Origin of the sequence: Streptosporangium sp. NPDC006007, assembly GCF_040614315.1 — a bacterium.
Classification (GTDB): domain Bacteria; phylum Actinomycetota; class Actinomycetes; order Streptosporangiales; family Streptosporangiaceae; genus Streptosporangium.
Window position 1 is genome coordinate 115,344 of sequence record NZ_JBEXUG010000001.1, and the last position, 57,671, is coordinate 173,014.

48 protein-coding genes (2 of these 48 cut by a window edge) are annotated in these 57,671 nt (G+C 72.0%); 35 read left to right on the plus strand and 13 right to left on the minus strand.

Features of this window, described 5'->3' with window-relative positions:
• From rsmH to ABZ194_RS00630, 17 genes are all read left to right on the plus strand, one after another.
• A protein-coding gene (gene rsmH / locus ABZ194_RS00550) for a 16S rRNA (cytosine(1402)-N(4))-methyltransferase RsmH (RefSeq protein WP_355590047.1) crosses the window boundary here: on the plus strand, positions 1-448 show its 3' portion. The gene continues 545 nt to the left of window position 1, outside the view; 448 of the gene's 993 nt are visible here — the last part of the coding sequence; the start codon falls outside the window, past its left edge; it ends in the stop codon at positions 446-448.
• On the plus strand, positions 435-989 hold the full coding sequence (locus ABZ194_RS00555) for a hypothetical protein (protein WP_355590050.1): 555 nt from the start codon (positions 435-437) through the stop codon (positions 987-989). Before rsmH ends, ABZ194_RS00555 begins: the two co-directional genes overlap by 14 nt.
• Positions 986-3,274, plus strand: a complete 2,289-nt coding sequence (locus ABZ194_RS00560; protein ID WP_355590053.1) for a penicillin-binding transpeptidase domain-containing protein — start codon at positions 986-988, stop codon at positions 3,272-3,274. Before ABZ194_RS00555 ends, ABZ194_RS00560 begins: the two co-directional genes overlap by 4 nt.
• 40 nt (positions 3,275-3,314) lie before the next feature.
• A complete protein-coding gene (locus tag ABZ194_RS00565; protein WP_355590552.1) occupies positions 3,315-4,859 on the plus strand; it encodes a UDP-N-acetylmuramoyl-L-alanyl-D-glutamate--2,6-diaminopimelate ligase in 1,545 nt (514 codons plus the stop codon).
• 12 nt (positions 4,860-4,871) lie between these two features.
• Positions 4,872-6,308: a UDP-N-acetylmuramoyl-tripeptide--D-alanyl-D-alanine ligase gene (murF, locus tag ABZ194_RS00570; RefSeq protein ID WP_355590056.1), complete on the plus strand. Its 1,437-nt coding sequence runs from the start codon at positions 4,872-4,874 to the stop codon at positions 6,306-6,308.
• Entirely contained in the window at positions 6,305-7,363 is a 1,059-nt protein-coding gene (mraY, locus tag ABZ194_RS00575; RefSeq protein WP_355590059.1) for a phospho-N-acetylmuramoyl-pentapeptide-transferase, read from the plus strand. The genes murF and mraY overlap by 4 nt, the downstream gene beginning before the upstream one ends.
• Positions 7,345-8,787, plus strand: a complete 1,443-nt coding sequence (murD, locus tag ABZ194_RS00580) for a UDP-N-acetylmuramoyl-L-alanine--D-glutamate ligase (RefSeq protein WP_355590062.1) — start codon at positions 7,345-7,347, stop codon at positions 8,785-8,787. Before mraY ends, murD begins: the two co-directional genes overlap by 19 nt.
• Positions 8,784-10,151: a putative lipid II flippase FtsW gene (ftsW, locus tag ABZ194_RS00585; RefSeq protein ID WP_355590065.1), complete on the plus strand. Its 1,368-nt coding sequence runs from the start codon at positions 8,784-8,786 to the stop codon at positions 10,149-10,151. Before murD ends, ftsW begins: the two co-directional genes overlap by 4 nt.
• 14 nt (positions 10,152-10,165) lie before the next feature.
• On the plus strand, positions 10,166-11,257 hold the full coding sequence (murG, locus tag ABZ194_RS00590) for an undecaprenyldiphospho-muramoylpentapeptide beta-N-acetylglucosaminyltransferase (RefSeq protein ID WP_355590068.1): 1,092 nt from the start codon (positions 10,166-10,168) through the stop codon (positions 11,255-11,257).
• Positions 11,258-11,365: 108 nt separating this feature from the next.
• Positions 11,366-12,772 (plus strand): UDP-N-acetylmuramate--L-alanine ligase, encoded by a 1,407-nt coding sequence (gene murC, locus ABZ194_RS00595; protein ID WP_355590071.1) that lies wholly within the window; start codon positions 11,366-11,368, stop codon positions 12,770-12,772.
• Between the two features lie 61 nt (positions 12,773-12,833).
• On the plus strand, positions 12,834-13,502 hold the full coding sequence (locus ABZ194_RS00600) for an FtsQ-type POTRA domain-containing protein (RefSeq protein ID WP_355590074.1): 669 nt from the start codon (positions 12,834-12,836) through the stop codon (positions 13,500-13,502).
• Positions 13,503-13,727: 225 nt separating this feature from the next.
• Positions 13,728-15,146, plus strand: coding sequence for a cell division protein FtsZ (gene ftsZ / locus ABZ194_RS00605; protein WP_355590077.1), 1,419 nt, complete (start codon positions 13,728-13,730; stop codon positions 15,144-15,146).
• A gap of 90 nt (positions 15,147-15,236) precedes the next feature.
• On the plus strand, positions 15,237-15,941 hold the full coding sequence (locus tag ABZ194_RS00610; protein WP_355590080.1) for a YggS family pyridoxal phosphate-dependent enzyme: 705 nt from the start codon (positions 15,237-15,239) through the stop codon (positions 15,939-15,941).
• 120 nt (positions 15,942-16,061) lie between these two features.
• Positions 16,062-16,565 carry a cell division protein SepF gene (gene sepF, locus ABZ194_RS00615; RefSeq protein ID WP_355590083.1) on the plus strand — a complete coding sequence of 168 codons (504 nt, stop codon included), beginning with the start codon at positions 16,062-16,064 and terminating at the stop codon, positions 16,563-16,565.
• 82 nt (positions 16,566-16,647) lie between these two features.
• Positions 16,648-16,935 (plus strand): YggT family protein, encoded by a 288-nt coding sequence (locus tag ABZ194_RS00620; protein ID WP_355590086.1) that lies wholly within the window; start codon positions 16,648-16,650, stop codon positions 16,933-16,935.
• A gap of 48 nt (positions 16,936-16,983) precedes the next feature.
• Entirely contained in the window at positions 16,984-17,841 is an 858-nt protein-coding gene (locus tag ABZ194_RS00625; RefSeq protein WP_355590089.1) for a DivIVA domain-containing protein, read from the plus strand.
• Between the two features lie 42 nt (positions 17,842-17,883).
• A complete protein-coding gene (locus tag ABZ194_RS00630) occupies positions 17,884-19,497 on the plus strand; it encodes a hypothetical protein (protein ID WP_355590092.1) in 1,614 nt (537 codons plus the stop codon).
• Between the two features lie 127 nt (positions 19,498-19,624).
• On the opposite strand, the gene ileS is transcribed toward ABZ194_RS00630, so the two are convergent.
• Positions 19,625-22,789, minus strand: coding sequence for an isoleucine--tRNA ligase (gene ileS, locus ABZ194_RS00635; RefSeq protein ID WP_355590095.1), 3,165 nt, complete (start codon positions 22,787-22,789; stop codon positions 19,625-19,627).
• A gap of 456 nt (positions 22,790-23,245) precedes the next feature.
• On the opposite strand from ileS, the gene ABZ194_RS00640 reads away from it, so the two are divergent.
• From ABZ194_RS00640 to ABZ194_RS00655, 4 genes are all read left to right on the plus strand, one after another.
• The gene (locus tag ABZ194_RS00640; RefSeq protein WP_355590098.1) at positions 23,246-23,665 is read left to right on the plus strand and encodes a TraR/DksA C4-type zinc finger protein; all 420 of its coding nucleotides are present in this window, start codon (positions 23,246-23,248) and stop codon (positions 23,663-23,665) included.
• A 62-nt stretch (positions 23,666-23,727) separates the two neighbouring features.
• Positions 23,728-24,225, plus strand: coding sequence for a signal peptidase II (gene lspA, locus ABZ194_RS00645; protein WP_355590101.1), 498 nt, complete (start codon positions 23,728-23,730; stop codon positions 24,223-24,225).
• Positions 24,218-25,147: an RluA family pseudouridine synthase gene (locus tag ABZ194_RS00650; protein WP_355590104.1), complete on the plus strand. Its 930-nt coding sequence runs from the start codon at positions 24,218-24,220 to the stop codon at positions 25,145-25,147. The genes lspA and ABZ194_RS00650 overlap by 8 nt, the downstream gene beginning before the upstream one ends.
• A 176-nt stretch (positions 25,148-25,323) precedes the next feature.
• Complete coding sequence (locus ABZ194_RS00655; protein ID WP_355590107.1) at positions 25,324-25,737, plus strand: RidA family protein; 414 nt, start codon at positions 25,324-25,326, stop codon at positions 25,735-25,737.
• A gap of 37 nt (positions 25,738-25,774) precedes the next feature.
• Here the strand turns inward: ABZ194_RS00655 and ABZ194_RS00660 are convergent, their stop codons facing one another.
• The 5 genes from ABZ194_RS00660 to ABZ194_RS00680 all read right to left on the minus strand — a co-directional run bounded on the left by ABZ194_RS00660 (position 25,775) and on the right by ABZ194_RS00680 (position 32,753).
• On the minus strand, positions 25,775-27,361 hold the full coding sequence (locus ABZ194_RS00660) for a protein kinase (protein ID WP_355590111.1): 1,587 nt from the start codon (positions 27,359-27,361) through the stop codon (positions 25,775-25,777).
• Positions 27,362-27,477: 116 nt separating this feature from the next.
• A complete protein-coding gene (locus ABZ194_RS00665; RefSeq protein WP_355590114.1) occupies positions 27,478-27,792 on the minus strand; it encodes an AzlD domain-containing protein in 315 nt (104 codons plus the stop codon).
• The gene (locus tag ABZ194_RS00670) at positions 27,789-28,469 is read right to left on the minus strand and encodes an AzlC family ABC transporter permease (protein ID WP_355590117.1); all 681 of its coding nucleotides are present in this window, start codon (positions 28,467-28,469) and stop codon (positions 27,789-27,791) included. The genes ABZ194_RS00665 and ABZ194_RS00670 overlap by 4 nt, the downstream gene beginning before the upstream one ends.
• 134 nt (positions 28,470-28,603) lie before the next feature.
• Positions 28,604-30,751, minus strand: coding sequence for a protein kinase (locus ABZ194_RS00675; protein ID WP_355590120.1), 2,148 nt, complete (start codon positions 30,749-30,751; stop codon positions 28,604-28,606).
• A gap of 49 nt (positions 30,752-30,800) precedes the next feature.
• A complete protein-coding gene (locus ABZ194_RS00680; RefSeq protein WP_355590123.1) occupies positions 30,801-32,753 on the minus strand; it encodes a protein kinase in 1,953 nt (650 codons plus the stop codon).
• Positions 32,754-33,081: 328 nt separating this feature from the next.
• Here ABZ194_RS00680 and ABZ194_RS00685 point away from each other — a divergent pair, with 328 nt between their 5' ends.
• The gene (locus tag ABZ194_RS00685; protein ID WP_355590126.1) at positions 33,082-34,020 is read left to right on the plus strand and encodes a chorismate mutase; all 939 of its coding nucleotides are present in this window, start codon (positions 33,082-33,084) and stop codon (positions 34,018-34,020) included.
• Here the strand turns inward: ABZ194_RS00685 and ABZ194_RS00690 are convergent.
• A complete protein-coding gene (locus ABZ194_RS00690) occupies positions 33,965-35,512 on the minus strand; it encodes an amino acid permease (RefSeq protein WP_355590128.1) in 1,548 nt (515 codons plus the stop codon). The two genes, ABZ194_RS00685 and ABZ194_RS00690, sit on opposite strands and share 56 nt — an antisense overlap.
• A gap of 148 nt (positions 35,513-35,660) precedes the next feature.
• On the opposite strand from ABZ194_RS00690, the gene dnaE reads away from it, so the two are divergent.
• Positions 35,661-39,182, plus strand: coding sequence for a DNA polymerase III subunit alpha (gene dnaE, locus ABZ194_RS00695; protein WP_355590131.1), 3,522 nt, complete (start codon positions 35,661-35,663; stop codon positions 39,180-39,182).
• A gap of 118 nt (positions 39,183-39,300) precedes the next feature.
• Here dnaE and ABZ194_RS00700 read toward each other — a convergent pair whose 3' ends face one another.
• Both ABZ194_RS00700 and ABZ194_RS00705 read right to left on the minus strand, forming a co-directional pair.
• Positions 39,301-39,807: a methylated-DNA--[protein]-cysteine S-methyltransferase gene (locus ABZ194_RS00700; protein WP_355590134.1), complete on the minus strand. Its 507-nt coding sequence runs from the start codon at positions 39,805-39,807 to the stop codon at positions 39,301-39,303.
• 62 nt (positions 39,808-39,869) lie between these two features.
• Positions 39,870-41,342, minus strand: coding sequence for a DNA-3-methyladenine glycosylase 2 family protein (locus tag ABZ194_RS00705; RefSeq protein WP_355590137.1), 1,473 nt, complete (start codon positions 41,340-41,342; stop codon positions 39,870-39,872).
• A 423-nt stretch (positions 41,343-41,765) separates the two neighbouring features.
• Between ABZ194_RS00705 and ABZ194_RS00710 the strand changes: the two genes are divergently transcribed.
• From ABZ194_RS00710 to ABZ194_RS00725, 4 genes are all read left to right on the plus strand, one after another.
• Positions 41,766-42,761: a metallophosphoesterase gene (locus tag ABZ194_RS00710; protein ID WP_355590140.1), complete on the plus strand. Its 996-nt coding sequence runs from the start codon at positions 41,766-41,768 to the stop codon at positions 42,759-42,761.
• On the plus strand, positions 42,762-43,982 hold the full coding sequence (locus tag ABZ194_RS00715; RefSeq protein WP_355590143.1) for an MFS transporter: 1,221 nt from the start codon (positions 42,762-42,764) through the stop codon (positions 43,980-43,982).
• Positions 43,983-44,097: 115 nt separating this feature from the next.
• Positions 44,098-45,168 carry a hypothetical protein gene (locus ABZ194_RS00720; protein WP_355590146.1) on the plus strand — a complete coding sequence of 357 codons (1,071 nt, stop codon included), beginning with the start codon at positions 44,098-44,100 and terminating at the stop codon, positions 45,166-45,168.
• Between the two features lie 116 nt (positions 45,169-45,284).
• Entirely contained in the window at positions 45,285-46,622 is a 1,338-nt protein-coding gene (locus ABZ194_RS00725) for a serine hydrolase domain-containing protein (RefSeq protein ID WP_355590149.1), read from the plus strand.
• A gap of 47 nt (positions 46,623-46,669) precedes the next feature.
• Here ABZ194_RS00725 and ABZ194_RS00730 read toward each other — a convergent pair whose 3' ends face one another.
• Together ABZ194_RS00730 and murA are read right to left on the minus strand one after the other, a co-directional pair.
• Positions 46,670-48,943 carry a transglycosylase domain-containing protein gene (locus ABZ194_RS00730; protein ID WP_355590152.1) on the minus strand — a complete coding sequence of 758 codons (2,274 nt, stop codon included), beginning with the start codon at positions 48,941-48,943 and terminating at the stop codon, positions 46,670-46,672.
• Between the two features lie 52 nt (positions 48,944-48,995).
• Complete coding sequence (gene murA / locus ABZ194_RS00735) at positions 48,996-50,312, minus strand: UDP-N-acetylglucosamine 1-carboxyvinyltransferase (RefSeq protein WP_355590155.1); 1,317 nt, start codon at positions 50,310-50,312, stop codon at positions 48,996-48,998.
• Positions 50,313-50,431: 119 nt separating this feature from the next.
• Here murA and ABZ194_RS00740 point away from each other — a divergent pair, with 119 nt between their 5' ends.
• Positions 50,432-50,971 carry a hypothetical protein gene (locus ABZ194_RS00740; RefSeq protein ID WP_355590158.1) on the plus strand — a complete coding sequence of 180 codons (540 nt, stop codon included), beginning with the start codon at positions 50,432-50,434 and terminating at the stop codon, positions 50,969-50,971.
• A 72-nt stretch (positions 50,972-51,043) separates the two neighbouring features.
• Here the strand turns inward: ABZ194_RS00740 and ABZ194_RS00745 are convergent, their stop codons facing one another.
• Entirely contained in the window at positions 51,044-52,435 is a 1,392-nt protein-coding gene (locus ABZ194_RS00745; protein WP_355590161.1) for an amidase, read from the minus strand.
• A gap of 9 nt (positions 52,436-52,444) precedes the next feature.
• Positions 52,445-52,945 (minus strand): Cys-tRNA(Pro) deacylase, encoded by a 501-nt coding sequence (gene ybaK, locus ABZ194_RS00750; RefSeq protein WP_355590164.1) that lies wholly within the window; start codon positions 52,943-52,945, stop codon positions 52,445-52,447.
• Positions 52,946-53,044: 99 nt separating this feature from the next.
• Between ybaK and hisD the strand changes: the two genes are divergently transcribed.
• The 7 genes in view from hisD to priA are tightly spaced (at most 25 nt apart) and all read left to right on the plus strand, a layout consistent with a single transcriptional unit that may run on beyond the window.
• A complete protein-coding gene (hisD, locus tag ABZ194_RS00755) occupies positions 53,045-54,352 on the plus strand; it encodes a histidinol dehydrogenase (protein WP_355590167.1) in 1,308 nt (435 codons plus the stop codon).
• The gene (locus ABZ194_RS00760) at positions 54,349-55,419 is read left to right on the plus strand and encodes a histidinol-phosphate transaminase (RefSeq protein ID WP_355590170.1); all 1,071 of its coding nucleotides are present in this window, start codon (positions 54,349-54,351) and stop codon (positions 55,417-55,419) included. Before hisD ends, ABZ194_RS00760 begins: the two co-directional genes overlap by 4 nt.
• Positions 55,416-56,036 (plus strand): imidazoleglycerol-phosphate dehydratase HisB, encoded by a 621-nt coding sequence (gene hisB, locus ABZ194_RS00765; protein WP_355590173.1) that lies wholly within the window; start codon positions 55,416-55,418, stop codon positions 56,034-56,036. The genes ABZ194_RS00760 and hisB overlap by 4 nt, the downstream gene beginning before the upstream one ends.
• A gap of 25 nt (positions 56,037-56,061) precedes the next feature.
• A complete protein-coding gene (locus tag ABZ194_RS00770; protein WP_355590176.1) occupies positions 56,062-56,217 on the plus strand; it encodes a hypothetical protein in 156 nt (51 codons plus the stop codon).
• A complete protein-coding gene (gene hisH / locus ABZ194_RS00775) occupies positions 56,208-56,843 on the plus strand; it encodes an imidazole glycerol phosphate synthase subunit HisH (protein WP_355590555.1) in 636 nt (211 codons plus the stop codon). The genes ABZ194_RS00770 and hisH overlap by 10 nt, the downstream gene beginning before the upstream one ends.
• Positions 56,844-56,865: 22 nt before the next feature.
• Positions 56,866-57,207: a hypothetical protein gene (locus ABZ194_RS00780; protein ID WP_355590179.1), complete on the plus strand. Its 342-nt coding sequence runs from the start codon at positions 56,866-56,868 to the stop codon at positions 57,205-57,207.
• 4 nt (positions 57,208-57,211) lie between these two features.
• On the plus strand, positions 57,212-57,671 hold the 5' portion of the coding sequence (gene priA, locus ABZ194_RS00785; protein ID WP_355590182.1) for a bifunctional 1-(5-phosphoribosyl)-5-((5-phosphoribosylamino)methylideneamino)imidazole-4-carboxamide isomerase/phosphoribosylanthranilate isomerase PriA. Its footprint extends 263 nt past the window's final position; the window shows 460 of its 723 coding nt (coding positions 1-460); it begins with the start codon at positions 57,212-57,214; the stop codon falls past the right edge of the window.

The following is a 57,671-nucleotide window of genomic DNA, read 5'->3' on the forward strand; positions in this document are numbered from 1 at the left end:
CAGGGAACGGGCCAAGGAGGCCATAACGTCGACCAAGCGGCTTGCGGAGATTGTCCGTACGGCGATCCCCGCGGCCACTCGACGGACCGGGGGCAACCCCGCCAAAAGGACTTTTCAGGCGTTGCGGATCGAGGTGAACGCGGAGTTGACGGCACTGGAACGCGCACTCCCCGCCGCGCTTGACGCACTGACACTCGGCGGGCGCGTGGTCGTGCTCGCCTACCACTCCCTTGAGGACCGGCTGACCAAGCAGGTTCTCACGGCGCGAACCAGGGAGACCGGGCCGCCAGGGCTGCCCGTTCCACTGCCGGCTCACCAGCCGCGGTTCGCCCTCCTGACCAGGGGAGCCGAGCTTCCGAGCGAAGAAGAGGTGGCCCGCAACCCGCGGGCGGCCTCTGCCCGGTGTCGGGCGGCAGAGAGGATCCGTGAGGCAGTTGACGAGGAGTGAAGCAGAGGTCCGCCGCACCGCGCCCGGTCGCGGCGGACGGCCCGCGCGCGTCCCCCGCGCCGTCCCGCAGGGACGCAGGACCAGGCCGGTCAGGGCCACGCCCGCCGCTCCTCCCCCGGGCCGGCCGGTCACGTCGCCGGCACCGGCCGCGGCCAGGCAGTCGCGGCCGCCACGCGCTCCCTTCGTGCTGCTCGTGGTGGGCCTGCTCTGCGGTGGCCTGGTCAGTCTCCTGCTGCTGAACACCGTCCTCGCCCAGGACTCCTTCAGGGCGAACGAGCTGCGTAACGCCAACAACCAGCTCCGCCAGAAGAAGGAGGCGCTCAAACACGACAACATGCGGCGGGAGATGCCCGCCTCGCTCTCGGAGAGCGCCCTCGTCCAGAACCAGAGGCCGGACTGGGACAAGGCCTACGTCCTCACCCCCGATCGCGTCCCCGACCCCGCCGTCCCCGTCACCCTCGGCCGCTCCGCCGACAGCCGCTCCGCCGATGGCGACCGGACGTCCGCAGGACAGGAGCGAGTGCCGGGCACGGGCCGGTGAGGGAGACCGGCGGCTGGGGCGCCGGTCCCGGCCGGGGCGGTTCCGGCGGTGGATCCGCCGGAGGCTCCGGCCGCCGGACACCCGGCGGTCCCGGCCGTACGGCCAGGCCGGCCGGTCCGGACGCCACCGGAAAGCCGGACGCCACCGGAAAGCCGGGCAGGGACGGCCAGGGCGGGCCCGACGGCGCGGCGGGCACCGGCACACCCGCCTCCTCCGGCGGAGCGCCCGGATCCGGCAGGCCCGGCCGTTCCGGGGGAACGGGCCGGCCGCGTCCCGAGGGAGCCCCGGGCAGGCCGCCCGGTCCGGGTAAGCCGCGCTCCGAGGGAGCCCCGGGCAAGCAGGCGGGGGCCGGATCCGCGCGCGTCGAGGGCGCCGGCAGGTCCGGCAGGCCCCCGGCGGGGCCGGAGGCGGCGCGCGGGCCAAGGCGTCCTCCGAGGGCGGGGGAGTCGGCCTTCGCCGGGCGGGGGCGTCCCGGTCAGGGGCGCGGGCAAGAGCGGCCGGGCACCAGAGGACGGCCGGGCGGCATGCCGCCCCGGCCTCCGGTGCGCCCCCCGGCGGTGCTGCGCCTGGGCAACCCCGGCAGGCGGATCAGCGTCGGCCTGATCGGGATGACCTTCGTGCTCTCCATCTTCGCCGGACGGCTCATCCAGCTCCAGGGCCTGGACTCCAAGGTCTACGTGGCCGAGGCCGCCAAACAGCGGGTCCAGGGCGAGAAGCTGCCCGCGCGGCGCGGGTCGATCACCGACGCCGGCGGCCACGAACTGGCGCTGACCCTGGAGGCGCGTGAGATCTTCGTCGATCCGGGGGAGGTGGAGCCCGAGCAGCGCGACCGGGTGGCCACGGCCCTGGGCGCCGATCTGGGCATCCCTAAGGAGCAGATCATGGCCAAACTCGCCGCTCCGGGTCACTATCAGCCGGTGGCGGCGGCCGTCGACCCCCCCGTCGCCCAGCGGATCATGGATCGTGACTTCAAGGGTGTCGGCAGCAAGCACCGCTACCGGCGCGACTACCCCGGCGGCGATCTGGCGGGCACCCTGCTCGGCTTCGTCGGCAGCGACGGCACGGGCCTGAGCGGGCTGGAGAGCACCTACAACAAGGTGCTCGCGGGCCGTGACGGCCAGCAGTTCATCGAGACGGGCCGCGAGGGGCAGCGCATCCCGATGACCCGCAGCACGCTGGAGACGCCGGTGGAGGGCAGGGACGTACGGCTGACCATCGAGCGCGACATCCAGTGGGCCGCCCAGAAGGCGATCACCGACCAGGTCCGGGCCACCGGGGCGCGCACCGGCAGCGCCATCGTCATGGACGTGCAGACCGGCCACCTGCTGGCCATGGCCAACGCCCCCGAACTGGACCTGAAGAACTGGCAGCGGACCCCCCAGGAGGACTGGGTCAACCGGTCGGTGACGGACGTGTTCGAGCCGGGCAGCACCAACAAGGTCATCACCGCCGCGGCCGCCCTGGAGTCGGGGGCCGTACGGCCCGAGAGCGCGTTCTCGGTCCGTGACAACATCAGGTGCGCCGACCGGGTGCTCAGGGACTCCCACCCGCACCCGCCGGAGCGGCTGACCTTCTCCGGCGTGGTCGCCACCTCCAGCAACGTCGGCACGATCCTCGCCGCGCAGAAGGTCGGCGACCAGAGGCTGTACGACATGCTCAAGCGCTTCGGCTTCGGCAGCCGGCCCGGGAGCGGCCTCCTCGGCGAGGAGGCCGGGCTCCTGCCGGACTGGCGCAAGTGGTCGGGCAGCCAGCGCTGCACGATCGCCTACGGCCAGGGCGTCTCGGTGACCGCGCTGCAGACCGCCAGCGTGTACCAGACCATCGCCAACGGCGGCACGCGTGTCACCCCGCGGGTCGTGGCCGGCACCACCGCCGGCAACGACGTGTTCGTCCCGTCCCCGCCCGGCAAGCGGACCAGGGTGGTCGGCGAGCGCACGGCCAGGGAGGTGGCGGGGATGCTGGAGGCCGCGGTGAGCGCGGAGGGCACCGGTAACCTCGCCGCCATCGACGGCTACCGCGTGGCCGGCAAGACGGGCACCGCGATGCGCTACGACGCCAAGTGCCAGGGTTACTGCGGATACACTTCGACATTCGTCGGCTTCGCCCCGGCGGACAAGCCCCGCCTGGTCGTCCTGGCGGTCATCCAGGATCCCCAGAAGGGGCACTACGGTGGGGAGATCGCCGCCCCGGTTTTCAAGAAAGTGATGACGTTCGCGTTGAAGAGCAAGAAGATCCCGCCGACCGGAACCAAGCCGCCCACGGTGCGGATACGCGCCGGGGAATGATGAGGGAAGGTACGCTCTCGCCGTGCGTCCCCCGTCGTCCATGCGACCCTCAACCAGCTCACCCCGTCCGCTCTCGGGGCTGGCGAGCCTGCTCGGCGCGCCCTCCGGCACGTCGCGCGCGCCGCTGGCCGCGGTGTCCGGGGTAACCATCGACTCGCGCCAGGTCCAGCGCGGGGATCTCTACGTCGCGCTGCCCGGCGCCACGGCCCACGGCGCGGACTTCTCCGCCCAGGCGCTCGCCGCCGGTGCCACCGCCATCCTGACCGATCCGGCGGGCCGCGAGGCCGCGGTGGCGACCGGCCTGCCGGTTCTCGTCGTGCCGGACCCACGCGACCTGCTCGGGCAGGTCTCCGCCTGGGTGTACGGCAGGCCCGCGGCGGACGTGATGGTCATCGGCGTCACCGGGACCAGCGGCAAGACCACCACCAGTTTCCTGCTGGAGGCCGGGCTGCGGGCCGCCGGGCACCGGCCCGGGCTGATCGGCGGCGTTGAGATCCACATCGGCGAGATGCGGTTCACCCCCCGGCTGACCACGCCGGAGGCCAGCGACCTGCAGGGCCTGTTCGCCCTCATGCGCGAGCAGGGCGTCACCGCCGCCGCCATGGAGGTCTCCAGCCACGCGCTGGCGCTGGGCCGCGTCGACGCGGTCTTCTACGACGTGGCGCTGTTCACCAACCTGTCCCAGGATCACCTGGACTTCCACCGGGATCTCGACGACTACTTCGCGACGAAGGTCCGCCTGTTCACCCCCGAGATGAGCCGTGTGGGCGTCGTCAACCTCGACGACGCCCACGGGCGCGAGCTCCTCGGCCTGGGCGGGATCCCGATGACCAGCTTCTCCGCGACGGGCGCGGCGGGGGCCGACTGGCGGGCCGTGGACGTCCGGCTGGGCGCCGATGGCAGCTTCTTCCGCGTGGTCGGCCCCGGCGGGGTCGAGCAGGACGCGACGGTGGCCCTGCCCGGCCCGTTCAACGTCGCCAACGCGCTGGGCGCGATCGTCGCCCTGGTGGAGGCCGGGGTGCCGCTGCCCACGGCGGCGGCGGGCGTCGGCGCGACGGCCGGGGTGCCCGGCCGGATGGAGCGCGTGCCCGGCTGCGAGGGCTTCCAGGCCGTCGTCGACTACTCCCACAAACCGGGCGCGGTGGAGTCGGTGCTGAACTCGCTGCGCGAGGTCACCACCGGCAGGCTGACCGTAGTGCTGGGCTGCGGCGGCGACCGTGACCGGGGTAAACGCCCGATGATGGGGGAGGCCGCCGCCCGGCTGGCGGATGTGGCCATTCTCACCAGTGACAACCCCCGTTCGGAGGATTCGCTCCGGATCCTGGCCGAGATGATGGACGGAGTCCTCCGCGTGCCCCAGGACGAGCGCGCGCATGTGATCATTGAGCCCGACCGCGCCGAGGCCATCGACCTGGCGATCGGCCGGGCGGGCCTCGGCGACGTCGTCGTCGTGGCGGGCAAGGGACACGAGCAGGGTCAGTACGTCGGAGACCGGGTGCTCCCGTTCGACGACAGGCAGGTCGTGGCCGACGCGATCGTCAGACGGCGGAACCGGATCGGGCGCCGAAGTACGTATGGAGAGTAGGGAAGACGCATCATGATCCCGTTGCCGCTGGCCAGGATCGCCGAGATCACCTCGGGTGCCCTCGCCGGTATGGCCGATCCCCGTGCGGTGGTGCGCGGTCCGGTCGTCGTCGACTCCCGTGCCGTTGAGCCGGGATCGCTGTTCGTGGCCGTCAAGGGGGACCGGACCGACGGGCATCACTTCGCCGCCCAGGCCGTCGCCGACGGTGCCGTCGCCGTGCTGGCCTCCAGGCCGGTCGACGTCCCCGCGGTCATCGTCGCCGACCCCCTGGCGGCCCTCGCGGCCCTGGCCACCGCCGTCTGCGCCGGCCTGCCGGCGGCCACGGTCATCGGCGTGACCGGTTCGGCGGGCAAGACCACGACCAAGGACCTGCTCGCCCGGCTCACCGCCAGGATCGGTCCGACGGTGGCCCCGGTGGAGTCGTTCAACAACGAGATCGGCCACCCGCTCACCGTGCTGAGAGCCGACGAGAGCACCCGCTACCTGGTGCTCGAACTCAGCGCCAGGGGTGTGGGCCACATCGCCGACCTCGCCCGCATCGCGCCGCCGCGGATCGGCGTGGTCCTCAACGTCGGCACCGCCCACCTGGGGGTCTTCGGCGGCAAGGAGGTGACCGCCCGGGCCAAGGGTGAGCTGGTCGAGGCGTTGCCCGCCGACGGCGTGGCCGTGCTGAACGCCGACGACCCGCTGGTGGTCGCGATGGCCGGGCGCACCGCCGCCCGTGTCACCTGGTACGGCCGGGGGGCGGCCGCCGCGGTCCGCGCCGAGGGCGTGACCCTCGACGGGCGTGGCCGCGCCTCCTTCACGCTGCGCACCCCGTCCGGCGCCGCCCCGGTCAGGCTCCGGCTCCACGGCGAGCACGCCGTGGAGAACGCCCTGGCCGCCGCGGCGGCCGGCTACGAGCTGGGGCTGCCGGTCACCACCATCGCCGAGGAGCTGTCGGAGGCCGAGCCGCGCAGCCGCTGGCGGATGGAGGTCACCGACAGGCCGGACGGCGTCACCGTGATCAATGACGCCTACAACGCCAACCCCGACTCCATGCGCGCCGCCTTCGGCGCCCTCGCCGCGCTCGCGGGGGGCCGTCGCCGGTTCGCGGTCGTCGCCGCCCTGCGGGAGCTGGGCGAGGAGAGCGCGGCCCTGAACGAGGGGGTGGGCCGTCTGGCCGCCGGAGCGGGTCTCGAAGCCCTGTTCGTCGTCGGCCCCGACGCCGCCCCGATCCTGACCGGCGCCGGTGCGGGCGGAGCGGGCCGTACTCCGCGAGCCGGGGGCGGACCGGCCGGGGACGGCGCGCCACCCGGCGCCGGGGTCGTGCACGTGGCCGACGTCGCCGAGGCGGTCGCCGAGCTGTCGGCGCTCCTGGCCCCCGGTGACGTGGTGCTGGTCAAGGGACCGCGCGCCGCCGGGCTGGAGCGCGTGGCCGCGGCGCTGCTCGGGGGTGACCGCCGATGAGGGAGATCCTCATCGCCGCCGCGGTCGGGCTGCTGCTGTCCATGTTCGGCACCCCGCTGGCGATCCGGCTGTTCTCGCGGCGCGGCTACGGTCAGAGCATCCGGGAGGAGGGGCCGTCGGGGCACCACGACAAGCGCGGCACCCCCACCATGGGCGGCACCGTGATCGTGATCGCGGCGCTCGCCGGGTTCGCCTGCGCCCACCTGGCCACCTTCACCCCGCCCACCGCCTCCGCCGTCCTTGTGCTGTTCCTGATGACGGGGCTGGGCGCGGTCGGCTTCCTCGACGACTTCATCAAGATCTACAAGCAGCGCAGCCTCGGCCTGCGCAGCGGCGCCAAGGCGCTGGGCCAGCTCATCGTCGGCGCGGTCTTCGCCGTCCTGGTCACCCGTTTCCCGAACGCCTACCTGATCACCCCGGCCGAGACCCGGCTGTCGTTCCTGCGGGACTTCGGGCCGTCCATCGGCATCGTCGGATTCACGATCTGGGTGCTCATCATGATCGTCGGCTTCTCCAACGCGGTGAACCTCACCGACGGGCTGGACGGCCTGGCCAGCGGCGCCACCGGCGTGGTGCTGGCCTCCTACGTGCTGATCGGCAACTGGCAGCTCCGCAACAGCTGCACCGCCCAGCTCGGCCCCAACTGCTACTGGGTCCGCGACCCGCTGGACCTGGCGGTGGTCGCCGCGGCCGTGCTCGGCGCGCTGGCCGGCTTCCTGTGGTGGAACGCCCCCCCCGCCAAGATCTTCATGGGCGACACCGGCTCGCTGGCCCTGGGCGGCGTCCTCGCCGGCCTGGCCATCACCACCCGCACCCAGCTCCTGCTGATCATCCTGGCCGGGGTCTGCGTGGTCATCACGCTCTCGGTGATCATCCAGGTGGGCTTCTTCAAGATGACCGGCAAACGGGTCTTCAGGATGGCCCCGCTCCAGCACCACTTCGAGCTGTCGGGCTGGGCCGAGACGACCATCGTGGTCCGTTTCTGGCTCATCGCCGGCTTCTGCGCCGCCGCCGGTCTCGGGCTCTTCTACGTCGAATGGATGCCGAAGCAGTGACAGCGTCCGCCGGTCCCCGCGCGCGCCGGGGTGACCGGACGATCTGCGTCGCCGGCCTCGGGGTCTCGGGGACGGCCGCCGCCCGCGTCCTGGCCGCCCGGGGCGAGAAGGTGGTCGTCCTGGAGAACGGGGACGGCGAGCGGGCCAGGGCGGGGGCCGCGGCCCTGGCCGGGCTCGGCGTCGAGGTCCGCCTCGGCGAGCTCGCCGGGCCGCCCGAGGGCACCTCCCTCATCGTGACCACCGGCTGGCCGCCGCACCACCCGCTGCTCGCCGCCGCGGCCACCTCCGGGCTGGAGGTCATCAGCGAGGTCGAGCTGGCCTGGCGGCTCCGCCCGGCGGGCGCGGCACCGTGGCTGGCGCTGACCGGCACCAACGGCAAGACCACCGCCGTGCGGATGCTCACCTCGATGCTGAAGGCCGCGGGGCATCGGGCGCTCGCGGTCGGCAACGTCGGCACGCCCGTCGTGGAGGCCGTCACCGGTCCCTGGGACGTGCTGGCCGTGGAACTGTCCAGTTTCCAGCTGCACCGCTCGCCCAGCCTGGCCCCGCTCGCGGCGGCCGTGCTCAACGTCGCCCCCGACCACCTCGACTGGCACGGCTCCATGGAGGAGTACGCCCGGGCCAAGGGAGAGGTCTTCTCCCGCGCCGGGACGGTCGTCCACAACGCCGACGACGAGTGGTCCACCCGGCTGGCCGGGCCGTACGGCGAGGCCGGGCGCGGGGTCGGCTTCACCCTCGGGGTGCCCGGCCTAGGGCAGATCGGCGTCGTCGAGGACCTTCTGGTGGACCGTGCCTTCGTGGCCGACCCGGTGGGAGGCGCCGAGGAGCTCGCCTCGTTCGCCGACATCCGGCCGTTCGCGCCGCACAACGTGGCCAACGCGCTCGCCGCCGCGGCCCTGGCGAGATCGTACGGGGTGTCCGCGGCGTCCGTACGGCGGGGCCTGCTGGACTTCGTCCCCGACCCCCACAGGATCGCGCACGTCGCCCGGGTCGGCGAGGTCGACTACGTGGACGACTCCAAGGCCACCAACCCGCACGCCGCCGCCGCGTCGCTCGCCGCCTACCCGTCGATCGTCTGGGTCGCCGGAGGCCAGCTCAAGGGCGCCGACGTGGACGACCTGGTACGGCAGGCGGCCCCGAGGCTGCGCGGCGCGGTGCTCCTGGGCGCCGACCGCGAGCGAATTCACCGGGCTCTGGCGCGACACGCCGAGAATGTTCCGGTGGTTGAGGTGCCGGGGCAAGACACTGGGGTCATGGACCGTGTCGTCACCGAAGCCGCGAGGCTCGCAGCCCCCGGGGACACCGTGCTGCTGGCTCCGGCCGGAGCCTCCCTGGACATGTTCACCGGCTACCCGGCGCGGGGGGAGGCGTTCACGCGGGCCGTACACGATCTCGCGGCCCGGCACGACGGCGGGACGGAGTGAGCGCCACGGTGCCCGAGGGCACCAGGCGCGGGCACGCCGGGACCCGGCGCGGGCGAGGCGGGGGGCGTGGGGAGGCCGAACGCGGCGGGAGCGGGTCACCCGGGGACGCCAAGCGCGCTCCCGCGGGGGCGCGCGAGCAGCTCGCCGCCTTCCGTGAGCTACTCAACCGGCCGCTGACCTCCTATTATCTGATTCTCGGCTGTAGTGCGCTGCTGCTCGCCCTCGGCCTGATGATGGTGCTCTCCGCCTCCAGCATCGAGGCGCTGCAGGAGAAGGGGAACCCGTTCTACTGGTTCTTCAAGCAGTCGGTCTCGGTCGCGCTCGGCATCCCGGTCATGTGGATCTGCTCGCTGCTGCCCCAGCGCTTCTTCCAGCTCGCCGGATATCCGCTGCTGGTGGTGTCGATCATCGGTCTGGTCATGGTGCTGTTCATCGGCACCTCCCAGCTCGGCGCCCAGCGCTGGATCGACCTGGGCCCCATCTACCTTCAGCCCTCCGAGCCCGCCAAACTGGGCCTGATGCTCTGGGGCGCGGACCTGCTGGCCCGTAAGGCGCGCGGCGGGATGATCGAATGGCGTAATCTGTTCATCCCGCTGATGCCGGGTACCGTGATCCTGGCCGTCATGGTCATGCTGGGGCGCGACCTCGGCACCACGCTGGTGCTTATGATGATCTTCCTGTCGCTGCTCTGGGTGGTGGGCGCGCCGCTCCGGCTGTTCGGCGGGATCCTCGCTGTGGCGGTGCTCGCGACCGTTGTCATGATCAGTACCGAGGGGTACCGCTCGGACCGCATCGCGGGCTGGCTGGATCCGTGGGGCAACGCCCAGACCACGGGTTACCAGGCGGTGCAGGGGCAGATCGCCATGGGCAGCGGCGGCTGGTTCGGGCTCGGCCTGGGGTCCAGCAGGCAGAAGTGGAGCTGGCTTCCGCACGCCGAGAGCGACTTCATCTTCTCCATTCTCGGCGAGGAGCTCGGCCTGATGGGCACTCTCGTCGTGGTGGCCCTGTTCGGCCTGCTCGGCTACGCCGGGCTGCGGGTCGCCACCCGGGTCAAGGACCCGTTCGTCCGGCTGGCCTCGGCGTCGACGGTCGCCTGGATCGCCGGTCAGGCGATCGTGAACATCGGCGCGGTCATCGGCGTGCTGCCCATCACCGGCATTCCGCTGCCACTGGTCTCCTACGGTGGATCGGCGCTGCTGCCCACCCTGGCGGCGCTCGGCATGCTGCTCTCCTTCGCCAGGCACGAGCCTGGAGCGCGACAGGCTCTCGCGGCTCGTGGCCCCGGACCGGTGGCGCGGGGCCTAAGCTGGCTTGGCCTGGGTGGGCCGGCACGGAAACGACGGCCGGTCCGCGGAAGACGATAAGTGAAAGGACCGACATGAGGGTGGTCCTCGCCGGCGGCGGGACAGCCGGTCACATCGAACCGGCGCTGGCTCTGGCCGACGCGCTGCGCCAACTCGACCCGAACATCGGGATCACCTGTCTCGGCACCGAGCGCGGTCTGGAGACCCGGCTGGTGCCCGACCGGGGCTACGAGCTTCAGCTCGTGCCCGCGGTGCCGCTGCCCCGGTCCATCACGCCTCAGCTGCTGACCGTGCCCGGACGCCTGGCCGGGGCCATCAACGCGGCCTCGGCCGTCATGGACCGTGTCCGGGCCGACGTCCTGGTCGGCTTCGGCGGCTACGTGGCGACCCCCGCCTACCTGGGGGCGCGGCGGCGGGGTGTGCCGATCGTGGTGCACGAGGCCAACCCGCGGCCCGGCCTGGCCAACCGGCTGGGCGCGCGGCTCACCGAGCACGTGTTCACCGGACACCGGAACACACCGCTGGCCCGCGCCCAGTACGTGGGGATCCCGCTCCGCCGCGAGATCGTGGCCCTGGACCGGCTCTCCATGGGGGACAAGGCGCGCTCCTGGTTCGGCCTGGAGGCCGACCTGCCCACGCTGCTGGTCACCGGGGGCTCCCAGGGGGCACGGTCGCTCAACCGGGCGGCCCTGGCCGCGGCCCCCGCGCTGCGCCGGGCCGGGGTGCAGGTGCTGCACGTCATCGGCCCGAAGAACACCCTGGAGGAGGAGCCTCCGCCGGGCGACCCGCAGTACGTCGCCCTGCAGTACGTCGACCGGATGGACCTGGCCTACGCCGCCGCCGACTTCGCCCTGTGCCGCAGCGGCGCCATGACCTGCGCCGAGCTGACCGCCGTGGGCCTTCCGGCCGCCTACGTCCCCCTCCCGCACGGCAACGGCGAGCAGCGGCTCAACGCCGAGCCGATCGTGGAGGCCGGGGGCGGTCTCATGGTCGACGACGTCGACCTGACACCGGAGTGGATCATCCAGAACGTGCTGCCCATCCTGTCCGACCCCGAACGGGTGGTCACCATGTCGGAGGCCGCGGCCAAGATGGGCAGCAAGGACGCCGACGTGACGCTCGCCCGCCGGGTGCTGCAGATCGCGGCGGAGGGGAAGAGCCGATGAGCGGGCCCTCTGGCGGGCCGCGGATCCGGCGCGGCGAGTGTGGCGGGCCGTCGAGGGGCGAGACGGCCCAGGTGGCGAGCGTAGTGAACGAGGAGTGGTGAGCGGCCGATGAGCCTGGTCAAACTGGTGGATCCGGTCGCGGCCGAGGAACTCGGGCGGGTGCACTTCATCGGGATCGGCGGTTCCGGGATGTCGGGCATCGCGCGCATTCTGCTCAAGCGCGGCGTGTCCGTCTCCGGCAGCGACTCGCGCGGCTCGGAGATGGTCGACGAGCTGCGCGAGCTGGGTGCCAGGATCCACGTCGGCCACGCCGCCTCGCACGTCGTCAACGTCGACACCGTGGTGGTCTCCACCGCGATCCGTGACTCCAACCCGGAGCTCGGCGAGGCGCTCCGCCAGGGCCTGCGGGTGATCCCCCGGGCCGCCGCGCTGGCCTCGGTCATGGCGGGCCGGACCGGGATCGCCCTGGCCGGGACGCACGGCAAGACCACCACCACCTCGATGCTCACCGTGGCGCTGCAGAAGTGCGGCGCCGACCCGTCCTACTGCGTCGGCGGCCAGCTGGTGACCACCGGCCTGGGGGCCGACGAGGGCGCGGGCGGGGTGTTCGTCGCCGAAGCCGACGAGAGCGACGGCTCCTTCCTCATGCTGGCCCCGGACATCGCCGTGGTGACCAATGTGGAGCCGGACCACCTGGACAACTACGGCGACCCGCGGGCGGTCTACGACAGCTTCGCCCGTTTCGCCGAGCGGGTCGGGAGGTCCATGGTGATCTGCGCCGACGACCCCGGCTCCGCGGCCCTGATCCCGATCGCCCGCGCGCGCGGGCTGAAGGTGGTCACGTACGGAGAGGCAGGGGACGCCGACCTCAGGGTGGACGGGATCGTTCCAGACGGCCTGGGCATCTCCTTCACGGTCGCGGGTCACGGGGAGGTGAGGCTCTCGGTCCCGGGCCGTCACAACGCGCTCAACGCCACCGCGGCCATCGCCGTGGCGGCGGAGCTGGGCGTGTCCTTCGGCGAGATACGCGACGGCCTGGCCGCCTTCACCGGTGCCAAGCGCCGCTTCGAGGCCAAGGGCGAGGCCGGGGGGGTGGCCGTCTTCGACAGCTACGCCCACCATCCCACCGAACTCGCCGCCGACCTGCGCGCGGCGCGGGACGTGGTGGCCTCCTTCTCGGGCTCCGGCCGGGTCGTCGCGGTCTTCCAGCCGCACCTCTACTCGCGCACCAGGTTCTTCGCCGACGAGTTCGGCGCCGCCCTGGGCCTGGCCGACGAGGTCATCGTCCTGGACGTCTACGGGGCCCGTGAGGACCCCGAACCGGGGATCTCCGGGGCCCTGGTGGCGGGCAAGGTGCCGCTGCCGCCCGCCCAGGTGGCCTACGCGCCGCAGCGCGACGCCGTACCGGCCCTGGTGGCCAGGCGTGCCCGCCCAGGTGACATCGTGCTCACCATGGGTGCCGGTGATGTCACCGAGCTGGGACCCTGGATCGTGGCGGAGCTGGCCGCCAGGTGACCCGCGCGAGGAGACGCCGGCCGCCGGCGCCCGGGCTCCCGTCCCGGGACGGGGCGGGGCGATGAACGGGATGTGGAGATCGGCCTTCCTGGCCCTGCTCGCGGTGGGGGTGGTGGGTGTCACCGCCTGGCTGGTGTTCTTCTCCTCGGTGCTCGGGGTGCGGGAGGTCCAGGTGGTCGGCAACCTCGCCGTCCCGGCCCAGCAGATCCGGCAGGTGGCCGGGGTCGCCGAGGGGAGACCTCTGGCGGGTGTGGACGTGGCCGAGGTGGAGAACCGGATCAGAGGGATCCGGCAGGTCGAGTCGGTCGTGGTCAGCCGCGGCTGGCCGGGGACGCTGGTGGTGAGGATAGTGGAACGCGAGCCGGTGGCCGTGGTGCCGGCCGGAGGGAGGTTCGCGCTGGTGGACCGGCACGGGGTGGTGACCGAGATCAGGGACGTCGCGCCTCCGGCGCTCCCGGTGCTGCGGGTGGCCCGCCCTCAGGCGGGCGATCCGGCGACCGACATCGCGCTGACCGTCATAGGCGCGCTGCCGGACGATCTGGCCCCGAGGGTCGCCGAGGTGCTCGCGCCCTCGCCGGAAACCGTTTCGCTCCGTCTCAAGGACGGCCGCGAGGTCGTGTGGGGTGGCGGGGACCGACCGGCGGACAAGGTCCGGATCCTCGTTACGCTGCTGAAACGGCCGGCCGACACCTACGATGTGAGTTCTCCCGACGTTGTGACGGTGAAGTGATCCCACCGGGCCGGGCGCGTTCTCCGAAAAGGACGGCCCGCGACACGCCGGGCACGCTTGCGGCGCGGTTAGTTGACCCACCTGGAGCGCAACTCCTACTGTCCGTATCACTCCTCAGGTTGACATAAATCTAAATCTCAACTTGAGGGTGAGGGTTTTGGAAACGACGGCACGGGCCCCGTGTCGCATGAGATTGCAAGTCAACGAGCGGAAAGGCCCCTCGTCGTGGCAGCACCGCAGAACTACCTCGCGGTCATCAAGGTTGTAGGAATCGGCGGAGGCGGAGTCAACGCCGTCAACCGGATGATCGAGGAGGGACTCAAGGGCGTCGAGTTCATCGCCATCAATACCGACGCCCAGGCGCTGCTGATGAGTGACGCCGACGTCAAACTCGATGTTGGGCGTGAACTCACCCGTGGCCTCGGCGCGGGGGCCAACCCCGAAGTCGGGCGCAAGGCCGCAGAGGACCACCGCGAGGAGATCGAAGAGGTCATCAAGGGCGCCGACATGGTGTTCGTCACCGCCGGGGAGGGTGGTGGCACGGGCACCGGTGGCGCCCCCGTGGTGGCCAACATCGCACGGTCCCTGGGCGCGCTGACCATCGGCGTGGTGACCCGGCCCTTCAGCTTCGAGGGCCGGCGCCGGGCGATGCAGGCGGAGGCCGGAATAGAGACTCTGCGCGAGGAGGTCGACACCCTCATCGTGATCCCCAACGACCGGCTGCTGTCGATCTCCGACCGGCAGGTGAGCGTGCTGGACGCCTTCAAGGCGGCCGACCAGGTGCTGCTCTCCGGTGTCCAGGGCATCACCGACCTCATCACCACGCCCGGTCTGATCAACCTGGACTTCGCCGACGTCAAGTCGGTGATGTCGGGCGCCGGTTCGGCGCTCATGGGCATCGGTCACGCGCGTGGCGACGACCGGTCGGTCGCCGCCGCCGAGATGGCCGTGTCCAGCCCGCTGCTGGAGGCCAGCATCGACGGCGCGCACGGCGTGCTGCTGTCGATCGCCGGCGGGTCCGACCTCGGCCTGTTCGAGATCAACGAGGCGGCCCAGCTCGTCTCCAACGCCGCCGCGCCGGACGCCAACATCATCTTCGGTACGGTCATCGACGACGCGCTCGGCGACGAGGTGCGGGTCACCGTGATCGCGGCGGGGTTCGACGAGCCCGCCGCCGAGGTCAAGGTGGCGGCGGCGCAGCCGGCGCCGCGCCAGCAGCCCGCGGCGCGCCCGGCCGCGACCTCCTCGGTCACCGCCTCGATCCGCACCCCGGCGCCCACGGTGAAGGCCGAGCCGCGCCCCGAGCCGAGGGCCGAGCACCTCCCTCCGCCGGTCCGGCCCGTCCTCGGCACCCAGCCGGCGCCCGCCTCCGCGGCCGAGATGCCGCCCGCGCCCGTCTCCCAGCCGGTCCAGCACGCCCATCCGATGCAGCAGCACGTCCCGCCGTCGCACCAGCCGATGGAGCACGCCGAGTCGCACCGGCCGGAGGAGCCGCCGGCGCCGCCGGTGTCGATCCCGCGTCCCGCCCCCGAGCCCTCGCAGCCCACCTCCATCTCCGCCCGGGTTCCCGACCCCGCCCGGCGGCGTCAGGTGATCTTCGAGGAGCAGGAGGAGGAGCTCGACGTCCCGGACTTCCTGAAGTGACATTGCTCACGGCTGGGTGGGCGACCGATCACCCAGCCGTGACAGGGAGAATGGACTCCGCCGGTTTGTTGCTGTTTGAGCGGCGGAGATGTGACGAAAACAACACGACGTGATGAGATCGCGGCCGGGCTGGCCGAGGTCGAGGCGAACATCGCCGCGGCCTGCCGGGCCGCCGGCCGTACCCGCGAGGAGCTGACACTCGTCGCGGTGAGCAAGACCTACCCCGCCTCCGACGTGCGGCTACTGGCCGCGCTGGGGGTGACGGACGTGGGGGAGAACCGTGACCAGGAGGCCGCGGCCAAGGCGGCCGAATGCGCGGATCTCGGCCTCACCTGGCACTTCGTCGGTCAGTTGCAGACCAACAAGGCCCGCTCGGTGGCCGGCTACGCCGATGTCGTGCACTCGGTGGACCGTTCACGTCTGGTGACCGCGCTCGGTCGTGAGGCGGTCAGGGCAGGCAGGGAGATCACCTGCCTGGTGCAGGTGGCCCTGGGCGACGACCCGGGGCGGGGCGGTGCCCGGCCGGCGGAGGTGGCGGCCCTGGCCGACGCCGTGGCCGAGGCCCGTGGCCTGCGGCTGGGCGGGGTGATGGCCGTGGCGCCGCCGGGGGAGGAGCCGGGCGGGGCGTTCGCGAGGTTGCGGGAGATGGCGCAGGCCGTACGGGAGAACCATCCGGGGGCCGACGTCATCTCCGCGGGGATGAGCGGTGATATGGCCGAGGCCATTGCGAATGGCGCGACACACCTGCGTGTCGGTACGGCGTTGCTCGGTCGTAGGAAGCCCTTCGTCAGGTAATGTCCCTTCACGTGGACCTTGACGGCCACGTATCCAGATAGAGGTCGATCGGTGGTGAGCTCCAAGGGGGTGCGGCTACCGCCCCGGGCAGATCGAAGTAAGGCGGAGGAAGAAGTAGCGATGGCCGGCGCGATGCGCAAGATGGCGGTCTACCTCGGTCTTGTGGAGGACGACCGCTACGAGAGATACGACAGCTATTCCGACGACGACTACGAGGAGTTCGACGACTCGCGGCGGGTCGCCGACGAACGTCCTGGCGCGGTCCACGACCGCGAGGAGGACACCGATCCGGGTGTTCCGGCCCCCAGGCCCGCCACCGCCGTCATGGAACGTCGCACCACCGACCTGGCGCGCATAACGACGCTTCACCCCCGCACCTACAACGAGGCGCGGACCATTGGCGAGCACTTCCGGGACGGCACCCCGGTCATCATGAACCTGACCGAGATGGTTGACAGCGACGCGAAACGTCTTGTTGATTTCGCGGCAGGTCTTGTCTTTGGCCTACATGGCAGCATTGAACGTGTTACCAACAAGGTGTTCCTGTTGTCCCCTGCCAATGTCGAGGTGACCGCCGAGGACAAGGCTCGAATCGCGGAACGCGGGTTCTTCAACCAGAGCTAGAGTTCCACCATGAACAGTGACCGGCCGGACAGGTCCCGACGAGACCGGGGACGGCGGAACGGAGTGGAGGTGGGGACGGATCATGGGGATCGTTAGCGAGATCTTGGTCGCAGTCCTGTCCCTCTACCTGGTTCTGCTGATCGGCAGAATGATCTTTGAGACGGTGCAGTCGTTCGCACGTCAGTGGCGTCCCACGGGGCCCATCCTGGTCCTAGCGGAAGTCGTGTACACACTGACCGATCCACCTCTCAAGTTCCTCCGCCGTTTCATTCCACCACTCCGGTTGGGTACGGTGGCCTTTGACCTAAGCTTCGCAATGCTGTTCATTGGGGTCTTGGTCTTGATCCAACTCGTGTCCGCGCTTCGTTGATCGGGTACCGTCCTCCGGACAGACTCCAAGCGCGCCAAGGAGACCGAAATGCCGCTGACGCCCGCCGATGTGCGGAACAAGCAATTCAGTACGACCCGGCTCAGGCCGGGCTACGACGAGGAAGAGGTAGACGCCTTCCTCGATGAGGTGGAGTCCGAGCTGGACCGCCTCATCCAGGAGAACGAGGAGCTCCGTGCCAAACTGACCGAGTGTCTGCGGGGCAAGGTGCCCGGCGGAATGGGCATGGCCATGGCGCCCGCTCCCATCGCCGAGTCCAAGCCGGAGATGATGATGCAGCAGCCGGAGCAGATCCGGCCTCCGGAGCCCGTGCACCACCAGCAGCCCGTCCCGGTCGCCATGGGGATGCCCCCGGCCGAGGACAACATGGACACCGCCGCCCGTGTCCTCGCCCTCGCCCAGCAGACGGCCGACCAGGCGATCGCCGACGCCCGCCGGGAGGCGGACGAGACGGTGACCCGGGCGCGCCGTGAGGCCGACGACATCCTCGGCAAGGCCCGCCGCCAGGCCGAGCAGGTGATCGGCGACGCCCGTGCCCGCGCCGAGACGCTGGAGCGCGACGCCCAGGAGCGCCACAGGCAGGCCATGGGCTCCCTGGTGCAGACCCGTGACGAGCTGGAGCGCAAGGTCGAGGAGCTCCGCAGCTTCGAGCGCGAGTACCGCAGCAGGCTGAAGCTGTATCTGGAGAACCAGCTCGCCGACCTGAACGTGGCGGCCGAGGGCACCGGCGCCTTCCCGATCGTGGGCGGCCCTCCGGCGATGTCCCACGCCGTGGCCCAGGGAGGACAGCCGTCCATCCAGGGTGCCCCGGGTCCGTTCGGTGGCGAGCCGGTGCAGCACTCCAGTGCCTTCCAAGGTGTTGACGGTCCGCACAACGACCGCCGATAGGTTGTCGGGTCATTACCTCTGACCCGATCTGGGAGTTCCTCTGTGATCCTCATCAGCGCTGGTTTGGTGCTCACCGCCATCGCCCTGCTCATCGCGGGGTTCGTGATGGCCAAACCGTTTCTGGTCATGTGGTCGATCGCGGTCAGCGTTCTGTCCGCGGTCTTCCTGGTGATCGGGGCGTTGTTACGCCGCCACGAGCTGTTTCCCGGTGGCGGGCGCGCCGGGGTGGTTCCGCCACCCCCGCCCACGGCACCGGTTCCCCCGGGCCCGCTGTCAGGGCTGCCCGCGATGTCGTCCCAGCTCGCCTCTCCCGTGCCGCACACCACGGTGCCGCACGGCGCGCAGCGAGCCGCCGCGACCCAGCCCCGGCTGAGCCGTCCGGTGGCCGGGCCGGTTCCCGCCGCGGGGCGGGGCGTCCTGGACGACGAGGCGATCGTCCTGGTGATCCCCGGCCGTAAGCGCTTCCACGTCACCGGGTGCCGTCAGCTGGCCGACAGGGAGCATGAGGAGCTCACGCGCGCAGAGGCGCGTGAGGAGGGCTTCACGGCCTGTACCACGTGCCTGCCGGAGTTCACCGCGGGGATCCCGCAGGGTGTCTCCGTATCGGCTCAGCAGCCCGCCAAGGCCGCCAGGCCCGCGCCCTCCCAGGGGGCCGGTCAGGGGTCCGGTCTCTCCGGCCCCGGCGACACCGGCGAATCCGGCGTACACCAGACCACCGCCCGGTTCGCCTCCCCCACGGTGCCGCCCGCGGCCTCGCCCGGCGCTCAGGAGGCCCCGGCGGCCCGGCCCGACGCCCACAGGCCCGCCACCGCCTCCGGTGAGCAGGCACGGTCCGGACACCGCGAGCAGCCCCGGCAGGACAGTGACCGGCCGCGGCAGGAGCGTGAACGGCCCGAGCCGGAGAGGGAGCAGGCGCCGCCCCGGAAAGCGGCGGTCCCGCCCCTGCGCGCCGCGGAACCGGTGATCCCCTCCTTCCCGATCCGGCCCCCGATCTCCATACCGGAGGCATCCTCCGAGCCCAACGCCACCAGTTGGTTCAGTCGTGAGGCGGCCAAGTCCCCGGAGTCCAAGGCCGGCCAGGAGGCCAAGCCCTCCGCCCGGACCGGTGGCCCGGCCGAGCCCGGCCCCATCGGGAGCGGGCCCGAGCCGGAGTCCACGACCGGGTCCCGGAGTCCGGCCGCCGGGCCGGAGGCCGCGAGCGCCTCCTCCGCCGGGACCGAGAAGGCCACGGCGTCAGCGCCGGCGCGGACGACCTCCGGCGCCGCCCCCGCGAAGCCGGCCAAGACCGCCGAGCCGGTGGGGCCGACCGGCGCCGGGTCCGGGCGCGCCGGGCGACCGGCGCCGGCCGGCCCCGCCTCGGCGGCCTCCGTCCCCAAGGCCCCGGCGGCCGGTGGGAAGGCGCCGGAGGGCACCTCCCCGGTGGTCCCGGACGAAGATCGTGAAGATGCCGACACCGCCCCGCGCGGGATTCCGGTCGTCCGGGCGGACGCCCCCGCGCCGGAGACCGTCAAGATCATCGTTGGCACCCGCCGCTTTCACGGCTCGACCTGCCCTCTGATCAAGGGCGTGGACGCCGCCGGTCTGGAGAGCATGACCCTGGCCAAGGCGGAGAAGGCCGGGATGAGCAGCTGCTCGGTCTGCCGGACCACCACGTAGATCGAGCCGGGCCGTGCCGGTGGCGCCGGGATCCGGAGCGGTGTGGTGAGAGAGCCGAGAGAGGGGCCCGGGGAGAATCCCCGGGCCCCTCTCCATGATTTTCGCTTTTCAGCTGATGTGGCGGTTCTCAGCTGATACGGCGGAGCTGGAAGGTCAGGCCGAGGTCGGCGTCGTGGCGGATGGGAAGATCGTCGGCGGCGCCCTCGGTGAGGGAGACCGCGAGGACCTCGCCGGCCACCGTGCCACCCTGGGTACGCAGCGCCTCCGCCAGATCCGCGTCGGTGGTGGACCACCACACGTCGATCCGGTCGGAGATCGACAGCCCGGTGGACTTGCGGGTGTCCTGGAGCAGGCGGACGACGTCGCGGACCAGCCCGGAGCGGCGCAGCTCGTCGGTGATGGTCAGGTCGAGGGCGACCGTCTCGCCGGTCCCGGTGTCCACGGCCCCGGTCTCCACAGCCCAGCCGGACTTCGGCTGCTCGGTGACGATCACCTCCTCGGCGGTCAGCTCCACCGGCCCCAGCTCACCGGCGTCCACCGACACCGCCGACCCCGAGCGGAGCGCGCGGGCGAGCTCCGCGGCGTCGGCGGCGGAGACGGCCGCGGCGACCAGCTTGGTCCGCGAGCCGAACCTCCTGCCCAGCGCCCGGAAGTTGGGCTTGACCGTGAAGGAGACCAGGTCGGCCTCGATGCCGCCCAGATCCTCCAGGCTCTGCACGTTGAGCTCGTCGGTGATCAGCTCGCGCAGCTCGGGGGAGAGCGTCCCCCAGCCCCGGGCGCCGACGAGGGCGCGGCCCAGCGGCTGGCGAGTCTTCACCCCGCTGGAGGCGCGGGCCGAGCGGCCCAGCTCCACCAGGCGCCGGACCAGCGCCATCTGCTCCGACAGCGCCTCGTCCAGCAGCTCCTCGGTCACGGAGGGCCAGCCGGCCAGGTGGACCGAGGAGGGGGCGTCGGCGTCGCGGAGCACGCCCCAGACGTGGTCGGTGACGAACGGCGTCACCGGCGCCATCAGCCGGGTGACGGTCTCCAGGCACTCGTACAGCGTGGCGAACGCCGAGACGTCACCGGACCAGAACCGGCGGCGGGAGCGCCGTACGTACCAGTTGGACAGGTCGTCGAGGAACTCCGCCAGCCGCCGCCCGGCGCGGGCGGTGTCGTAGTCGTCCAGTGACGCGGTGACGTCGGCCGTCGTCCGGTGCAGCTCGGCCAGCGCCCAGCGGTCGATCAGCGGGCGCTCGCCGTACCCGGGGGCCTCGGAGAGGTCGGCCGGTGACCAGGACTCGGCGTTGGCGTACAGGGTGAAGAACGACGCGGTGTTCCAGTAGGTCAGCAGGACCTTGCGGACGATCTCCTCCAGGGCGGCGTGCCCGACCCGGCGGGCGGCCCACGGCGAGCCGGCGCAGGCCATGTACCAGCGCAGCGCGTCGGCGCCGTGCTGGTCCATCAGCGGGATCGGCTGCAGCACGTTTCCCAGGTGCTTGCTCATCTTGCGGCCGTCCTCGGCGAGGATCAGGCCGAGGCAGAGCACGTTCTCGTACGACGACCTGCCGAAGACCAGCGTGCCGACGGCCATCAGCGAGTAGAACCAGCCGCGCGTCTGGTCGGTGGCCTCGCAGATGAACTGCGCGGGGTAGGCCTTGTCGAGCATGTCGGCGTCGCGGTACGGCGCGCCCCACTGGGCGAACGGCATCGAACCCGAGTCGTACCAGGCGTCGATCACGTCCGGCACCCGGCGCGCCTCGGCGCCGCAGGTGGGACAGGGGAGCGTGACGTCGTCCACGTAGGGGCGGTGCGGGTCGAGCGCGGAGACGTCCTGGCCCGACAGCCGGCCCAGCTCCTCCAGCGAGCCGACGCAGGTGACGTGCGAGTCGTCCGCGGAGCAGACCCAGAGCGGCAGCGGCGTGCCCCAGTAGCGCGACCGCGACAGCGACCAGTCGACGTTGTTGCGCAGCCACTCGCCGAAGCGGCCCCACTTGATCGTCCCGGGATACCAGTTGGTCTTCTCGTTCTCGGCGAGGAGCTGGTCCTTGATCGCGGTGGTGCGGATGTACCACGCCGGGAGCGCGTAGTACAGCAGCGCGGTGTGACAGCGCCAGCAGTGCGGGTAGCTGTGCTCGAAGTGGCCGCCCCGGTAGAGCAGGCCACGGCGGAGGAGGTCCGCGGTCAGGTCCTCGTCGGCCTCCTTGAAGAACCGGCCGCCGACCTGGGGGACGTCGTCGAGGAAGCGCCCGTCGGGGCCGATCGGGTTGACCACCGGCAGGCCGTACCGCTTGCAGGTGGTCAGGTCGTCGGCGCCGAAGGCGGGTGCCTGGTGGACCAGGCCGGTGCCGTCCTCGGTGGTGACGTAGTAGCCGAGCACCACGTAGTGCGCGCCCGGGATGTCGACCAGGTCGAAGGGGCGGGAGTAGGTGGTGTGCTCCAGCTCGGCGCCCTGGAAGGAGGCCAGCACCTCGGCGCCCTCGCCCAGCGCGGCGACCAGCAGCGGCTCGGCCACCACCAGCACCTCGTCGGACCCGGCCGGGCGCGCCGCGACGTAGGTCACCTCCGGATGCACGGCCACCGCCGTGTTGGAGACCAGCGTCCAGGGCGTGGTGGTCCAGATCAGCAGCGAGGCGCCGAGGTCGGCCAGCGGGCCGGAGGTGGCGGGCATCCGGACGTGGACCGAGGGGCTGGTGACGGTCTCGTAGCCGCCGGGCTGGCCCAGCTCGTGGTCGGACAGGCCGGTGCCGCAGCGGGGGCAGTAGGGCGTGATCCGGAAGTCGCGGGTGAGCAGGTCCTTGTCGAAGATGACCTTGAGCGACCACCAGACGGACTCCACGTAGGACGGGTCCATCGTGCGGTAGGCCTGGGACAGGTCGATCCAGTACCCCATCCGCTCGGTCATCTCCTCGAAGGCGTCCACGTGCCGCACCACGGACTCGCGGCACCTGGCGTTGAACTCGGCGATGCCGTACGCCTCGATGTCCTTCCTGCCGGAGAGGCCGAGCTCCTTTTCGACGCTGACCTCGACCGGCAGGCCGTGGCAGTCCCAGCCGGCCCTGCGGGGCACGTTGTAGCCCCGCATGGACCGGTAGCGGGGGAAGATGTCCTTGAAGACACGGGCCTCGACGTGGTGCACGCCGGGCATGCCGTTGGCGGTGGGAGGGCCCTCGTAGAAGACCCAGTTGGGGCCGCCGGCGTTCTGCTCGACCGAGCGCTCGAAGATCTTGCCGTCCCGCCAGCGGTCGAGCACCTCGTGTTCAAGCGCGGGCAGATCGACCTGCGCGGGAAGAGAGCGGAAATAGGCGGACATAAAAGGCGGGACCTCCACGCTGGCATCGGCAGTGGCGTGGAGGGACGAGACCCGATGGGCCCCGCGGTACCACCCTCCTTGACCTTCGGAGCGAAGGTCCTCTTCCTTGGGCTCTGCTGCCGGTTCTACTGGGTCGGGGTGACCGTTCCTCCGGCGGCTCAGGGGTGATTTTCCCTCCGGGCATCGCCCCGGGCTCACACCCTCCCCGGGTCGCTCGTGCGAGGGGCTCGGAGGTAGTTGTCCCCATCAACGCCTTGCAGGCTCACACCATAACGCACCGATCCGCGAGAAGCTTCCCGAATACCGAGGTCGGAGAGGGAATCCGAGAGAGGGGGCCGTATGTTACGGGAGTGGTAAACATCACGGCGGGTCGTTTGCCGTTCTGTTATGGGAGACCTAAGCTGCCCGCACCGTTTACCACACTGGAATACGGTCCGATCGAGCAAGGAGGCCGCCATGGCCGCGACTGTACGCGCGGACGAGAGCGCGGTAGCGCCGTTGGAGGACGGGAGCGCCGTCACCTGGTCGGCCACGGAGCTCGCGGACGTCCGCGAGAGGCTGGCCGAGGAGATCGACGAGCTCAACCAGGAGATCGCCAAGGCGGAGAGCGAGATCGCGTCGAGCGATGTCACCGACGGCGCCGGAGACGACCAGGCCGACGCCGGTGCCCGGACGTATGAACGGGAACGTGAGATCGCCCTTACCCTGAACTCGCGCGATCTGGTCGCGCAGAACGAGCGAGCGATCGCCCGGATCGACGCGGGGACTTACGGAGTGTGCGAATCGTGCCACAAGCCGATCGGCAAGGAGCGCCTTCAGGCGTTCCCGAGGGCGACGCTCTGCGTGGCCTGCAAGCAGCGGGAGGAGCGCCGCTGACCGGTGACGCCGGCGGCCCCGCCGGAGGGGCCGCCCCACCCGCCCCGCGGGCGGCGCGGCGGGTGGCCGTGCTGGCGGCTCTCGCGGTGGTCGTCTACGGTCTCGACCTGCTGACCAAGACCATCGTGCTGAAGACGCTCGAAGGCAGGGAGCCGGTCGTGCTCATCCCCGACCTGCTCCAGTTCCGGGTCATCTTCAACCCGGGGGCCGCGTTCAGCATCGGCACCGGCATGACCATCGTCTTCACGATCATCGCGGCCGGAGTCGTGATCGCCATCCTGCGCACCGCGCGGAACCTGCGCAGCGTGCCGTGGGCGATCACGCTCGGCCTGATGCTCGGCGGGGCCCTGGGGAACCTCACCGACCGGCTCTTCCGTGCCCCCGGAGGGCTCCAGGGGCACGTGGTCGACTTCGTCGAGGTCTTCCCCGGCCGCTTCCCGGTCTTCAACGTCGCGGACTCGGCGATCGTCTGCGGCGGGATCCTGGCCGTCCTCCTCGCCTGGCGGGGCTATCAGATCGACGGCACACGAGACACCGGAGAGAGAAGAAACGATGGCTGAACAGCGGAGTCTTCCCGTCCCCGACGGGCTGGAGGGCGAGCGTCTCGACGCGGCCCTGTCCCGGCTGTTCGGTTTCTCCCGCACCCGCGCGGCCGAGTTGATCGTCGACGGCGACGTGCTGGTGAACGGCTCGCCCGCCGCCAAGTCCGACCGGGTCCACGCGGGCGCCTGGCTGGACATCACCCTGCCGGCGCCGCCCGCAGTGCCGATGCCGGTCGCCGAACCGATCCCCGGCATGCGGATCCTCTACGAGGACGACGACATCGTCGTCGTCAACAAGCCCATCGGCGTGGCCGCCCACCCCACCACCGGCTGGACCGGGCCGACCGTGATCGGTGGCCTGCTGGGCGCCGGGCACCGGGTGGCGACCAGCGGTGCCGCCGAGCGGCAGGGCATCGTGCACCGCCTGGACGCCAACACCACCGGGGCCATGGTCGTCGCCAAGAGCGAGCACGCCTACTCGCGGCTGAAGCGCGCCTTCAAGGAGCGCACGGTCGACAAGCGCTACCACGCCCTGGTCCAGGGCCACCCCGATCCGCTGCGCGGCACGGTCGACGCGCCCATCGACCGCCACCCCTCGGGGGACGGCCGGTTCGCGGTGGTGGCCGGAGGCAAGGAGTCGGTCACCCACTACGACACGGTCGAGGCGTTCCGCGCCGCGTCGCTGCTGGACATCAAGCTGGAGACCGGGCGGACCCACCAGATCCGGGTCCACATGGCGGCACTGCGCCACCCGTGCGTCGGTGACCTGATGTACGGCGCGGATCCCACGCTGGCCGCGCGGCTGGGCGTCACCCGGCAGTGGCTGCACGCCGTCTCGCTGGCCTTCGAGCACCCGGTGACGGGTGAGTGGGTCGGCTTCGACGCCGGCTACCCGGACGACCTGGCCCGCGCCTTGAAGATCGTCGGCAGCGAGTCCTGACGGTCCTGCCCGGCGCGGACGCCGGAGACTCCCCGGCCCGCTCGTGCGGTGTTCCCCGCCGGTCGCGGCGCGGCCGGCCCGCGCGCCGGGCCCGTCACGGCCTGGTGGCGGGTGACGGATGGCGGGTCACGACGGGGCGTTGGACATACCGGCGCCGGTTGTCTACCTTTCGCCGCATGACAGAGCGGCGTGTGATCTTGAGCGGTTCCACCTTCGAAGAGGAGATCGGCTACGCGCGGGCGGTGGTCGACGGCGACCGGGTGCACGTGTCCGGGACGACGGGGTTCGACTACGCGACCATGACCATCTCCGACGACGTCGTCGAACAGGCCGAGCAGTGCCTGCGCAACGTCGAGTCGGCGCTGGCCGAGGCGGGCTGCTCGTTCGCCGACGTCGTACGGGTCAGATACCTGCTGCCCGACCGTGAGGACTTCCAGCCGTGCTGGCCCACGCTGCGCCGCTGTTTCGGCGATGTCCGCCCGGCGGCGACCATGCTCGTGTGCGGTCTGGCCGATCCCCGGATGAGGTTGGAGATCGAGGTGTACGCGCGACGGCCCATGGAGCCGGGGCCGGCGTCCGCCGCCGGTTGACCGGCCCTTTCCGGCCCGGCGAGTCCGCCTCATCCGCTTACTCCTCGACGGTCTCGCCCCGGTGGGGACCGCCCGCCTTGCCGTACGCGGACATGCCGGGGGCGCTGCCCGCCACGGCGTTCGCCTCGCCACCGAGACCGTCCTGGCCGCTCTGGGGGTCCTGGTTGCCGTCCTGGCTCTGGTCACCCCCGTCGCCGGGGTTCTTCCCCGGCCCCTGACCGGGGCTCTGGCCGTCCTCGGGGGCGCTCTCGGACTCTCCGCCGCCCGTGCCGGTGTCGTTCTCCGGGCCTTGTTCCGAGGGGGTGTCCGAGGGTTTGGGCGACGGGGACGGACCGTTCTCCTCGGGCTTGCCGGACTTGTTGGACTTGTCGGCGGGTGCCGGGCGGGCGGGGGCCCGCCGGGTGTCCCGCCCCGTTCCGGGAGGTGAGGAATCCCTTCCGGTGGGCAGCCTGGCCTGTTTGGTGCTGGTCCCGCGGGCGTCGTCCCCGGTGGGAACGTCCCTCGGGGGCGTCGGCTCCTGTGAGGCCGGAGGAACGGAGCTCATGGCGACCCAGGCGGCTCCGCCCGCGGTCGTGACGATCGCGAGCACCGCGGCCACCAGGGCCGCGGCCGCGGAACGCCGCCGCCGTCCCCCCGGGGCGGCCGGGGCGGGCACGGGGGCCGCCGCGCCGGGCTCCGCCGCCTCCGGGACCGCCGAGCCGTGGGGTATGGGTCCGGGGGTCACGGGCCCGGCGATCTCCCCGGTCGCCGGCGCGCGGGTGGGAGCGGGGGAGGGCAGGTCGATCGGCATGGTGGCCTGCGGCGCGGTCCCGTTCACGATCGAGCGCAGGTGGGTCTGCACCTCCTGGGCGGACATGCGCTGCCTGGGATGCCTGCGGAGCAGGCCGTAGATCACCGGTCCCAGCGGGCCGGCCAACCTCAGCGGGGCCGGTTCCTCGTGCATGACCGCGCTGAGCGTCGCCAGGGGGTGGGCGCGTTCGAAGGGGGAGCGCCCCTCGACCGCCACGTAGAGCGTCACGCCGAGTGACCAAAGGTCGGAGGCGAACTCCGCCGTTCCGCCGCCCGCCCGTTCCGGCGCGATGAACGCGGGTGTGCCGATGAGGGCTCCGGTCCTGGTCACCGACGAGTCGCCCTCCAGTACCGCGATGCCGAAGTCGGTCAGCACGGCGCGGCCGTCCCTGGCGAGCAGCACGTTGTCCGGTTTGACGTCGCGGTGCAGCACACCCGCGTGGTGTGCGGCGACCAGCGCCCCGAGCACCTCCAGCCCGATCCGCGCCACCCGCGCCGGTGGCAGCGGCCCGTCCTCCCTGACCACCGCGCCGAGCGTCCGGGACTCCACCAGCTGCATGACGATCCACGGACGCCCGTCCTCCTCGATCACGTCGTAGACCGTCGCGACGCCGGGGTGGCCGACCCGGCCGGCGGCGCGCGCCTCCCTGAGCGTCCGCACGGTGAACACCTCGCGCTCCGGGCCGGTCAGGTCCGGGGAGGGGATGACCTCCTTGACCGCCACGTCCCGGCCGAGCACCTCGTCCTGTGCCCGCCAGACGGTGCCCATGCCCCCGCGGCCGATGCGCTCCAGCAGCCGGTACCGGGCGCCGATGATCTCTTGAGAGTCGGACATGGGCCTCGCCTACCCCTGATTACGGCAGACAATCGGCATATGTCACATATGCCGTCAAGTTGTCAGATCGTCACCGGCGCGGGCAGCGCGCCGGGCGCGCGTTCCCTCCCCTCCGGTCAGGCCGTCAGCCAGCGCAGCGCGGCGGTGACCACGGCCGCCGCGGCCAGCACGACCAGGAAGGGCGCGCGCAGCAGCAGCGCCACCACGGCCGCGCCCAGCCCTGCCGTGCGGGGCCAGTCGACGTGCAGCGACTGGCCGTGTGCGAAGGTCTGCACCGCGATCAGCGCGGCTAGCAGCGCCACCGGGACCAGCGCCGCGAAACGCTGCACCCCGGGGTGGTCGAGCATCCGGCGCGGCGCCGACAGGCCGGCGAGCTTCAGCGCGTAGCACCCCACGCAGGTGGCCAGCACGGCCCACCACACACCGCTCATCGCGGCCTCCTCAGGATCACGGCGAGCACGGCCACCGCCGCGATGAGCACCGGCACGCCGGGCGGGGTGAACGGGGTCGCGGCCAGCGCGACCGCCGCGCCGCACGCCGCGATCAACCGCGGCGTACGGGTCTCCGCGCCGCCACCGGTGAGCCGGGGCCACAGAATGGCCAGGAACGTCGCCGGGCCCACCACGTCCAGGCCGAGCAGGGCCGGGTCGGCCACCCAGGAGGTGCCCGCCGCGCCGGCCAGCGTGGTCGCGTTCCAGGTCAGGTAGAGGCTGGCGAACGTGACGAGGAACCCGGTCCTGGCCGACTCCCGGTCGGGCTGGGCCAGGGCCACCGCGGTCGTCTCGTCGATCACGCCGTGGGCCATCGGGAACCTGCGCCGGCCTCGCGCTCCCAGCAGGTCGGCCATCCGCAGGCCGTACAGGCCGTTGCGGATCCCCAGGAGCAACGCGCCCGCCGTGCCGGCGACCAGGTTGCCGCCGCCCGCGACGACCCCGACCATGGCGAACTGCGAGGCGCCGGTGAAGGCGAACAGGCTCAGCACGCACGCCTGCGCGACGCTCAGCCCCGCGGTGACCGCGGTGGCGCCGAACGCCAGCCCGGCCAGTCCCACGGCGATCCCCACCCCCAGTCCATCCCGGATCGCCGAGGAGCGAGTGGTTGTTTCCATATGAATGAGGTTATGTCTGCTTTTCTGTACTGAGTTGGTACGTTCCCGCCGGGGCGCCGCTGTCCGCCCGGTCGCGACCGGCCCGTCCGTCACCGGCGGCCCGCCCGCCGTGCCTGACACATCCGTCGTGGTGGTCACGGCTGGAAGGTCTTCGTGAACCTGTCGAAGAACGTCCGGTCCCACTCGGCCTCCGGGCTCTCCCAGTAGATCGCGTAGGGGCGGCCGGAGGCGGTGCGGAAGCCCCGGTCCAGAACGTGCGTCGGAACGTCGTTCCTCAGGTAGGTGAACTCCCAGTCGGCGGCGGGGGCGCCGCGATACCGCAGCGGGGTGACGCCCAGGCGTCTGTAACCCGGCCAGGCCTTCTTGGCCAGCCCGCCCCGCTCCACCTTCTCCCAGTGCCTGACCGGATCCCTCTCCGGGTCCTCGGTCGACTCGATCCACAGAAAGGCCTCCGATCCCGGCTCCCGGAACTCCATCCTGTTCCGGTCGGGAAAGCGCTTACCGGTCCAGCCGCGCGGCATCGCCACGCTGAAGCCCATCTTGGGGTCCCGGTACAGCCGCCAGCCCGCCGGGAGCCGGGCGGGACGGTCCGGGACGGCCGGCGGCGACGAGGACGAGGACGACGAGGACGACGAGGGCGACGAGGACGCGGTGGGACGGGGACCTCCCGAGGGCGTGTCCGGCCCGGTCGTCCCGCCCGAGGACCCGGCGGCGGACGTCGGCGGGTTCGGTGTCGCGTCGTCCGGCCCCCGGAGCAGCAGCCATCCGCCGATCCCGACCGTCAGCGCGAGCGCCGGCACCCCCACCGCGAGCGCCAGCCGCCCGGCCAGGGCGGACCCGCGGCCGGGCCGTCCCCGGTGCGACCGGGGGCCGGTGGGCGGCGGCCCGGTGCCGTAGGGGGGCCGTCCAGGGTGGTGGGGATCGTTTTGACGGCCGGGCTGTGGCGGGGGACCCGGATGGGCGGGGTATCCGGCGGCGGTGGGACCGTCGCGGTACGGAGGCCACGTCGGGTCCCCCGGATGGGACGGGTGCCCGGTGGGGGCGGACCCGTCGCGGTGGTGGGACCGTGCCAGGCCGCCCGGGTGGGACGGGGGCCCGCTGTGCCGGGGGGAGGCGTGCTGCGGATGCCGGCCGGGCGGCACGGCCACGTCGGGAGGCGCCGTCTCCCCGGGGTGGGCGGGCCGGCTGTCCTGTAGGGGGGCGCCGGGCCGGGCCGGATCGTTCGGGTAGCGCGGCTCGCCGTGCCGTACCGGACCGCTCTGATGGCCGGGGGCACCGGGTCCGGCGGGCTCGCCGGGGTAGGCCGGTCCACCGCGGTGTGTGAGGTCTTCCGGATACGGCGGGCCGCCGGGCCTGGAGGGAGAGCCCGGGTGACCCGGATGGGGCGACAGGGGATGGTGGGGCGCCGCACCGGTCCGCGGGGGGTGCGTGCCGACTCCGGCCTCACCCGGGGAGGCCGGGCGCCCGGCGCCCCTCCCCGAGGAGGCGAGGGTGAGCAGGGCGGCGGCCTCGTCGGCGGCCGTCCTGGCGGCGGGGTCCCGGGCGAGCAGGCCGAGGATCGCGGAGGTGAGGGGACCGGTGTGGGTCATCGGGCGGGGTTCGCCGTGCAGGACGGCCATCATGGTCGCCGCGGCCGTGTCGCGCTCGAACGGCGGGCGGCCCTCCAGGGCGGCGTACAGCGTCGCCCCCAGGGACCACAGATCCGATTCCGGGGTGGCGGGCAGGCCGTGCAGCCGTTCCGGTGGAAGGAACGCCGGGGTGCCGATCATCCCGCCTGTCCGGGTGATGCCGGTCTCGTGCGCCATGGAGGCGATGCCGAAGTCGGTCAGCACCACCCGGCCGTCGTCGGCCAGCAGCACGTTCTCCGGCTTGACGTCCCGGTGCAGCACCCCGGCGGCGTGCGCGGCCCGCAGCGCGCCCAGCACGTGCAGCCCGACCGAGGCCACCCGTTCGGGGGAGAGCGGCCCCTCGGTGCGGATGATCTCCCCCAGCGAGCGGGAGCGGACCAGCTGCATGACGACCCAGGGCCGCCCCTCCTCCTCGACCACGTCGTGCACGATGATCACTGAGGGGTGGTCGAGCCGCCCCGCGGACTTGGCCTCCCGGATCGTCCGCCGGTTCAGGTCGGCGCGCGCGGCCTCGTCGACGCCGCGGTAGCGGACCTCCTTGATCGCCACGACCCGGTCGAGAAGCTCGTCGTGAGAGCGCCAGACGACGCCCATCCCGCCCTCGCCGATGGGTTCGAGCAGGCGATACCGGCCCGCCACCTTCCGTTCGGTCATTCTCCTCGCCCCTCCCAAACCCACGCATCGTAGCCGGTTGGGACGGTGCTCACTTTTTCGAGGAGAAGCTCTCGGTGAATCCCTTGAAGAGGCCCAGGTTCCTGTCCCACTCCTCGGCCCTGGTGTGCCAGTAGATCGCGTATCCCCGGCCGCCCTCGGTCACGAACCCCCGGTTGATCACCCGGGCCTTGCCCGAGCTCATGTTCCAGGTGAACTCCCAATCGGCGGCCTTCTTCATGTAGTCGACCCGCGCGATGCGGATGCGCTCGTAACCGCTGAAGTTTCCCCGGCTGAACCGCTCCTGCTCCTGCCAGTCCTTCTTCGGGTCGGAGCCCGGGTGCTCGGTGTACTCGATCAGCAGATAGCTCACCCGGTCGGGCCCGCGGAACCACACCGACTGCCCGGATCGCCGGTCCACGTCCCAGCCCTTGGGCAGGCCGACCGAGAAGCCGTTGGCGTCCTTGTGCGTGCGCCAGTCGTCGGGCAGCCCGGGGGCCTTGTCGCTCTTGGTGGGTTCGGGCTCGGGTTCGGGGCTGGCGGACGGGGACGGATCCCCGCTGGGCTCCGCGGACGTCTCGGCGGGCTGTGCCGTCCTGCTCGGCCTGTCCTGGGACGCCAGGGTGCCGGTCGCCTCGCCGTCGCGTATCCCGAGCCACCCCGCGACCACCCCGACCACCACCAGCGCGGGCACGATCATCAGCAGCCCCCGCTTCAACGACGACCGGGCCTGCCACGAGGCGAGCGCCGGCGAGGTGGAGAGGCGCTCCATCATCGTCACGGGGCGGCGAGGGGGAGCGGCGCCGGGGGCGGGCTCGTGCCGTACGGCGGGGGCGGGCTCGTGCCCCACCGGGGGGATGGGCCGCTGAACCGGCCGGGGGGCGGGGGCCGGTACGGGCCCGGGGGCCGGTCCGCCCCCCGCGCCGGGAGGCGGACCGGCAGGCGTCCGCCGTACCTCGGCCACGGGTTCACGGGGCCGCTGCCGCGCGGCCGGCTGCGGCGGGGGCGGGGGCGGGGCGGCCGGCGGCGGATCCTTCGGGGGAGCGGGTACGGCGGAGCCCAGCTTCACCCCCGTGGCCGGCAGGCCCCGCGCCGGAGGGCGGATCCCCGGATCGGTCTCGGCCGCCGCCTCGGCGACCGTCGGCATGACGGCCGTCCTGGGGGGCGGCCGCCGCTGTCTGCCTCCCTCGGCCACCTCGCGCAGCAGCGGGGCGGCCTCCTCGTAGGACATCCGCAGATCCGGGTCCTTGCGGAGCAGCCCTTCGAGGACGGGGGCCAGCCGCCCGGCGTGGACCGGGGGTTCCGGCTCGTCGTTCAGCACGGCGTGCATCGTCGGCAGCGCCCCGCCCCGGTCGTGCGGCGGCCTGCCCTCCACGGCCGCGTACAACGTCGCCCCGAGGGACCACAGGTCCGACTCGCGCTGCGCGCTGCCCCCCTTGATCCGTTCCGGTGGGATGAACGCGGGTGTGCCGGCGATCCCGGTCATGGTCAGGGCGGTCTCGGCCTCAAGCGTCGCGATGCCGAAGTCGGTCAGCACCACCCGGCCGTCGTCGGCCAGCAGCACGTTCTCGGGTTTGACGTCCCTGTGCAGCACCCCCTGGGCGTGGGCGGCGCGCAGCGCCTCCAGCACCTGCAGCCCGATCTCCGCCACCCGCTCCGGAGGCAGCGGGCCGTCCTGGCGCAGGACCTTGCCCAGCGACCGGGACTCCACCAGCTGCATGACGATCCAGGGCCGCCCGTCCTCCTCCACCACGTCGTGGACGACGACCACGTTCGGATGGGTCAGCCGCCCGGCGGCACGCGCCTCGCGCTTGGTGCGCCGGTTGAAGTCCTCCTGGTTGTCCTCGCCGAGCATGTCGGCGTAGCGGACCTCCTTGACCGCGACCTCGCGATCGAGGAGCTCGTCGTGGGCCCGCCACACGATGCCCATGCCACCCCGGCCGATGGGTTCGAGCAGGTGGTAGCGGGAGGCGATGCGACGTCCCTCACGCTGTGCTTCGGCCATCAACCGCACCTACCCCTTTCTGACCCCCCTCTAAGCCTCCGCATACTCTCATAGGCCGAGCGGCGTGATCGACTCTCCCGAGGTCTGGATGTCCGTACCCTGAGACAGGCTGTCCGGTAATTGGCGCCCGGGGCGCGGATGGCCTATCGTCACCCTCATGGCTTGCTATTTCGTGTTTACCGAGCCGGCTCCGGAGGGCCGGTCGTGACAGCGTGATGTAGCGACCGTTCGGAGCCGGCACGAGGCAGAGACGCACAGTCTCTGCCTTTTTTGTTTCTTACGATTCGCCGGACCACGGGATGTGCGCCGGCTGAGCATGGGAGCCGAGATGTCGTTGACCGCACGTCTGGAGCGCGGAACCGTACGGCTGGGGACGCTCGCGGTCGGTGCCGGACCGGCGGTGGTGATCGGCGGTCCCGGGGCGGACGCCCGCCGGGTCGATCTGCGCGACCACCACGGCCGGGTGCCGGCGGCCGAGGCCGTGGCCGCGGTCCGCGCCGAGTGGGCCGGGCCGATCCTGGTGGAGCCGTTCTCGGCGGCGGACCTGCCGGAGATCGCCGCGGAGGCCGACGGCGTGCTGGTGGGCGCGGCCTGGATGCAGGACTTCCAGCTGGTCCGCGCGGCGGCCAGGCTCGGCCTGCCGATGATCGTTCAGCGCGGCCCGGCCGCGACCCTGGAGGAGTGGCTGGCCATCGCCGACTACTGCGTGGCCGAGGGCAACGACAGGGTCGTGCTCTGCGAGAGCGGCAGCCGTACCCGCGGATCGTCCCCGGCGGGGGCGCCCCTCGACCTGGCTCTGATGCGCGCCGCCCGGCAGAGGGCGGGGCGTCCGGTCCTGGCCGACCTCGGCGAGGACCCCGCGCTGGCCGCCGCGGTCGTCGCCGCCGGAGCCGACGGCGTCCTGCTGACCCCGGGCGCCTCCGAGCAGGCGGCGCTGACGGCGGTGGAGGCCGTGCGGATCGTCGGGGCGCTCACCCGCCCGGAGGCGCCCGGCTCCGTCCTCGCCGCCCGCGGCGCCGTCGACCGTGTCGACGCGGCGCTCGCCGTCCTCCTGGAGCGCCGCGCCGAGCTCGCCGGCGCCATCCAGCGTCTCAAGCCCGTCGGCGGGTTCGCCGGCCGCGACCTGGAGCGCGAGCGGCGCCTGGTCGCCGAGATGGCCCGCCGCGCCCCCACCCTCGGCGAGGCACGGCTGGCGCCCATCATGAACGCCGTCATCGAGGCGGGCCTGCACCTTGCGGAGGAACGCCGGGCGGCGGGTCAGTCCTGACCCCGTCCTCCGCGCCCCCCGCGCCCTCCACATCCCCCGCGTACCCCATCTCCCCGATCTCTCCCGCGTACCCGATCTCCCCGGCGTTCCCGATCTCCCCGGTGGGGCCGCCGCCCCCGGCGTTCCCGATCCTCCGGGCTCTCCCGGTGCCGACCACCCGCCAGCCGACGACGAGGGCGGCGGCCAGCAGCGGGATGCAGAAGAAGGCGATGCGCTGGTCATCGTCGGCGAACGGCATGAGCAGCACCACCAGCCCCAGGAAGCCCAGGGTGAGCCAGTTGGTGTACGGCGAGCCGGGCATCCGGAAGGCGGGACGGTCCAGCAGGCCCCGCTCGGCGGCCTCGCGCAGCCTGATCTGGCAGAGGACCAGGGTGCCCCAGGTGGTGATCACGCCGAGGGAGGCGATGGCGGTGGCGATGTTGAAGGCCCGTTCCGGCACGAAGTAGTAGAGGGCGACCCCGGCGGCGAACACGCTCGCGGTGAGGAGGATGCCCCCGTAGGGGACGTGCCGGGAGCCGAGCCGCCCGGCGAACGCGGGCGCCTCGCCCTTGACGGCCATGGCGCGCAGAATACGGCCGGTGGAGTAGAGGCCGGAGTTGCACGACGACATGGCCGCCGTGATCACGATGAGGTTCATCGCGTCGGCCGCCCAGGGGACGCCGAGCGCGGCGAAGACCGTCACGAACGGCGACCGCTCGGGACCGTACGCGGTCCAGGGCAGCACCATGGCGAGCAGCAGGATCGAACCGATGTAGAAGATCCCGATCCGCCAGATCACGCCGTTGATCGCCCTGGGCATGACCCGCTCGGGGTTCCGCGTCTCCCCGGCGGCGATGCCGACCAGCTCGATCGAGGCGTAGGCGAAGATCACGGACTGCAGGCTCATCAGCACCACGGGGAACCCGTTGGGGGAAAAGCCGCCGTGGGAGACGAGGTTCCCCAGTCCCGCGGTGCTTCCGCCCAGGGAGGTGCCGAGGAGCACCAGCACCAGCCCGGTCACCAGGAACGTGCAGATGGCCAGCACCTTGAGCAGCGCGAACCAGAACTCCAGCTCGCCGAAGAGCCGCACCGACAGCAGGTTGACGACCAGCACGAACGCCAGTGAGACGAGGGCGGTGATCCACCGGGGGAACTGCGGGGCCCACAGGCCCACATAGGTGGAGATCGCGGTCAGCTCGGCGATGCCGGTGAAGGCCCAGTTGACCCAGTACATCCAGCCGCTGGTGAAGGCGGCCCACGGCCCGACGAAGTCGGCGGCGTAGTCTACGAAGGAGCCCGAGGTGGGCCGGTAGAGCACCAGCTCGCCGAGGGCGCGCATCACGAAGAACGCCGCGAGCCCGGCGGCCGTGTACGACAGCACGAGTGCGGGACCGGCCGCCTGGAGCCGCCCGCCGGCGCCCAGGAACAGGCCCACCCCGATCGCGCCGCCGATCGCTATCATCTGCACCTGACGGTTGCCGAGCGCGTGGCTGTAGCCCTCGTCGATCTTCACAGGTTCCCCCCATGTGCCCAGCTCAGAAGCTTCGTTACGGAAAGTATCCAATCGTTGCGCAGAGTGTCGGCAGGCGGGTGCCCCGGGGGACGGCAAACGCGCGTAGGCTTCCCAGGCCGACACGCGACTAGGGGAGGAACGAGGCCGCATGTCCGACTCGTTTGTGCATCTTCACGTTCACACGGAGTACTCCATGCTCGATGGAGCCGCCCGGTTGAAGCAGATGTTCAAGCAGGTCGGCGATCTGGGCATGCCCGCCATCGCGATCACCGATCACGGCAACATGCACGGCGCCTACGACTTCTACCGGCAGGCCACCGGGGCCGGGATCAAGCCGATCATCGGTATCGAGGCCTACGTCGCCCCGGCCTCCAGGCACCAGAAGAAGTCGGTGCTCTGGGGTGAGCCGCACCAGAGGCGCGACGACGTGTCGGCGGGTGGCTACTACACCCACATGACGATCTGGGCGAAGAACGCCACCGGGCTGACGAACCTGATGAAGCTCTCCTCGCGCGCCTACACCGAGGGCTTCGTCCGCAAGTGGGCCCGGATGGACGCCGAGATCCTCGCCGAGCACGCCGAGGGGCTGATGGCCACGACCGGCTGCCCGTCGGGGGAGGTGCAGACCCGCCTGCGCCTGGGCCAGTACGACGAGGCGCTCGCCGCGGCGGCCAGGTTCCAGGAGCTGTTCGGCAAGGACAACTACTACCTGGAGGTCATGGACCACGGGCTCGACATCGAGCGCCGGGTCCGCGAGGGGCTGACCCGCATCTCCGCGGAGCTGAACATCCCGCCGCTGGTCACCAACGACTCCCACTACACCTACGAGTCCGACGCGACCTCGCACGACGCGCTGCTCTGCATCCAGACCGGCAAGCAGCTGTCGGACCCCGACCGGTTCCGCTTCGACGGCAGCGGTTACTACATCAAGACCGCCGACGAGATGCGCGCGGTCGACTCCTCGGACCTGTGGGCCGAGGGCTGCCGCAACACGTTGCTGGTCGCCGAGAAGGTCGACCCGTCCGGCATGTTCGGTTTCAAGAACCTGATGCCGACCTTCCCCATCCCCGAGGGGGAGACCGAGGAGGGCTGGTTCCGCGAGGAGATCCGGCGGGGGATGGAACGCCGCTTCCCCGAGGGGGTGGACGAGGAGCACCGCGGGCAGATCGAGTTCGAGATGAACGTCATCCTGCAGATGGGGTTCCCCTCCTACTTCCTCGTGGTCGCCGACTTCATCATGTGGGCGAAGAACAACGGCATCCGGGTCGGCCCGGGGCGAGGTTCCGCGGCCGGCTCGCTGGCGGCGTACGCGCTGGGCATCACCGACCTGGACCCGCTGCCGCACGGCCTGATCTTCGAGCGGTTCCTCAACCCCGACCGCGTCTCCATGCCCGACGTCGACATCGACTTCGACGAGCGCCGGCGCGGCGACGTGATCCGCTACGTGACGGAGAAGTACGGCGCCGACAAGGTCGCCATGATCGCCACCTTCGGCACCATCAAGGCGAAGGCGGCCATCAAGGACGCGGCCCGCGTCCTCGGCCATCCCTACGCCCTCGGCGACAAGGTCTCCAAGGCGTTCCCGCCCGCGGTGATGGGCAAGGACATCCCGCTGTCGGGCATCTTCGACTCCGAGCACCCTCGCTACAACGAGGCCGGTGAGCTGCGCAAGCTGTACGAGGAGGACGTCGACGTCAAGTCGGCGATGGATCTGGGCAAAGGCCTGGAGGGCCTGATCCGGCAGACCGGCGTGCACGCCGCCGGCGTCATCATGTCCTCGGAGGTGCTGACCGACTACATCCCGATCATGCGCCGTGACTCCGACGGTGTGATCATCACGCAGTTCGACTACCCGACCTGCGAGACGCTCGGCCTGCTGAAGATGGACTTCCTGGGCCTGCGCAACCTCACGATCATCGACGACTGCCTGAAGATGATCGAGGCCAACACCGGTACCGCGATCGACCTGCTCAAGCTCCCGCTGGACGACCGCAAGACCTACGAACTGCTCGGCCGGGGCGACACCCTGGGCGTGTTCCAGCTGGACGGCGGCGGCATGCGGTCGCTGCTGCGGCTGATGAAGCCCGACAACTTCGAGGACATCTCCGCCGTCGGCGCGCTGTACCGGCCCGGACCGATGGGCGCCAACTCCCACACCAACTACGCGCTCCGCAAGAACGGCCAGCAGGAGATCGTCCCCATCCACGAGGAGTTCAGGGAGTCGCTGGCCGAGATCCTCGGCACCACCTACGGCCTGATCGTCTATCAGGAGCAGGTCATGGCCATCGCGCAGAAGGTCGCCGGGTTCTCCCTCGGCAAAGCCGACCTGCTGCGCCGCGCGATGGGCAAGAAGAAGAAGTCGGAGCTGGACAAGCAGTTCGAGTCCTTCGAACAGGGTATGAAGGACAACGGCTACTCGGCCGCCGCGGTCAAGACCCTCTGGGACATCCTGCTCCCCTTCTCCGACTACGCCTTCAACAAGGCGCACAGCGCCGCCTACGGGCTGGTCTCCTACTGGACCGCCTACCTCAAGGCCAACTACCCGGCCGAGTACATGGCCGGTCTGCTGACCTCGGTCAAGGACGACAAGGACAAGTCGGCGCTCTACCTCAACGAGTGCCGCCGGATGGGCATCAAGGTTCTCCCGCCGGACGTCAACGACTCCGACTTCGACTTCACCCCGCGCGGCACCGACGTCCGGTTCGGCCTGTCGGCCATCCGCAACGTCGGCGGCAACGTGGTCGACGGGATCATCTCCGCGCGCCGGGAGAAGGGCCGCTTCGCCGACTTCAAGGACTTCCTGCGCAAGGTCCCCATGGTCGTCTGCAACAAGCGGGTCATCGAGTCGCTGATCAAGGCGGGGGCCTTCGACTCCTACGCCCACGAGCGCAAGGGCCTGGTGCTGGTCCACGAGCAGGCCGTCGACAGCATCATCGGGATCAAGAAGAACGAGGCGCAGGGGCAGGACTCCCTGTTCGGCGCCGTCGAGGGGGCCGAGGACCAGACCTTCGACGTGCAGATCCCGCCGGGGGAGTGGGACAAGACCACCCTGCTGCAGTTCGAGCGGGAGATGCTGGGCCTGTACGTCTCCGACCACCCGCTCTTCGGCGTGGAGCACATCCTGGCCTCCGGCGCCGACTGCTCGGTCGCCGCGCTCCAGGACGAGCATCGCCCGGACGGCCAGGTCATCACCGTGGGCGGCATCCTCTCCGGTGTGCAGCGCAAGGTCACCAAGAAGGGCGACACCTGGGTCCTGACCATGCTGGAGGACCTGGAGGGCGCCATCGAGGTGATGATCTTCCCCTCGGCGTACCAGCTCTGCGCGACCGTCCTGGCCGAGGACGCCATCGTCTTCGTCAAGGGCCGCCTGGACAAGCGCGAGGACGTCGGCAAGATCATCGCGATGGAGGTCACCGCCCCCGACCTGACCCGTGAGGGCGGCGGCCCGCTGCCCGTCAGCCTCCCGCTGGCTCGCTGCACCCCTCCGGTGATCGGCCGTCTCAAGGAGGTGCTGACCGCCCATCCCGGCACCACCGAGGTCCACCTCCAGGTGCACAACGGCCCGAAGACCGTCGTCGTCCGCCTGGACGACCGCCTGCGCGTGGCCCCCTCCCCGGCTCTGATGGGCGATTTGAAACAGCTTCTCGGTCCGGCCTGCCTGGGGGCGTGAGAGTGCGCGGAGTCGCGTTGAACGCGACGTGGGGCGCGGCGCCGACAGTCTCGCCCGCCTCGGCCTTCGGGGGCCGGATCTGTCGATGCCAAAGGACACCTGCCCGGCGTCCTCGCCGTCAGAAGAGGGCGGCCCCGCCGGCGCCTCGCTCGAAGGCGAGCAGATATCGCTTGGTCGGCAGCCCGCCGCCGTAGCCGGTGAGGTCGCCGGTGGAGCCCACCACCCGGTGGCAGGGAACGATGACGCCGATCGGGTTCCTGCCGTTGGCCAGGCCCACGGCCCTGGCCGCGGTGGGCTGCCCGATCCGGTCGGCGAGCCGGCCGTAGGTGATGGTCTCCCCGTAGGGGATGTCTCGCAGCGCGGCCCAGACCCGTCGCTGGAACGGGGTACCGGCGAGGATCATGGGCAGGTCGAAGTCGGTCAGCCGTCCGTCGAAATAGGCCCGCAGCTGGCTCGCGACCTCGGTGAAGGGCCCGGCGTCGGGTTCGCCGAAGGTCTCCGCCGGCGGCCGGTGCCGCTGCCGGTGCATGTAGAGCCCGGTGAGGGTTCCGCCGGTCGCCACCAGGGTGAGCGGGCCGACGGCGCTCTCCACCACGGTGTGCGTTCTGTCTTCCGTCTGAGGCAACGAGGCTCCTTTGGGTGGATCCGGCGGTGAGGAATCCGGCGGGGAGGGAAACGGGAAGGTGGTCAGGCGGCGGGCAGCCGGTTGACGGGGTGGTCGCCGGTGGCCCAGAGATGCTGAACGGCGTACGCCCGCCAGGGCCGCCAGGCGGCGGCGCGGCGGGTGAGCGCGGCGGGCGTGGCGGGAAGGCCGGCCTGGCGGGCGGCGGTGCGGATCCCCAGGTCGGTGGGGACGAACGCGTCGGGATCGCCGAGGGCGCGCATGGCGATGGTCTCGACGGTCCAGGGGCCGAGCCCCGGCAGCGCCGACAGCTGCGCGCGGGCTCGGTGCCAGTCGCCTCCGGCGCTGAGGTCGATCTCGTCGGCGGCCAGGGCGGCGACCAGCCCGGTGAGCGTGGCGCGGCGTGCCCGGGGGAGGGCGAGCTCCGCCGGGTCCAGCGGGGCCAGCGCCGCCGGGCCGGGGAAGAGACGGCTGAGGCCCCCCTCGGGGTCCGTGATCGGTTCGCCGTACGCGGTGACCAGCCGGGCGGCGTGGGTGCGGGCGGCGGAGGTGGACACCTGCTGCCCGAGCACCGCGCGCACCGCGAACTCGGACGCGTCGACGGTCCTGGGCACCCGGCGGCCGGGGTCCTTCTCCACGAGGGGGGCGAGCGCCGGGTCGCCGCGGAGCAGGTCGTCGACGGCGACGGGGTCGGCGTCGAGGTCGAGCAGGTGCCGGCACCTGCTGATCGCGGTGGAGAGGTCGCGGAGGTCGGTGAGGGCCAGCCGGCAGCCGACGTGGTCCGGCAGCGAACGCAGGGCGACGACCCCGTGGCCGTGCGGCAGGCGCAGCGTGCGACGGTACGCGCCGTCGCGCCACTCCTCCACCCCGGGGACGGCGGTCGCGGCGAGATGCCCGAACAGGTTGCCGGGGCAGAGCGGAGACCGGAACGGCAGCCGCAGCGACAGCACCCCGGGGGTGGTCGCCGGGCGGCCCCGGGCGACGCGATCCCGTAGCCGGGTCGGGGTCAGGGCGAAGACCTCCCGCACGGTGTCGTTGAACGCCCGGATGCTGGTGAATCCGGCGGCGAAGGCGATGTCGGCCATCGGCAGGGCGCTGGTCTCGATCAGCAGCCGGGCGGTCTGGGCCCGCTGCGCCCGTGCCAGCGCGAGCGGGCCCGCCCCGAGTTCGGCGCGCAGCTGCCGTTCGACCTGGCGCGTGCTGTAGCCGAGCTGCGCGGCCAGGCCGGGCACTCCGTCACGGTCCACGACGCCGTCCGCGATCATGCGCATCGCCCGGGCCACGACGTCGGCGCGGTGGTTCCACTCCGGGGAGCCCGGGCTGGCGTCGGGCCGGCAGCGTTTGCACGCCCGGAATCCGGCCAGTTGCGCCGCGGCGGCGCTGGGGTAGAAGCGCATGTTCTCGATCTTGGGCGGTACCGCCGGGCAGCTCGGCCGGCAGTAGATCCCGGTGGTGATCACCGCGCCGAAGAACCACCCGTCGAACCGGGCGTCCCTGGACCGCACAGCGCGCATACACCGTTCCACGTCCTCATGCATACCGCCAGCATCGTCCGTGGCCACCCCGCTGGGCTAGCGGAAATCCGACATCACCCGCATCGGCCGGGCTCGTCGCGCCGGTGCGGTCGCGAACTCTCCGCCCCTGCCCCCGCCGCCGGACCGGAGTCGGGCCGGAGCCGGACCGCGGCTCTGGCCGATGGCCGGAAGCGGGGGTCTCCGATGGGATATTGTGCCCGCCGGGTGAACTTTTCGGCTACGAAAATATGCAAGTTAGGAAACTTTACTAACTTTCATTGACATTCCGCGGAATCGCTTGCCACTATGCCGTGTGCGGTTCGGCGCGGCGTCCACGACGAGACGTGAGGTGCTCAGTGAGAGACGCGCCGCCCCGGCCGTAGCTCGCACGACGTCGCAGGCGACGCCGTGACCCTCGTCTCTTTCCCCCCTTCAGGAGACAAGCTCGTGACCTCAACGAAGCCTTACTCCGTTCCCCGCCGGCTCCTGCCCGCCGCCGTGACGATCACCGCTCTCCTCGCGAGCGGCCTGGTCACCGCCGGTCCCGCCGAAGCCGCCGAAACCCCGCTGTCGCAGGGCAGGCCGGCCTACCCCTTCACGTCCGCCCCGACGCCGACGACGACCCCCACCGTGCCCCCCGGCGGCACCTTCGTGGTCGCGGCGGCCGGCGACATCGCCGAGCGGTGCACCGCGAGCTCCAGCTCGTGCGTCCATCCCAAGACCGCCGCGCAGGTTCGGGCGATGAACCCCGAGTACGTCCTCACCATGGGCGACAACCAGTACAGCGACGGCCGGCTGTCGGACTACCAGAAGTACTACGACAAGACCTGGGGCGCGTTCAAGAGCAAGACCCGCCCGGTCCCCGGCAACCACGAGACCTACGACCCCGCGGGCGCCTACGCCGGATACAAGGGCTACTTCGGCTCCCTCGCCACCCCGCAGGGCAAGACCTACTACAGCTACGACCGGGGCAACTGGCACTTCATCGCCCTCGACTCCAACAACTTCAACCAGCCGGCCCAGATCAACTGGCTCAAAGCCGACCTGGCCGCCAACACCAGGGGGTGCGTCGCCGCCTACTGGCACCACCCGCTGTTCAGCTCGGGTGAGCACGGCAACGCCCCGGTGAGCAGGCCGGTCTGGAAGATCCTCTACGACGCCCGGGCCGATCTGGTGCTCAACGGGCACGACCACCACTACGAGCGGTTCGCCCCGCAGAACCCCGACGCCCAGGCCGACCCCAACGGCATGGTGGAGATCCTCGGCGGCATGGGCGGCGCCTCGCCGTACCGGATCCAGAACGTCCAGCCCAACAGCCAGAAGCGGCTGGCGAACACCTACGGCGTGCTCAAGCTGAACCTCGCCCCCGCCGCCTTCTCCTGGCAGCTGATCGGGACCGACGGCGCGGTCAAGGACACCGGCCCCACCTACGCCTGCCACTAGATGTACATCGCGGCAAGCCGGACCGCGGACGGAGCACGTCCGCGGTCCCGGCTCTCCTGGGCGGTTCCCCGGAACGTGCTCGCGCTCGGCGCGGTCAGCCTGGTCACCGACGTCTCCTCGGAGATGGTCACGGCCGTCCTCCCGCTCTATCTGACGCTCTTCCTCGGGCTCAGCCCGCTGCAGTTCGGCCTGCTCGACGGCCTGTCCTTCGGCGTGACCGCGCTGGTCCGCCTCACCGGGGGAAACCTCGCCGACCGGTGGCAGCGGCGCAAACTCGTCGCGGGGATCGGCTACGGGCTGTCGGCGCTCTGCAAGCCGGCCCTGCTGGCGGCGGGCGGCTCCGTCGCGGCGCTGGGCGCGGTGATCGCCGCCGACCGGGCCGGCAAGGGGCTGCGCACGGCTCCTCGGGACGCGCTGATCTCGCTGAGCGTCCCGCCCGACCGGCTCGGGCAGGCGTTCGGCGTGCACCGCGCGATGGACACCGTCGGCGCGCTGCTCGGCCCGCTGGCGGCGTTCGCCATCCTGACGGGCACCGGCGGGGCGTACGACGCGGTGTTCGTGACCGGCTTCTGCGTGGCCGCGCTCGGCGTGCTGCTGCTGGTCATGTACGTCCGCGACCGGTCCACACCGCTGCCCGGCCCGCGCTCGGCCACCTCGCCGCGCGCCGCGCTCGGGCTGCTCCGCGACGCCGCCTTCCGGAGGGTGTGCGCGGCGGCCGTGGCCCTCGGCCTGGTCACCGTCGGCGACGCGTTCGTCTACCTGCTGCTGCAGAGGCGCGGCGGGATCGACGCCGCGTACTTTCCGCTGCTGCCGATCGGCACGGCCGCCGTCTACCTGCTGCTCGCCGTACCCGCCGGACGGCTCGCCGACCGGCTGGGCCGGCTCCCGGTCTTCCTCGCCGGGCACGTCGCCCTGATCGCCGCCTACCTCGTACTGCTCGGGCCGGGGTGGCCGGTCGCCGTGCTGGCCCTGCACGGGGTCTTCTACGCCGCCACCGACGGCGTGCTGATGGCCGTGGCCGGGCCGATGCTCCCCGCCCACCTGCGCACCAGTGGCCTGGCCCTGCTCCAGACCGGCCAGGCGTCGGCCCGGATGCTGTCCTCCGTCCTGTTCGGCGCGGTCTGGACGCTGTGGGGGAGTACCCAGGGGCTGGCCGTCATGGCGGCCGGGCTCGCGGTCTGCGTGCTCGGCGCCCGGTCCGTGATGAGGAGACACGCGTGACCTCCGTCCCGTTTCCCGTACCTCCCGCGCACCCCGTACTCCGCGTGCGTCCCATGTCCCGCGCCCCCTCCGCGGTCCCCGCGGCCGGTGTCCGGGCCGTCGGCGGGAGGCCGTCATGACCCCGGCCCGGCGTCTGGCGGTGCTGCTCTCCGCCCTCGTCCTGCTGGGCGGCGCGGCGGCCGGCTACGCCTCCCGGGCCGCGCGCCGTGAGGCCCGCCCGGCCTCGGCGGCGGCCGGGCCGCTCCGTCCCGGGCAGCTGATGTTCCTTACGGCCGGCGGCCGGGTCGCCGGGGTGCCGCTGGGGGAGACCAGGGACTCCTCCCCGTCCTCCTCCCCAGCCGTCCCCGTGACCGCGTCCCCGGTTCTCCCGTCCGCCTCCTCAGCCGTCCCCGAGGCTTCTCCAGCCGTTCCCCCGGCCGTCTCCACAGCTCTTCCCTCACTCGTAGGGCCGGTCTGCGACCGGTTCTCCACGGCGGGCGGCACCTCGATCTGCCTGGTCGCCAACCCGGGCGTACCGGCCACCACGGACGCGGTGATCCTCGACCGCTCCATGCGGGAGACCCGCCGGATCAAGCTGGCCGGGATCCCGAACCGGGCGAGGGTGTCGCCGAGTGGCCGCATGGTCTCGTGGACCGTCTTCGTCACCGGCGACTCCTACAGCCAGGGGGGCTTCTCCACCTGGACCGGGATCCTCGACACCCGCACCGGCTACGCGGTCACCAACATCGAGGACATCCCGCTGACCCTGAACGGCCGCCGCCACCACGCGCCCGACGTGAACTACTGGGGCGTCACCTTCGCCGCCGACGACAACAGGTTCTACGCGACCGTGGCCACCCGCGGCGGCACGTACCTCGTCGAGGGCGACTACCGCGAGTGGCGGGCGCGGACGCTCAGGGAGAACGTCGAGTGCCCGTCGCTCTCGCCCGACGGCACCCGGCTGGTGTTCAAGAAACGGGTCTCCGCCGACCCGCGCCGCATGTGGCGGCTCCACCTTCTGGACCTGTCCACCATGCGGGAGACGCCGCTGGCCGAGACCGCGAGCGTCGACGACCAGGCGGCCTGGCTCGACGGGCGGACCGTGATGTACGCCAAAGGCTCGGATGTCTGGTCGGTCCCCGCGGACGGCTCCGGCACCCCGGCCCCGCTGGTGAGGGGAGCCGCGTCCCCGGTAGTCGTCCCTTAGCCCTTAGTCGTACTTCTCGTGAAGGAACATCGGATCATCCCCGAAGGGGAGGCGGGCACCCCGGCCAATTGCGATGATCGCGGTGTCGTGTTTCCGATGCGAGGAGATAGTGGGCGATGACCTTCGTACGACGTTCCAACCGTGGGCTCACGATCGTCGGACTTGGCATGAGCGCGGTGCTCATGACCTGGGCCGTCGCGCCGGCCGCACCGGCCGCCGTGACCGGCCCCGGACCGGCGGCGGAGCTCGGAGCCGGATCGGCGCCGTCGGGGGCCGGGCAGGCGGTGCCGGCCGGGATCGACCGCCAGGCGCTCCGGCGCACCCTCGCGGAGATCCGGCGGGCCGGCATGTACGGCGTCTACTCCAGCGTGCGGGACGGCGACGCGTCCTGGGACGGGGCGGCCGGGGTCGCCGACGTGCGCACCGGCCGGCCGGTCCACTCCGGGATGCTCCACCGGGTCGGCAGCGTCACCAAGACCTTCGTCGCGGTGGCCATCCTCCAGCAGGTCGAGCGGGGGCTGATCGAGCTCGACGCGCCCGTCGCCCGTTACCTGCCGGACCTGATCCCCGCCGAGCGCGGCCAGAAGATCACGGTGCGGATGCTGCTCAACCACACCAGCGGCATCGCCGACTACATCGGCGGGGCCTTCCCCTCCCTGCTCCGCGGGACCACCGAGAGCCTGGACGACAACCGTTTCCGCGCCTTCCGCCCCGAGGAGCTGGTGGGGTTCGGCCTGGCGGCCCCGCCCACGGGCGAGCCCGGACAGCACTGGTCCTACTCCAACACCAACTACATAATCGCCGGGCTGCTGCTGGAGAAGGTGACCGGCACCCCGGCCGAGTCGTACATCACCCGGCAGGTGATCCGCAGGGCCGGGCTGCGCGACACGTCCTTCCCGGCCACGCCGATCATCCCCGGACCGCACTCCAAGGCCTACGAGTCGTTCTACGGGCTCATCGACCCGCCGCGCGACTACAGCGTCTACAACATGTCGTGGGCGGGCACGGCCGGCGCGATCGTCTCGACCACCGGCGACCTCGACCGGTTCTACCGGGAGCTGCTGGGCGGCAGGCTCCTGAAGCCCGCGCAGCTCGCGCAGATGCAGACCACGGTGCCGGTCACCGACGGGCAGGGCAACGTGATGGTGAACTACGGCCTCGGCATCTACGCCGAGGACCTGCCCTGCGGCCGATTCTGGGGTCACGACGGAGCCGTGTGGGGCACGGGCACGATCTCGCTGTCCGCCCCGGACGGCCGCCGCCAGATCTCCCTCGGGATCAACCTGATGAAGTACCAGCGGTTCGACGCGAACGGCGTGCTCCAGCCGCACCCGATCGACGACGCGCTCGGAACCCACATATTCCAGGCCCTGTGCGGGCCCGGCGCGACGCTCTCGAAGGGCGGCCACCCCTTCCGGCCCTTCCCGACCCAGCAGACCCTCGTCAAGAGGTAACCGCCCGGGGCCGCCTCCGGCTCCGGGCGGCCGGAGGCGGCCCCGGTTCAGCGCCGGCGGTGGTGCGCCTTCCAGCGTCTCCACTTCGCCTTCCATCCTCGGTAGCCGTGGCCCCCGCCGCGGGCGTGCGTCCCTCCGGGCTCATCCGCCCGAGGGGCGCCGCTCCGGGGTTCGTCGCCGCGCCGCTCACCGGCGCGGCGCTCGGCCTCCAGGAGCTTGTCCAGCCCCGGGGTGTAGCCGCCGCCGAATCGGCTCATGTCCGGGTGACGGAAGGAGGACGGGGCGACGTTCCGCAGCGCGGCGGACATCGACGACACCCAGATCGGGCCGGGCAGGGAGGCACCCTGGACCTGACCGTAGTACTCGCCGCCGATCGTCACGTCGCGCAGCGGGTGGCGGTAGGAGCCCCGGATGTCGCCCAGGCTGACCGCGGCGGCCATGTCGGGGGTGTAGCCGGCGAACCACGCCGAGGTGTAGCCGTTGTTGGTGCCGGTCTTACCTCCGGCGTCGCGGCCGATGCTCTGGCCCGTCATGGTGCCCTTGGTGAACACCCCGGACAGGATGTGGTTCACCGCGTCGGCCACGCCACGATCGATCGCCTGCCCGCAGCTCGGCGGCACGGTGGTGCGGGTGCCGTCCCGCTCGACCATGTCGAGGACGGCCATCGGGCGGCAGTAGCGACCGCGTGCGCCGAACGCGGCGAACGCCGCCGCCACCGTCACCGGGTCCATCTCGTTGACCCCGAGGGTGAAGGTCGGGACCTCGCGCAGCGGCGTGCCGTCCGCGCGGGCCACACCGAGCGCCTTGGCGGTCTTGATCACCTGGCAGAGGCCGACCCGCCGCTCCAGCATCATGTAGAAGATGTTCACCGACTTCCAGGTGCCGGTGGAGATGCTCTGCGGGCCGCCGCTTCCCTCGCCGCTGGCGTTGAAGATCTCCGCGTTGGGGTCGTTCACCCGGCGTCCCCGGCAGTCGCGGTAGCCGCCGGCGGGCACGAACCGGCCCGGCGTCATGAAGCCGTCGTCGAACCGCCAGCCCTGGCCCAGCGCGGTGGCCAGGGTGAACACCTTGAACGTGGACCCGGCCTGGAAGCCCATGCCGCCGCCGTGGGCCACGTCGGCCGGCAGGTTGTAGGTGGTGCTGGGGCCGTTCCTGACGTTGCCGGAGTTACGGCCGTATCTCTTGCTCGCGGCCATCGCCCTGATCCGCCCGGTTCCCGGTTCGACCATCGCCTCTGCCGCGACCTCGGTGTCCTCCGGGGAAACCCGGGAGGAGATGGCCCGCTGCGCGGCCCGCTGGGCGTTCGGGGCCAGGCTGGTCCGCAGCACGATGCCGCCCCTGGCCAGGCGGCGCTCCCGTTCGGCGCGGCTGTGGCCGAACACCGGGTTGTTCAGCAGTTCCCGGTGGACGTAGAGGCAGAAGTAGGAGTAGGGGCTCCCGCCGCAGCCGCCGGGTTCCGGCTTCAGGCGGATGTCCAGCGGCTTGCGCTTGGTGGCCTCGGCCTGGGCCTGGGGAATGTTCCCCACCTGGGCCATCCGGTCCAGCACGATGTCCCGGCGCTCCCGCAGGCGCTGACGGCGCTGCCGGCCCAGCGAGGGGTCCGTCGAGTACGGCGTGCGCACCGCGCCGGCCAGCGTCGCGGCCTGCCGCAGCGACAGCCTCGACGCCGAGACGGAGAAGAACCGCTGGGCCGCGGCCTCGACCCCGAACGCCCCCGCGCCGAAGTAGGCGATGTTGAGGTAGCGTTCCAGGATCTCGGCCTTGGAGTACTTGTTCTCCATCGCCAGCGCGTACCGCAGCTCGTTGATCTTGCGCCTGATGCTCGGTTCACGGGCCCTGGCCCGCTCGGCGTCGGTCTCGGCGTTCTCGATCAGGATGTTCTTCACGAGCTGCTGGGTGAGCGAGGATCCGCCCTGCCGTACCCCACCGGCCTGGGTGTTGGTCACCAGCGCCCGCAGTGTCCCCTTGATGTCCAGGCCCGCGTGCTCGTAGAACCGGGAGTCCTCGATCGCCACGATCGCCTGGCGCATGACCGGGGCGATCCGGTCGAGCTTCACGATCTTCCGGTTCTCCGTGTAGAACTGGGCGAACTGCCTGCCGTTCTTGTCCAGGAGCACCGTGCGCTCGGGGAGCGGGTCCTCACGCGGGCTGGGCGGCAGGTCGATGAAGGTGCGCGCGACCCCGTTGGTGGTGATCCCGGCCCCGCCGACCACCGGCAGGGCCACGGCTCCCATCAGCAGCCCGCCGAGCACCCCGCAGAACGCCAGCCCTCGCAGGCACGCACCGGCCCCGCGCCTCACCTCAGATGATCGCTCTGTCACGGATAGTAACGTGCGGCCGGATGACCAAGGACAAACACCCGGCCGTCAGTCTTTACCCTTCCTGGACCACTTCCCTGCTGACCCGCAGGCCCAGTGAGGCGAACTGCTCGAACGGGCGGTGATAGCCCCGCTCGATGTGGTGCACCCCGCGCAGCGTGGAGGTGCCCTCCGCGGCCGCGGCGGCGAGCACCGCGGAGAATCCGGCCCGGATGTCGGGCAGGGTCACGTCGGCGCCGCGCAGCTTCGACACCCCCCGCACGACCGCCGAGTGCTTGGCGTTGGTGTCGTGGTAGCGGCAGGCCGGGCCGCCGAGGCACACGTCGAAGACCTCGATCTCGCACCCCATCTTCTGCAGCGCGGGCACGTAGACCAGCCGGTTCTCGAACACCGTCTCGTGCAGCACAGACATGCCCTGGGCCTGTGTGAACAGGACCATCAGCGGCGTCTGCCAGTCGGTCATGAACCCCGGGTGCGTGTCGGTCTGCACCGCCGCGGCCCGCAGGCCGTCCGGCGCCGACGCCGACACGTAGTCGTCGGTGATGTCCATCTCGGCGCCCATCCGGGCCAGGGTGGTGATCGCGGTGACCAGGCGGTCCTGCGGGCACCCGTGCACGCGGACCTCACCGCCGGTGATCAGGCCGGCCGCCAGGTAGGAGAACGCCTCGATCCGGTCGCCGTTGAGCCAGGTGGAGGCGCCGCGCAGCCGCTCCACCCCCTCGATCACGATGCGCCGGTCCGGGCTGAGCTCGATGCGCGCGCCCATCCGCTGCAGGAAAAGGGCGAGCTCCACCACCTCCGGCTCCATGGCCGCCCCCTTGAGCACGGTCTTGCCCTCGGCCAGCACCGCCGACATCAGGATCGTCTCGGTCGCGCCCACGCTCGGATAGGGCAGCTCGATCCGGGTGCCGCGCAGTCGCTTGGCCCTGGCGTAGACGCCGGTGTCGCTCACCTCGACCTCCGCGCCCATCGCGCGCAGCGCCTCGACGTGGAAGTCGACGGGGCGGCGCCCGATCGGGTCGCCGCCGACCAGCGGGACGAACGCCTCGCCCGCCAGGTGCAGCAGCGGGCCCAGCATCAGGATGGGGATCCGGTTGAGGCCGGTGAACGCCGCGGGTACGTGCGGGTTGATCTGCGCCCCCTGGGCGACCCTGATCTCGCGAGGGGTGATCTCCACGTCGATGCCGAGCGCCCGCAGCATCTGCGCGGTGATCTCGACCTCACCCACGTCGGGGGCGTTGTGGATCGTGCTCTCCCCGATGCCCAGCATCGCGGCGACCATATGCTTGGAGACGCCGTTCTTGGACCCGCGGACCTCGACGTCGCCGCGGAGCGGCCCGGAGGGCTCGATCAGCCATACCTCTTCGTTCACTCCGACAGCGTAACGGGATTCGTCTCACGCCCCGGGGACCACGGGCCGGGGGATCGGTAACATCGGGCACATCAGTACAGACATAAGTACAGCGGGTAGGGGGGCACACATTGCGGCATGTGCGCGATTTCACAGTCACCGTGCTGGTGCTGGGCCTTCTCGGAGTGGCCGCCGGTGTCCTGTGGTCGTATCTCGCGCCGCGCCCGCCGTACGTGGTGACCGGTCAGGGGCCGACTCTGGCCGACCCCTCCACCCAGGCGCTCATCGCGGCGGACGGCTGGTTCGCCGTGGTCACCGGCGTCCTCGGGCTGGCGTGCGGCGCCGTCGGCTACAGCCTGTCGCGCCGGGGGCGCCCGCTCGCCGCGGTCCTCGGCCTGGCCGGGGGCGGCCTGCTCGGCGGATATCTCGCGCTGCTGGTGGGCCGGGCCGTCAACCTCGGCGCGACGACCGTCGCCGCCTCGGGGCCGGTGGTGTCGGTGGTGCCGGGGCCGCTCGACCTGACCGCGCGCGGGGTGCTGTACGCCTGGCCGACGCTGGCCGTCGGCCTGTTCTTCGTCCTGGAGGGCGTCGCGGGCTACCGTGACTCGCCGCTCCGCCGCCCGTTCGGCGGGCAGGACCCCTATGGGCCGCTGTCCGGCTACGACATCAGCCGCCGGTAGGGTCCCCGCCCCTCGCGACGCCGCCCCCTCACGACGCCGGTGCCATCGGCGGAGGGGTCAGCGGCGGAGGGGTCAGCGGCAGGGCGGCCTGCGCGTGCCGTGGCCGGTGGCCCGCTCGAAGGCGTGGGCCAGCCGCAGCACCTCCAGGTCGGCGAAGGGGCGTCCGACGATCTGCACGCCCACCGGGAGCCCGCCGGGGGTGAACCCGCACGGCACCGAGGCCGCGGGGGCGTGCAGCACGCTGATCCAGTAGGCGGAGCGCATCCACGCCAGGTAGTCGGGCAGCGCCTCCCCGTTGATCTCCGAGACGTACGGCGCCTCCACCGGGAACGGCGGCACCTGACTGACCGGCGCCACCAGGACGTCGTAGGCGGCGAAGAAGTCGCGCATCCGCAGGTAGAGGCCGCTGCGGAGCCGCTCGGCCCTGGCCAGGTCCGCCCCCGTCAAGCCGAGGCCCTGTTCGACGTTCCAGCGCACGTTGGGGCCCAGCCGTTCACGGGGCAGGTCGCCGTAGGACAGCGCGTAGTACCACGCCCGGTAGATCCGGAAGGCGTCCTCGGCGTCCGACAGGTCCACCTCCACCCGCTCCACCCGGGCGCCCAGCCGGGCCAGCACCGCCGGGGCGTCCGCGGTGACCTTCGCCGTCTCGACGTCCACCGGCAGCCCGCCCAGGTCGGGGCTCCACGCCACGCGCAGCCCCGTCAGGTCCGTCTCCAGCGGCTCGGCGAAGGCCGCGCCGCTCTCGGCGATCGACAGGGGGGAGGCGGCGTCGAAGCCGGAGACCACGCTCATCAGCAGCGCCAGGTCCGCCACGGTGCGGGCCATCGGTCCCGGTACGCCGAGGGTGAACCACGCGGCCGCCGGTGAGGGCGAGGGCACCCGTCCCGGCGTCGGGCGCAGCCCGACCACGTTGCAGAAGGAGGCCGGGTTGCGCAGCGAGCCGCCCATGTCGGAGCCGTCGGCCAGGGGCACCATCCCGGCCGCCAGCGCGGCGGCGGCCCCGCCGCTGCTGCCGCCCGCCGACCTCGACAGGTCGTAGGGGTTGCGGGTGGCGCCGAAAAGCTCGTTCACCGTGTGGGAGCCGGTGCCGAACTCCGGGGTGTTGGTCTTGCCGATCGTGATGGCCCCGGCCTCGCGCATCCGCCGCACGATGGGGGAGTCGCGGCCGGGGACGTGGCCGGCGAAGAGCGGCGAGCCGTAGGTGGTGCGGATCCCCGCGGTGTCGGTGAGGTCCTTGTGCGCGACCGGCAGCCCGTGGAGCGGTCCGCGGGGGCGCCCCCTCGCCAGATCCCGGTCGGCCTCCGCCGCCTCCAGGAGCGCGCGTTCGGCCGCCAGGGTGACGATCGCGTTGACGCGCGGGTTCACCTCCTCGATCCGGTCCAGGTGCGCCCGGAGCAGCTCGACCGCGCCGATCCGCCGGGTGCGCAGCAGTTCCACCATCTCGGTGGCTGTCAGGTAGAACATCCGCTTCCGCTAACCCGCCTTGCCGATGGGGGCGGTGACCGCCTCCGCCAGCCGTACCAGCTCCGCCGGGGCCGTCTCGACTTGCAGTCCCCGGCGTCCCGCGGAGAAGTAGACCGTCTCGAAGTCCAGAGCCGAGGCGTCGACGACGGTCGGCAGCCGTCTGCGCTGCCCCAGCGGGCTGATCCCGCCCACCACGTAGCCGGTGACCCGCTCCACCTTGGCCGCGTCGGCCATCGAGGCCCGCTTGCCCCCGAGCGCCGAGGCCAGGGCTTTGAGGTCCAGCCTGCCGGCCACCGGTACGACCGCGACGGCCAGCTCGCCGTCCACCTCGGCCACCAGCGTCTTGAAGATCCGCTCGTACGGCACGCCGAGCGCGTCGGCCGCCTCCTCGCCGTAGGCCTGGGCGTTCGCGTCGTGCTCGTAGGGGTGGAGGGTGAAATCCGCTCCGGCCTGGGCCAACGCCACCGCCGCCGGGGTTTTCCGGTCTCCCCTGTTCCTGCTCTTGCTCACGGGGGAAGTGTAGTGCCCAATCAAAATCTACAATGTAAAGATGGTGTCCGGATGGCGGACGGAACGATAGCGGTTGCCGGGCCTCCGTAGACTGGACAGGTGATTTCCCGTACCGACCTGCGCGGGGTCCTGCCGAAGGACCTGCGCGACGTGCTGCCCCGTGCCGAGCTCGACGTTGAGGCCGCCCTGGAGAAGGTGCGGCTGATCTGCGAGGACGTGCGGCATCGTGGCGCCCGAGCCGTGCGAGAGCTGACCGCGAGGTTCGACGGTGTCGAACTGGAGTCCACCCGGGTGCCCGTGGAGGCGATCACCGGGGCGCTGCGGGAGCTGGACCCGAGGGTCCGCGCCGCCCTGGAGGAGTCGATCCGCCGCGCCAGGCTCGTCCACCGCGACCAGCGGCGCACCGACGTCACCACCCGGGTGGTGCCCGGCGGCACCGTCACCGAGCGCTGGGTCGCCGTCGAGCGCGTGGGCCTCTACGTCCCCGGCGGCCGGGCGGTCTACCCCTCCAGCGTGGTCATGAACGTCGTCCCCGCCCAGGAGGCGGGGGTCCCCTCCCTCGCCGTCACCTCACCGGCCCAGAAGGAGTTCGGCGGGCTGCCGCACCCGGCCATCCTGGCCGCGTGCGCGCTGCTCGGCGTGGACGAGGTCTACGCCGTCGGCGGCGCCCAGGCGGTGGCGATGTTCGCCTACGGCACCGAGGAGTGCCCGCCGGTCACCATGGTCACCGGTCCGGGCAACATCTGGGTCACCGCCGCCAAACGGCTGCTCAAGGGCCGGATCGGCATCGACTCCGAGGCCGGGCCCACCGAGATCGCCATCCTCGCCGACGCGACGGCCGACCCCGTGCACGTGGCCGCCGACCTGATCAGCCAGGCCGAGCACGACACGATCGCCGCCGCCGTGCTCGTCACCGACTCCGCCGAGCTGGCCGACGCCGTCGCGCGTGAGCTGCCCGCGCAGGTGGCCGCGACCAAGCACGCCGGGCGCGTCACCGAGGCTCTGGCCGGCCGCCAGTCGGGCATCCTGCTGGTCGACGACATGGAGGCCGGGCTGCGCGTCGTCGACGCCTACGCCGCCGAGCACCTGGAGATCCACACCGCCGACGCGCCCGCGCTCGCCGCCCGGGTCCGCAACGCCGGCGCGATCTTCGTCGGCACCTACGCGCCGGTCTCGCTCGGCGACTACCTGGCCGGATCCAACCACGTGCTGCCCACCGGAGGCTGCGCCTGCCACTCCTCCGGCCTGTCGGTGCAGACCTTCCTGCGGGGCATCCACGTCGTCGACTACAGCCGGGAGGCCCTGGCCGGCGCCGCCGCGCACGTGTGCGTGCTCGCCGACGCCGAGGACCTGCCCGCGCACGGCGCGGCGATCCGCGCCAGGTTCGACTGGGAGATCCCCTCATGAGGCTTGAGGACCTGCCGATCCGGGACGACCTGCGGGGACGGTCGCCCTACGGCGCCCCCCAGATCGACGTCCCGGTGCGGCTCAACACCAACGAGAACCCCTACGGGCCCTCCGCGGCCCTGGTCGCCGACCTGGCCGAGGCCGTACGGCGAGGCGCGGCCGAGCTCAACCGCTACCCCGACCGCGACGCCGTCGCCCTGCGCCGGGATCTGGCCGCCTACCTCGGCCACGGCCTGGGGGCGGAACAGGTCTGGGCGGCCAACGGCTCCAACGAGGTGATCCAGCAGATCCTGCAGGCGTTCGGCGGCCCCGGCCGCAGCGCGCTCGGCTTCGAGCCCTCCTACTCGATGCACCCGATCATCACCACCGGCGCCTCGACCGAGTGGATCTCCGGGGCGCGTGAGGAGGACTTCGGGATCGACCCGGGCAAGGCCGTCGCCCTGATCGAGGAGCGCCGGCCCGACGTCGTCTTCCTGACCTCGCCCAACAACCCGACCGGCACCGCGCTCGCGCCGGAGGTGATCGCCCGGATCGTCGAGGCCGCGCCCGGCATGGTCGTGGTGGACGAGGCGTACTTCGAGTTCGCCCGGACCGGCACGCCGTCCGCGCTGACCCTGCTGCCGGGCGGTCCCCGGCTCATCGTCACGCGGACCATGTCCAAGGCGTTCGCCATGGCGGGCACCCGGCTCGGCTACCTCGCCGCCCACCCGGCGGTGATCGAGGCCCTGCTCCTGGTCCGCCTGCCCTACCACCTGTCGACGCTCACCCAGACGGCGGCGCGGACGGCGCTCGCCCACCGGGCCGAGCTGCTCGGCACCGTCGAGGCGCTGCGGGCCGAGCGGGACGCCACGGTGGAGTGGCTGCGGGGCAGGGGCCTGGAGGTCGCGGACTCGGACGCCAACTTCGTGTTGTTCGGCCGTTTTCCGGACAGGCACGCGATCTGGGAGGGCATGCTCGACCGCGGGGTGCTGATCCGCGAGGTGGGCCCGCCCGGGTGGCTGCGAGTGTCCGTCGGAACGACGGAGGAGATGGCGGCCTTCCGCGCCGCCCTGGAGGGAACGCTGTGAGCAGTCTTGCCGGAACCGAGCCGGCGAAGCGCCTGGGCAGGGTGGAGCGCGCTACCAAGGAGACCTCGGTGCTGGTCGAGGTCAACCTCGACGGCACCGGATACGTCGACGTGTCGACCGGTGTCGGGTTCTTCGACCACATGCTGAACCAGCTCGGCAAGCACGGCCTGTTCGACCTGACCGTGAAGACCGAGGGCGACCTGCACATCGACTCGCACCACACGATCGAGGACACCTCGCTCGCCCTGGGGGCCGCGTTCCGGCAGGCTCTGGGCGACAAGTCGGGGATCCGGCGGTTCGGTAGCGCGTCCTGCCCGCTGGACGAGTCCCTCGCCCAGGTCACGGTCGATCTGTCCGGCCGGCCGTACCTCGTGCACACCGAGCCCGAGGGCATGGCCCCGATGATCGGCCCGGAGTACGACACCACGATGACCAGGCACATCCTGGAGTCGTTCGTCGCCCAGGCCGCGATCTGCCTGCACGTCCACGTGCCCTACGGCCGTAACGCCCACCACATCGTGGAGGCGCAGTTCAAGGCCCTGGCCAGGGCGCTGCGCGAGGCGTCGGAGCTCGACCCCCGGGCCACCGGGGTGCCGAGCACCAAGGGCGTCCTGTGAGCGGCCGGCCGGAGGCGGGGAAGGCGTGAGCGACAACTGGCAGGCCGTCGCGATGGCCTTCGTGGCCATGTTCCTCGTCGGCGGGGTCGTCTCCTTTCTCAAGCAGGGGCTCAAGGCGGGGGCGCTGCTGCTCGGCGTGCTCGCGGCCATGGCGACTACCGCGGCGGTGCTCTGGTGGTGAGGGTGACGGTTCTGGACTACGGGTCGGGCAACCTCCGCTCGGCGGAGCGGGCCCTGGCCAGGGTCGGCGCCGAGGTCACGGTGACCTCCGACTACACGGAGGCGATGGAGGCCGACGGCCTCGTCGTGCCGGGGGTCGGGGCGTTCGCCGCCTGCATGGAGGGGCTGCGCGCCGTACGCGGTGACCGGATCATCGACCGGCGGCTGTCGGCGGGGAGGCCGGTCCTCGGCATCTGCGTCGGCATGCAGATCCTCTTCGAGACGGGCGTCGAGCACGGCGTCACGACCTCCGGGTGCGGGGAGTGGCCGGGCACGGTCGAGCGGCTCGACGCGCCCGTCCTGCCGCACATGGGGTGGAACACGGTCAGGGCGCCCGGGGACAGCGTGCTGTTCGCCGGGTTCGACCCTGACACACGTTTCTACTTCGTCCACTCGTACGGCGTGCGGACCTGGCGGCTCCAGGCGGGCCCGGGGTTCACCGACCCCCTGGTCACCTGGTCCGAGCACGGCGTCCCGTTCGTCGCGGCGGTGGAGAACGGCCCGCTCACGGCCACCCAGTTCCACCCGGAGAAGTCGGGTGACGCCGGGGCCCAGCTGCTCGCCAACTGGCTCGCCACCGTCAAATGAGCCGCACCCATGTGAGCCCTCGGTGAGCAGGGAGCGGGCCAGGCGCAGGGCGGTGCGAGAGGCCGAGCAGGCCCGCCGGGCGGCCCTGCGCGCCGAGCGGGAGGCCAGGCTGGCCCGGCGGCGCGAGCGCGTCGGCCGGGTCGTCGCGCTCCTGCCCGGCAGGCCGGTCCGGATCGCCGTCCAGGGCGGGGTGGCGGCCCGCCGCCGCAGGGCGCAGAACGGCCTGGTGGCGGTCCTGTTTCTCATCGTTCAGATGATCGGCTGGCTGCTGTGGTCCTCGTGGACCGCACGGTTCGGTCTGTTGGTGCTTTCGGTGCTTTTTGTACCGCTTTTTATCACCCTTGTCTTCGACCGGAGGTCTTGATCAGATGTCGCTAGAGTTGCTGCCCGCCGTGGACGTCGCCGACGGCCAGGCGGTCCGCCTGGTCCAGGGGGCGGCAGGCACCGAGACCTCCTACGGCGACCCCCTCTCCGCGGCGCTCGCCTGGCAGGAGGCCGGCGCCGAGTGGATCCACCTGGTCGACCTCGACGCCGCCTTCGGCCGGGGCTCCAACCGCGAGCTGCTCGCCTCCGTGGTGGACGCGCTCGACGTCAAGGTCGAGATGTCCGGAGGTATTCGCGACGACGTCTCCCTGGAGACGGCGCTGGCCACCGGCTGCCGCCGGGTCAACATCGGCACCGCGGCGCTGGAGAACCCCGCCTGGTGCTCCAAGATCATCGCCGAGTACGGCGACAGGATCGCGATCGGCCTGGACGTCCGGGGCACCACCCTGGCCGCCCGGGGCTGGACCCGGGAGGGGGGCGACCTGTGGGAGGTTCTGGAGCGTC

Bases quoted from the DNA above. Each gene is read 5' to 3' on its own strand.
- ABZ194_RS00620 (WP_355590086.1), top strand. From the start codon at position 16,648: ATGGGGATCGTTAGCGAGATCTTGGTCGCAGTCCTGTCCCTCTACCTG.
- ABZ194_RS00705 (WP_355590137.1), bottom strand. From the start codon at position 41,342: ATGCATGAGGACGTGGAACGGTGTATGCGCGCTGTGCGGTCCAGGGAC.
- ABZ194_RS00760 (WP_355590170.1), top strand. From the start codon at position 54,349: ATGAGGCTTGAGGACCTGCCGATCCGGGACGACCTGCGGGGACGGTCG.
- ABZ194_RS00745 (WP_355590161.1), bottom strand. From the start codon at position 52,435: ATGTTCTACCTGACAGCCACCGAGATGGTGGAACTGCTGCGCACCCGG.
- ABZ194_RS00680 (WP_355590123.1), bottom strand. From the start codon at position 32,753: ATGGCCGAAGCACAGCGTGAGGGACGTCGCATCGCCTCCCGCTACCAC.
- murF (WP_355590056.1), top strand. From the start codon at position 4,872: ATGATCCCGTTGCCGCTGGCCAGGATCGCCGAGATCACCTCGGGTGCC.
- murD (WP_355590062.1), top strand. From the start codon at position 7,345: ATGGATGCCGAAGCAGTGACAGCGTCCGCCGGTCCCCGCGCGCGCCGG.
- ABZ194_RS00725 (WP_355590149.1), top strand. From the start codon at position 45,285: ATGACCTTCGTACGACGTTCCAACCGTGGGCTCACGATCGTCGGACTT.
- ABZ194_RS00655 (WP_355590107.1), top strand. From the start codon at position 25,324: ATGACAGAGCGGCGTGTGATCTTGAGCGGTTCCACCTTCGAAGAGGAG.
- ABZ194_RS00660 (WP_355590111.1), bottom strand. From the start codon at position 27,361: ATGTCCGACTCTCAAGAGATCATCGGCGCCCGGTACCGGCTGCTGGAG.
- ABZ194_RS00720 (WP_355590146.1), top strand. From the start codon at position 44,098: ATGACCCCGGCCCGGCGTCTGGCGGTGCTGCTCTCCGCCCTCGTCCTG.
- mraY (WP_355590059.1), top strand. From the start codon at position 6,305: ATGAGGGAGATCCTCATCGCCGCCGCGGTCGGGCTGCTGCTGTCCATG.
- ABZ194_RS00625 (WP_355590089.1), top strand. From the start codon at position 16,984: ATGCCGCTGACGCCCGCCGATGTGCGGAACAAGCAATTCAGTACGACC.
- dnaE (WP_355590131.1), top strand. From the start codon at position 35,661: ATGTCCGACTCGTTTGTGCATCTTCACGTTCACACGGAGTACTCCATG.
- ABZ194_RS00640 (WP_355590098.1), top strand. From the start codon at position 23,246: ATGGCCGCGACTGTACGCGCGGACGAGAGCGCGGTAGCGCCGTTGGAG.
- ABZ194_RS00670 (WP_355590117.1), bottom strand. From the start codon at position 28,469: ATGGAAACAACCACTCGCTCCTCGGCGATCCGGGATGGACTGGGGGTG.
- murG (WP_355590068.1), top strand. From the start codon at position 10,166: ATGAGGGTGGTCCTCGCCGGCGGCGGGACAGCCGGTCACATCGAACCG.
- ABZ194_RS00650 (WP_355590104.1), top strand. From the start codon at position 24,218: ATGGCTGAACAGCGGAGTCTTCCCGTCCCCGACGGGCTGGAGGGCGAG.
- ABZ194_RS00665 (WP_355590114.1), bottom strand. From the start codon at position 27,792: ATGAGCGGTGTGTGGTGGGCCGTGCTGGCCACCTGCGTGGGGTGCTAC.
- ABZ194_RS00715 (WP_355590143.1), top strand. From the start codon at position 42,762: ATGTACATCGCGGCAAGCCGGACCGCGGACGGAGCACGTCCGCGGTCC.
- ABZ194_RS00675 (WP_355590120.1), bottom strand. From the start codon at position 30,751: ATGACCGAACGGAAGGTGGCGGGCCGGTATCGCCTGCTCGAACCCATC.
- sepF (WP_355590083.1), top strand. From the start codon at position 16,062: ATGGCCGGCGCGATGCGCAAGATGGCGGTCTACCTCGGTCTTGTGGAG.
- murC (WP_355590071.1), top strand. From the start codon at position 11,366: ATGAGCCTGGTCAAACTGGTGGATCCGGTCGCGGCCGAGGAACTCGGG.
- ABZ194_RS00565 (WP_355590552.1), top strand. From the start codon at position 3,315: ATGCGACCCTCAACCAGCTCACCCCGTCCGCTCTCGGGGCTGGCGAGC.
- ABZ194_RS00685 (WP_355590126.1), top strand. From the start codon at position 33,082: ATGTCGTTGACCGCACGTCTGGAGCGCGGAACCGTACGGCTGGGGACG.
- ileS (WP_355590095.1), bottom strand. From the start codon at position 22,789: ATGTCCGCCTATTTCCGCTCTCTTCCCGCGCAGGTCGATCTGCCCGCG.
- ABZ194_RS00600 (WP_355590074.1), top strand. From the start codon at position 12,834: ATGAACGGGATGTGGAGATCGGCCTTCCTGGCCCTGCTCGCGGTGGGG.